Genomic DNA, 50,103 nt, shown 5'->3' with positions numbered 1-50,103 from the left:
GGCGTCCACCAGGGCGTCCGCGCCGCGAGCGCCCGGAGCCGCGTGGTCGCGGGTCGCCGCGTAGAGGACGCCGCGGACCCGGCCCGCGACGACCACAGGGGCCGCCACCACACCTGTGATGCCCTCGGCCAGCACCGGGCCGTCGTAGTCGTGGGTGATCGACGCCGCGGTCCGGTAGTCGGCCACCGCGGCCGGGCGGCGCCGGGCGAGCACCTGGCCGCCCAGCCCGGTCTCGGCGCGGACCGCCAGGCCGCGCAGCCCGGCCGTGCGAACACCGACGAACTGGGACAGCCGCAGCACCCCGTCCGCCACGTCCCCGCCGAAGGCGACCGGGAGGCCGCTGCGCTCGCGGGCCGCGCGGAGCGCCTTGCGGTACGCGTCGGCGTCGTCGGGTCTGAGCGGATCGTCCTGGAGGGCGGCCATCGCCTGCCCCTTTCCGGGGGTAGTGGGCCGTCAGGGTGACACCGAGGATAAGGCGCCGAAACACCCCCGCAAAGAGCCCAGCCGCCGCCCCAACGGGCCCCGCACAGAGGGAGGAGCAGCCATGACCGACACCCGCGTCGGCGCCCTGCTCGACATCTACGGCTCCCCGGACGCCTGCGCCGCGCACCTGCTGTGCGACCGGCACCCCGCGGACCAGGTGGCCTTCACCGTCGTCGAGGACGACCTGAGCACCCGCCGGCTCACCTACGGCCAGCTGCGCCGCGATTCCGCACGCTTCGCCGCCGCCCTCGCCGGGCTCGGTGTCGGCCCGGGCGACGCGGTCGCGGTGCTCATGGGGAAGTCCGCCGAACTCGTCGTCGCCCTGCTGGGCATCTGGCGTCGCGGCGCGGTGCACGTACCGCTGTTCACCGCCTTCGCCCCGCCCGCCATCGCGCTGCGGCTGGCCGCGAGCCGGGCGAAGCTGGTCGTCGCCGACGCCGCCCAGCGCGGCAAGCTCGCCCCGGGCCCCGACCTCCCGGCGGACCGCCCCTGGCGGACCGTGGTCGTCGGCGCCGAGCCGGCGGGCGAGGAACTCTCCTTCGCGGAACTGACGGCCCGTCACACGGGTGACGAACCGGAGGGCCGCCCGGTCGCCGTCGGACCGGACGGGCTGCTGGTCAAGCTGTTCACCTCGGGGACCACCGGCACGCCCAAGGCCGTGCCGGTGCCGCTGCGGGCGCTCGCCGCCTTCCACGCCTACCTGGAGTTCGGGCTCGACGTCCGGCCGGACGACGTCTTCTGGAACGCCGCCGACCCCGGCTGGGCCTACGGCCTCTACTACGCGATCCTCGGCCCGCTCGCCGCGGGCGTACCCGGCCTGCTGCTGCACGCGGGCTTCTCCCCCGGGCTGACCTGGCAGGTCATGGAACGCCTCGGCGTCACCAACTTCACCGCCGCGCCCACGGTCTACCGCAGTCTGCAGGGCGAGCCGGTGCCGCCCGGCGTCCGGCTGCGCCGCGCCTCCTCCGCCGGGGAGCCGCTGACGCCCGACGTCGTCGCCTGGTCCGAGCGCGAACTCGGCGTCGCCGTACGGGACCACTACGGCCAGACCGAGCACGGCATGGTCATCGCCAACGGATGGGCCGACGAGGTGCGCACCCCCGTCGTCCCCGGATCCATGGGCCGGCCGCTGCCCGGCTGGAGCGCCGCCGTCCTCGACGACGAGCGCGACGAGCCGGCGCCCGCCGGGGTGCTGGGCCAGGTCGCGATCCGGGTGGATGCCAGCCCGCTGCTCTGGTTCACCGGCTACGCCGACGCGCCGGAGAGGACCGCGGAACGCTTCACCGCCGACGGCCGCTGGTACCTGACCGGCGACGCCGCCACCCAGGACGGCGAGGGCCGGTTCCGCTTCTCGGCCCGCGACGACGATGTGATCATCATGGCGGGTTACCGCATCGGCCCCTTCGAGGTGGAGAGCGTGCTGGCCGAGCACGACGCGGTCGCGGAGTCCGCCGTCGTCGGCGTCCCGGACCGGCTGCGCGGCGAGATCCTGGAGGCCTTCGTGGTGCTGCGTCCCGGTGCGGCACCCGGCCCCGACCTGGTCCGGGACCTGCAACTGCTGGTCAAGGCGCGGTACTCGGCGCACGCCTACCCGCGGACGGTGCACTTCGTGACCGAGCTGCCGAAGACCCCGAGCGGCAAGATCCAGCGCTACCTGCTGCGCGAACGCCGCAGCCGCGAGGCGGTCGCCGCCGTGGGCGGCCCGGGTGCTTGACCGGGATCGGCACAACTGCGAACGTGCCGGACGGAGATCCACAGGGCGGTGCAGAGGGAGTCGGAGATGACGCTGGAACAGAACCCTGGCGCCTACGCGGAGTTCCGCGCGGCCCGCGACCACCTGCTCGCCCACCGCGGCGACCTCGCCGGGGCCCGGGCCTTCCCCCGGCCCGAGGGCGAGTTCTTCAACTGGGCGCTGGACTGGTTCGACCCCATGGCCCGGACCACGCCGGGGACCGCGCTGCGGGTCGTCGACCTGGACGCGGACGGCACCGTCCTGGCCGAGACCGCGCTGAGCTTCGCCGAGATGAGCGAGCGCTCCACACGGGTGGCCGGTTGGCTGCGCTCGCTCGGCGTGGTCCGCGGCGACCGGATCCTGCTGCTGCTCGGGAACCGGGTCGCGCTCTGGGAGTTGATGCTCGCCGCCATCAAGATCGGCGCGGTCGTCATCCCGGCCAGCACCCTGCTCTCCCCCGACGACCTGGCGGACCGGGTGCACCGGGGCCGGGTCCGCCACGTCATCGCCGAAGCCGGCCTGACCGGCGGCTTCGCGGACATCGAGGGCGACTGGACCCGCATCTCGGTCGGCGACCAGGAGGTCCCCGGCTGGCTGCCCTACGCCCACGCCGCCTCCTTCCCGGTCGGCTTCCGCCCCGAGGGCGTCACCCGGGCCGAGGACCCGCTGCTGCTCTACTTCACCTCCGGCACGACCAGCCGCCCCAAGCTGGTCCAGCACACCCACCGGTCCTACCCGGTGGGCCACCTGTCGACCATGTACTGGATCGGCCTCCAGCCCGGCGACGTGCACCTCAACGTCTCCTCCCCTGGCTGGGCCAAGCACGCCTGGAGCAACTTCTTCGCCCCCTGGAACGCCCAGGCGGAGATCCTGGTGGTCAACCAACCCCGGTTCGCGGCACGACCGTTGCTGGATGCGATGGTCCGGTACGCGGTGACCTCCTTCTGCGCCCCGCCGACGGTGTGGCGGATGCTGGTCCTGGAGGAGCTGTCCCAGTGGCGTCCCCCGGTGCGCGAACTGGTGGGCGCCGGCGAGCCGTTGAACCCGGAGGTGATCGACCAGGTGCGGCGGGCGTGGGGGCTCACCCTGCGCGACGGCTTCGGCCAGACGGAGACCACGGCGCAGGTGGGCAACCCGCCGGGTCTCGCGCTCAAGCCCGGCTCGATGGGCCTGCCGCTGCCCGGCTACGAGGTGGCCCTGGTGGACCCGCTCAGCGGCGAGGAGGTCACCGAGCCCGGCGCGGAGGGCGAACTGTGCCTGCCCCTGGACAGCCGGCCGCTCGGTCTGATGGCCGGCTACCAGCAGGACCCGGACCGCCAGGCGGAGGCGACGGCGGGCGGCTACTACCACACGGGCGACGTGGCGTTCCGGGACGCGGACGGCTACCTGACGTACGTCGGGCGCACGGACGACGTGTTCAAGTCCTCGGACTACCGGATCTCACCGTTCGAGCTGGAGAGCGTCCTGATCGAACACCCCGCCGTCGCGGAGGCGGCGGTGGTCCCCTCCCCCGACCCGGTGCGGCTGTCGGTGCCCAAGGCGTACGTGGTCCTGGCGCCCGGCGCCACGCCGGACGCGGAGACGGCGCGGTCCATCCTGGCGTGGGCGCGGCAGCAGTTGGCGCCCTACAAGCGGGTGCGGCGCCTGGAGTTCGCGGACCTGCCCAAGACCGTCTCCGGCAAGATCCGCCGGGTCGAACTCCGCACCCGCGAAACCGACTTGCACGGGGGCCCGGAGGCCCCGGCCCGCGGCAAGCTGGAGTTCTGGGAGGAGGACTTCCCGGCCCAGCCGTAGGGGCGCGAGGCGGTCGACCCGCGCGGCTCCGCCGCAGGGGCGCGACCGGCCACCCCCCAGGGGGCGCGGGGAACTGCGCCCCTACGGGCGACGGGCTGATGTCGCGGCAGCGGTGTTCGCGGCGGCCACGACGCCGAACACCCAGGCGAGCGTGGGCTGGTGGAGTCCCGCCAGCGCCGCGACCGCACCCCCGAACACCACCGCCTTCACCGCGAGCACCGCCGGAAGCGCAACCCGGAACGTCGCCTTGGGCGCGGCGAACAAGCCCCACAGCACCGCTGCCGCCAGCGGCAGCAGCAGGGCGAGCCACCAGCCCGCCGCGTGGGCGCCCCACCAGCCCAGCGCGAGCAGCGCAAGTACCTCGATCACAAAGGCCAGCAGCTCGTTGGCCGCGCGCAGCAGCTTCATGCCGCCAGCATAGGAGAGCACCGCTCTCGAAGGGAAGCCCCGATCTCGGAGTAGAATGTGACGGCACGTCAGATGTCCTGCCGCGTTAACTGGTGATGACGCCCGCCGACAGGTGTGTGCCAGCACTCGCGCAAGTCCCCCTGCTCGTGATCTGATACGCCCACGACTCTCCCGGTAAGCCTCCACATCCCGGAGGCGGGGCTCGTCGTACCCACCTTCCTGGCACACCCTGCCCACCCGTCGGCCTTCGTACCGGAGACCCGCGTGAACGACCCGCTGCGCATCTGGCTGAACCGCACCTACGCCGAGAACGCCTTCTTCATCGGCCTGTTGAGAGAGAACGCCGACGGCGTCCCCGTCGAGATCCATGCGACGCATGTCGATCCCGACTCGCCCGTCCTGCGCGCGGCCGACCACGCCTCCTTGGAGCCGGACCACCTGTCCCCCGCCGCGTACGTCGAGTTCGCGCTCGACTACTGCGCGCGGCACGCCATCCGCCTCTTCCTCCCCCGGCTGCACCAGCACGCCGTGGCCGAGCGGGAGGAGGACTTCCGCGCTCTGGGCACCGGCGTGCTCAGCCCGCCCGCGCCGGCCATCGAGCTGTTCGCGGACAAGGCCGCGGCCTACGAGGCCCTCGGCGCGGCCGGGTTGCCGGTCCCGCCCTGGTGGCGGGTGCGCGGCAGCGAGCAGTTGCTGGAGGCCGTCGCCGGGATCGAGGCCCTGGGCGGGACTCCCTGCCTCAAGCCGGTGACCGGGGCCGGCGGCGAAGGCTTCCGGATGCTCACCCGCAAGCCCTTCTCCCTGGCCCGCCTTGCCGGTTCACCCAGTTGGCAGGTGTCGCTGGACCAGGTCGCGCAGGCGCTGCGCGAGGCCGAGGCGGAGACGCCGGAGCCGGTCGACTGGCTGGTCATGCCGCACCTGGCCGGCCCCGAGGTGTCCGTGGACTGCCTGGTCTCGCCCGAGGGGCTGGTGCAGGGCGCGGTCGGGCGCACCAAGGAGGGCCGCCGCCGCGGCTTCACCCTGGACCCCGCCTACCTGGTCCCGGCCCGGGCCCTGGCCGAGCAGTTCCAGCTGGCCTACCTGACCAACATCCAGTTCCGGCACTGGCACGGGCAGCCGATGCTGCTGGACGTCAACACGCGTCCCTCCGGCGGCCTGCACCAGCTGTCCCGCTGCGGAGTGAACTTCCCGTGGGCGGCCATGCAGTTGGCGCTGGGTATGACCGCGACCGGGGTGACCCCGCGGGCACTGGGCGACGACTACACCCTCATCTCCACGCCCTACCCGACGCTGCCGCGCCAACTGCCCATCCCCGGACCGCGGGTGACGGCGGACCAGGCCGCGCCCGCCGCCAGCGGGCAGGCCGTCACGCTCTGACGCTCACACCCTGACCGTGCCGCGGACCGCTCGGGCGATCACCCGGGCGGTCGCCGCCCCGGCCGTCAGCGCGTGCTCCGCCGTGGCCGGCCGGCAGCGGCCCAACGTGCGGTCGTACTCGGCCATGACCACCCCCGCGTGGTCGGTCTCCAGCTCGGTGTACTCCACCGGCCAGCGGTGCTGCTCCAGGTGCCGGGCGAAGGCCCGCGAACACGCGACGTCCACGACGGCGTCCGCCGTGCCGTGCACCAGGTGCACCGGCAGCGAAGGCTGCTGAGTGACCGTCAGGTCCTCCACGGCGGGCGGGCCCATGCGCGGGTCGGAGGAGGTCAGGTAGTTCCCCGCGATGCCGACCACCGCCGTCGGCCGCCACCCGTCCCACAGCGGCGGGCGCAGCACCGTGGCCATGGCCGCGCGGGCGCCCAGCGACCAGCCCGCCAGCACCGCCTCGTCACCGACGTGCGCCCGCAGCCACGCCACCGACTCCCGCAGGTGCGTCCAGCCGCCGTCCGCGGCGTCCGAACGCCAGTCCGGGGCGACCACGCGCACGCCGTGCCCCGCCGCCTCCCTGGCCAGCGTCGCCAGCACATCCCGCTCCTGCGGACCCCGGCCGTGCCACAGCAGCACCGTCCCCCACACCGGCCCCTCGGCCGGGCGGTAGACGTCCAACTGCTTGCCGAACGAGCCGTAGTCGATCCCGGTCCGCGCCACCACCTGCGTCGTCACTCGAACACCTGCCTTTCCCACGCCCATCCTGCCCGGTCCGGAGGCGGGACAGACCTGTTCCGGCCGTGTCGCGCCGCGAACCGGCCAACGGACCGGCTCCGCACCGGCCCCGACGCACCGTCAGACATGCACGCGGCGCAGCGCCTCCGGCGTCAGGTCGGCAAGGCTCGGGTAGCCGTCCACGGCCATCACCAGGTCCAGTTCGGCCAGCAGCGTCCGCAGCACGTGCACCATGCCCTCCTCCCCGCCGAGCGCCAGGCCGTAGGCGTAGGGGCGGCCGATGCCCACCGCCGTCGCGCCCAGCGCGAGCGCCTTGGCGGCGTCGGCCCCCGAGCGCACCCCCGAGTCGAAGAGCACCGGCAGGCCGTCCGCCGCCGCGACCACCTCGGGCAGCGTGTCCAGCGCGGGCAGACCGCCGTTGGCCTGGCGGCCGCCGTGGTTGGAGCAGTAGACGCCGTCCACGCCCGCGTCCCGGGCGCGGCGCACGTCCTCCGGATGGGACAGGCCCTTGAGGATCAGCGGCAGCGACGTCAGCGAGCGCAGCCAGTCCAGGTCCGCCCAGGTGAGCGGGTTGCCGAAGATCTGCGTCCAGGTCAGCACCGCCGAGGACGGGTCCTGCTCCGGCGGCGTGGCGAGCCGGGAGCGGAACACCGGGTCGGTGAAGTAGTTGGCCAGGCAGTGCCCGCGCAACTGCGGGAAGTTGCCCGTGGACAGGTCCCGCGGCCGCCACCCGGTGACCCAGGTGTCCAGCGTCACCACGATCCCCCGGAAGCCGGCCGCCTCCGCGCGGGACACCAGGCTCTGCGCCAACTCCCGGTCGGTGGGCGTGTAGAGCTGGAAGAAGCCGGGCGTGTCCCCGAACTGCTTCGCCACGTCCTCCAGCGGATCCACCGACAGCGTGGACGCCACCATCGGCACGCCCGTGCGCGCCGCGGCCCGCGCCGTCGCCAGGTCGCCGTGCCCGTCCTGGGCGCACAGGCCGATCACGCCGACCGGGGCCAGGAACAGCGGAGACGGCAGCTCGAGCCCGAACAGATCCACCGTCAGGTTCCGGGCCTTCGCCCCCACCAGCATCCGCGGGACGAGCCCCCACTGGTCGAAGGCGCGCACGTTCGCGCGCTGCGTGCGCTCGTCACCGGCGCCGCCGGCGACGTACGACCAGAGGGAGGCGGACATCGCGGCCTCCGCCCGGCGCTCCAAACCGGCGAAGTCCATCGGCAGTTCGGGCAGCCGTCCGAAGAGCCCGTTGAAGTAGATCTCGTTCTGGTAGTCGCCGAACTGCGCCATCTGCCCGACCTCTCACCTGCGCGGACGTCCTTGTCGGGGCTCACGCTGCCCCAGCCGCGGGCCGCCGGTCAACGCCCGGCCGCCGGTCGCGGCCCGTCTCCGGGGACAGGACGTCAGCGAGCCCGCTGGGTCACCGCCACGCACAGCAGCACCGCGAGCGCCGCGAGCGCGGTTCCGGCGCCCAGCCGCTCACCGAGCAGCAGCGCGGCCCACACCAGCGTCAACAGTGGCTGCGCCAACTGCAGTTGGGAGGCCCGGGGCACCCCGATCTCGGCCATGCCCCGGTACCAGACCAGCAGCCCGAAGAACTGCGACACCGCCGCGAGGTACAGCAGTCCGAACAGCGACTCACCCGTCAGCCGCGCCGGTTCGGCGGCCAGCGCGAACGCCGCCCCGGGAACCGTGAGCGGCAGCGAACCCACCAGCGCCCAGCCGATCACCTGCCAACCGGGCAGCACCGCCGTCAGCCGGCCGCCCGCGACGTAGCCCGCCGCGCAGGCCAGGAGCGCGGCGAAGAGCAGCAGGTCCGCAGGGGTCGGCGCGCCGCCGCTCTGGGCGAGCGCGAAGGCGACGACCGTCGCCGTGCCCAGCCCCGCGGCCGCCCAGAACAGCCGCGAGTGCCGGGTCCTCGTCACCGCGGCGGCCATGACGGAGGTCGTCAGCGGCAGCGCGCCGATCACGACGGAGGCATGCGACGTCCTCGCGGTCTGCAGCGCCAGCGTGGTCAGCACCGGGAAGCCGACGACCACCCCGAACGCGACCACGGCGAGCGCCGGCCAGTGCCGCCGCTCGGGGACCCGGGCGCGGGTGGCCAGGAGGAAGCCCGCGGCGATCAGCGCGGCCAGCACCTCGCGCACGGACACCGTCGTCCACGGTCCGAAGCCGGACAGGGACCAGTGGGTGGCCGGGAAGGTGAAGGAGAAGCAGAGGACGCCCAGCCCCGCCAGCAGGACTCCGCCGCCCCGAACCGCTATCGGCATTCGAGGTATAGCGCTATCTTTGATACTCATGAACAACGGTATCAGTTCGGCCCTTCTCGCCGACACCCTCCGAGCCGAGCTGAACCGCTTCGCGCCCGGTGAGCGGCTTCCGTCCACCCGCGCTCTCGTCCAGCGCTTCGCAACCAGCCCGGTCACCGTCTCCCGCGCCCTCGCCGCGCTCACCGCCGAGGGCCTCGTGGTCACCCGGCCCGGCTCCGGCACCTACCGCGCCCCGACCCCGCCACGGGACCGCCCCGCCGACACGTCCTGGCAGCAACTCGCCCTCAGCGCCGAGGAATCGGGCGACGCCACACCGCGCTCGGTGGATGCCACCGGCGTGCTCGCCACGCTGACCGCCCCGCCGCCCGGCGTCATCCCGCTCAACGAGGGCTACCTGCACGCCTCCCTCCGCCCGGACCAGGCATTGGGCGCCGCCCTCGCCCGCGCGGCCCGCCGCCCCGACGCCTGGGACCGGCCACCGGTGGCGGGCCTGAGCGCGCTCCGTACCTGGTTCGCGCGGGAGACCCATGGCTCGGTCACCGCCGAGGACGTCCTGATCACGGCGGGCGGCCAGTCCGCCCTCACCACCGCGCTGCGCGCCCTGGCCACCCCGGGCGCGCCGCTGCTGGTCGAATCCCCCACCTACTACGGCGCGTTGGCCGTCGCGCGCGCAGCCGGCCTGCGGCCGGTCCCGGTCCCCGTCGACGCCGAAGGCATCCGCCCGGACCTGCTGGCGGAGGCCTTCACCGCGACGGGCGCGCGGGTGCTGCTCTGCCAGCCTCTCTTCCAGAACCCCACCAGTGCCGTCCTGTCCACCGAGCGCCGCCGCGCGGTCCTCGAACTGGCGCGCGCCGCAGGGGCGTTCGTCATCGAGGACGACTACGCGCGCCGGCTCGCCCACGGCAGCAGCCCGGTCCCCCCGCCGCTGGTCTCCGACGACCCGGACGGCACCGTCGTCCACATCGCGTCCCTGACCAAGCCCACCTCACCGAGCCTGCGGGTCGGCGCGATCGTGGCCCGCGGACCGGTGGTGCAGCGGCTGCGCGCGATCCAGGTCGTCGACAGCTTCTTCGTGCCGCGGCCGCTCCAGGAAGCCGCCCTGGAGCTGGTCGGCTCCCCCGCCTGGCCCCGCCACCTCCGCACCGTCGGCGCGGGCCTCCGCGACCGCGCCGCCGCCTTCGCGGCGGCCGTGCACGGACAGCTGCCGGACCTGCCGGAGTTCCACCATCCCAGTGGCGGCTACCAGTTCTGGCTCCCGCTGCCGCCCGCCACCGACGAGACCGCCCTCACCTCCACCGCCCTCCGCCACGGCCTCGCCCTGACCCCCGGCCGCCCGTACTTCCCCGCCGAAAGCCCCGGCCCCCACCTCCGCATCAGCATCGCGGCGACCTCGGGCCCGGACGAACTGACGGAGGCGGCCAGGAGGTTGGCGCAGGCGATGACCGATCTTCCGTGACGGATGTGCGTGCGGCAACGTCAAACGAAAGACCGCACGACCATCCGAACAGATGAAGAACGGTGGGAATAGGCGGCCTCCCGGTGTCCCGTATCGCAAGCCTGAGCGCATGACGTTCATGAATCTGGAGAACCCCGATCACGCCTACCTCTTCGGCTTCCTGCAGGCCGACGGCCACCTCTTCCGGGGACGCGGCCAGAAGGGCCGCCTGACCGTGGAGTTGAACGCCCGGGACATCGAGCTGCTCGAGCGATTCAAGGCGCTCTGCCCCTACCCGAGCAGCGTCACCACCAGGACCCGCGCGACCAACTTCTCCCCCGAGTCCCGGACGGCTGTCTGGTCGGTCTGCGCCCTCGCCTTCCGGCGCGAACTCGTCTGTCTTGGGCTCCCCGAAGGGCGGAAGTCGGCCCGCATCGCCCCGCCTGGCATACCGTTCTCAGCTCGGGACTACCTGCGCGGTCTCATCGACGCCGACGGTTCGCTGGGCATGACCGCCAAAGGCAACCCCTTCGTCAGCCTCGTGACGCAGAGTGATGCGCTGGCGGAGTACTTCTGCGAATCCGTCCGGCAGTTGACGGGAGTCGTCCACAGACCCCGACGCAATCGTCGTGACTCGGTTTTCAACCTGTACTACGAGAGGGAGCCGGCCGTCGAGTTGTCGCACCGCCTCTACCAAGCCGCCGGCCTGTCACTCCGCCGCAAGCAGGAGATCGCGCTCCGTCTGCAGACCTGGACCCGACCGCCGGGAATGAAGCGGATCCCGAACCGGAGGATCTGGATTCCGGCCGAGGATGAGATCCTTCGCGCAGCGCCCACCCTCGAAGAGGCCAGCCGCAGGCTGAACCGCTCCTTGGCAAGCTGCACGATGCGCTTGTGGCGCCTGGAGAAGCTCCAGGCGCCACAACTCAACCCTTGACGCAGACGACCTGCTTCAGCTCGGCGACCACCTCGACGAGGTCGGTCTGCTGGGCCATGACCTTCTCGATCGACTTGTAGGCCGACGGGATCTCGTCCACGACGCCGGAGTCCTTGCGGCACTCGACTCCGCGCGTCTGCTGTTCCAGATCCCGGACGCCGTACTTGCGCTTAGCGGCCGAGCGGCTCATCTTCCGACCCGCGCCGTGCGACGCGGAGTTGAAGGCATCCGCGTTGCCCAGACCACGGACGATGTACGAGCCGGTACCCATGGATCCCGGGATGATCCCGTAGTCCCCGGAGCCAGCCCGGATCGCGCCCTTGCGGGTGACGAGGAGGTCCATGCCCTCGTAGGTCTCCTCCGCCACGTAGTTGTGGTGGCAGGAGATGACCTCGCCGAACTCGACCTTGGTGCGCCGGACCTCCTTCCGGAACGCCTCCTGGAAGAAGGTCATCATGACGGCCCTGTTGTACTTGGCGTATTCCTGCGCCCAGAAGAGGTCACGCCGATAGGCGGCCATCTGCGGGGTGTCCGCGATGAACACCGCGAGGTCGCGGTCGACCAGCCCCTGGTTGTAGGGCAGCGAGCGGGCGACGCCGATGTGGTGCTCGGCAAGCTCCTTGCCGATGTTCCGGGATCCGGAGTGCAGCATCAGCCACACAGAATCGGACTTATCGACACAAACTTCCACGAAGTGGTTGCCGCTGCCCAAGGTCCCCATCTGCTGCATCGCCCGCTCCTCCTTCGCCTTCACTTCCGGAGCGAGCTCGGCGAACCGGGACCAGAACGACGTCCACCCCGTCGCCGAGAACCCGTGCAGGCGGGCGGGGTCCACCGGGTCGCGGTGGAGGCCGCGCCCGACGGGGATGGCGGCCTCGATGCGGGAGCGCAGCCGGGACAGGTTGTCGGGCAGGTCGCGGGCGGTGAGCGAAGTCTTCACCGCGCTCATCCCGCAGCCGATGTCGACCCCCACCGCCGCCGGGCAGACGGCGTCCTTCATGGCGATGACGGAGCCGACGGTCGCGCCCTTGCCCAGGTGGACGTCGGGCATGACGGCCAGACCCTTGATCCACGGCAACGTGGTGATGTTGCGGAGCTGCTGCATCGCCGCGCCCTCGACCGTCGCGGGGTCGGTCCACATCCGGATGGGCACGTTGACGCCGGGTACTTCGGTGTACGACATGGGTTGAATCACTCCATATACAAGGGAGTTGACAGGAAGTCAGAGAGTGGCGACGCGTTCAGCGCGCGGCAGGAGCAGCGGTGGGGCGGCGTCGCCTCGGGGAGGTGCGCCGGGCTTGGCCACGGTCGCGCATCGTCTCGACCCGCATGGGACTGCCTCCTCTCACCGCTGCTCGGCCGGGCCGGCGGACGTCGCCGGCCTCGGGAGTATTCACCCATGAACTGCCTGGCCGGGCAACGGAAATAAGGCGAGGGCCGCCCTGCCGGAGCAGGGCGGCCCTCGGGGCTCGCGGTGTGCGAGGGATCAGTGGGCGATCACCGGGATGGCGACGTCCTCGGCTCCTTCGCCCTCGGCCGCGGCTGCCGCGGCTGCGTCGTGGCTGCCCGCGTTGACGAACACGGCCACGATGAGCGAGGCGGCGACCATGATGCCGACGGCCCACCAGATGGCGACGGAGTAGCCGTGCACCGCCGCCTCCTTGGCGAAGAGGACCTTGTCGGCGGCGGCCGGGCTCGCCACATGGGCGGCGATCCAGGTGGTCGTCGCGCTGGCGGCGATGGTGTTGAGCAGGGCGGTGCCGATGGAGCCGCCGACCTGCTGCGAGGTGTTGATCATGGCGGAGGCGACGCCGGCGTCCTGCGGCTGGACCTTGTAGGTGGCCAGGCTCATGGCGGGCATGAACGAGGTGCCCATGCCGAGGCCGAGCAGCAGCTCGGCGGGCAGGATCAGGGTCCAGTAGGAGGAGTCGACCTTCATCTGGGTCAGCAGCAGCATGCCGATCGCGGCGACGAACAGACCGGGGCCCATGAGCAGGCGGGCCGGGAGGCGGTTCATCAGCCGGGCGCCGATCTGCGTGGAGCCGGTGATCATGCCGACGACCATGGGCAGGAAGGCGACGCCGGTCATGACCGGCGAGTACCCCTTGACCCACTGCAGGTAGTAGGTGAGGAAGAGGAAGAGGCCGAACATGCCGATCACGGCGAGGCCGAGGCCGAGGTAGACGCCGCCGCGGTTGCGGTTGGCGACGACACGCAGCGGCAGCAGCGGGGCCTTGACCTTGGACTCGACGAACACGAAGGCCGCGAGCAGCACCGCGGAGGCCACGAAGAGGCCGATGGTGACGCCGGAGCCCCAGCCGTCCTCCTCGGCCTTGGTGAAGCCGTAGACGAGGGCGACGAGTCCGCTGGTGGCGAGCAGGACACCGGGGATGTCGAGCTTGTTGCGGTTGCGCTGGTCCTCGCGCTCGTGGATGAAGGCGACGGCGCCGAGCACGGCCACGATGGCGAAGACGATGTTGACGTACAGCGACCAGCGCCAGTTGACGTACTGGGTGAGCACGCCGCCGAGGAGCAGGCCGACGGCGCCGCCGGCGCCGGCGATGGCGCCGAAGATGCCGAAGGCGGTGGCGCGTTCCTTGGCCTCGGTGAAGGTCACCGCGAGCAGGGAGAGGGCGGCGGGTGCGAGCAGCGCGCCGAAGACGCCCTGGAGGGCGCGGGCGCCGAGCAGCATGCCGGTGTTGACCGCGGCGCCGCCGAGGGCGGAGGCGAGGGCGAAGCCGACGAGGCCGATGATGAAGGCGCGCTTGCGTCCCCAGAGGTCGGCGACGCGGCCGCCGAAGAGCAGCAGACCGCCGAAGGCGAGGCTGTAGGCGGTGATCACCCACTGCCGGTTGGAGTCGGAGATGTGCAGGTCGGCCTGGGCGTGCGGGAGCGCGATGTTCACGACCGTGGCGTCGAGGACGACCATGAGCTGAGCGATGGCGATGAACGCGAGCGCTTTCCAGCGCTGCGGGTCGAGCGCCGGTGACGCGGCGGTACGGTCCGCCTTGTCGAGGGTCGGCGCCTTGTCGGCGGGTGTTTCAGGCATGGAAGTACCCCGTTGCAGGTGATATTTCGAGAATTGCAGTGGATCAGACCGAGGTTGCCGGCTGGTTACGGTCGGCGTGCGGTCACGGCAACCGGGCCGCCGGGACCTTGCAGCAGCCGCGCAGTTCCTCGAAGTCTGCGGGCTCGCCGGGCAGTTCGGTGTGCTGGTGGCGCAGGCCGTCCAGCAGCAGTTGGAGTTGGCGGTGCGCGTAGGGGTTGGCCTCGGCACCGGCCGGGGGGCGGACGAGTTGGGAGACGCCGAACAGGATGTCGTCCTGGGTGACGTCGGGGCGCAGGATTCCGGCGGCCTGGGCGCTGGTGACGATCTCGCCGATGGCGTCGGTGAGTTGTCGGCGGGTGCGGTCGAGCTCAGGGTCGTGCAGGTCGGTCCACTTGGTGATCATCGGGCACAGGGCGCCGATGCTCCAGTCGACCGAGGCGTGCACGAATCGGCTGAGGGCGGCGAAGGCGTCGGGCTCCTCGGCGAGGGCCGCGCGGGCGCAGGCCTCGGCCTTGGCCATCACGGCGACGACGACTCCGTGGACGAGAGCGCGCCGGTCCGCGAAGTGCCGGTAGAGCGTGGCGTTGCCGACTCCGGCGCGGCGGGCGATCTCGTCCAGGGGGACGTCGGCGCCGAATTCGACGAAGGCGTCTTCCGCTGCGGCGAGGATGCGTTCGCGGTTGCGGCTGGCGTCAGCGCGCAGCCGTGCGGTGCGCGGCCTGTCGCTCAGCTGAACCATGGCGTCCTCTGTCCCTTCGGTTTCGTCCTGGACGGTAGTCGGATCAAGCGGGGACTGTCTCCCCGTTTTTTCTGTCGCTGGGGTAAACGGGGAGGACATCCCCACTTGTTCCCTCGAAGATGTGACGTACGTCACATGCGATTGGTTGGGTTATCGTCCGCCGGTGACGACGGCTGACGTGGAGACCGCCCGACGGCGGGGCGGGGTGGGTGCTGCGCTGCGGCAACGGGACTTCCGCTGGTGGTTCGGGGCCCAGGTGTTCTCCGCCTCGGGGACGGTGACCCAGGGCGTGGCGCTCTCGTGGGTGGTGCTGCAGCAGACGCAGGACGCCCTCTGGCTGAGCGTGCTGACGGTGTGTCAGTGGGGGCCGATGCTGCTGCTCGGCCCGTGGGCGGGCGCGCTGGTGGACCGGCACGACCGCCGCCGGCTGCTGCGCTGGACGCAGGCCGCGCTCGCCCTGGCCGGGCTGCTGCTGGCGGCGCTGACCCGGGCGGACGCGCTGCCGCTGTGGGCGATCCTGCTGGTCGCGCTGGTCAGCGGAACCGTGGGGGCGGTGGACGGCCCGGCTCGGCAGGTGCTGGTGGTGGACCTGGTCGGCCGCGAGGGCGTGGCCGGCGCGGTGGGCCTGTGGGAGGTGGCGCTGAACGTCTCCCGGGTGGTCGGCCCCGGCGTGGGCGGCGCGCTGCTGGCCACGACGGGCGCGGCGGCCTGCTTCCTGGTGAACGGGCTGGCCTACCTGCCCGCCCTGCTGGTGCTGCGCCGCCTGCCCCCGCATCGGTCGGAGACGGAGACGGAGACGGACAGCCGCGTGACGGCGGCCGCGGCGGGCGGGGGCCCGGCCCGCGCGGGCGTCCGGGAGGGCCTGCGCTATGCCTGGCGGACGCCGGTGGTGCGGGCCTGCCTGCCCATGGCGGCGGCCTCGGGAATGCTGTTCACCATGGGCATCGCCCTGCCGCTGCTCGCCACTCGCGCGCTGCACCTGGGCGGGGGCGGCTACGGCACGCTGATGGCCGCGTTCGGCGTGGGCGGCCTGCCCGGAGCGCTGCTGGCGGCGCGGACCACGGACCCGACGGGCCGTCAGGTGCGCCGGCTGGCGCTGGCGACCGGGGCCTCGGTGCTGCTGACGGCGTGGTCGCCGACGGCCCCGGCGGCCTTCGCGTGCATGGTCCTCACGGGAGTGACCTCGATCTGGTTCGTCGCGTGTGCCAACACACTGGTGCAGTTGCGCTCCGCGCCGGAGATGCGGGGCCGGGTGATGGGCCTGTGGGGCATGGCCCTGCCGGGCACGGTCCCGCTGACCGGCTTCCTCGTCGCCGCGGTCGGCGACCACCTCGGCCCCCGCGCGGCCTTCTCCGTCTCGGGCACCTGCCTCGCCCTGGCCGCGCTGGCCGGCTGGCGCGCCCTCAACGAGCCCCCTGCACCGGCCCGTTGACGGCCACGCTGGCGCGGCACCCCTACGCCCCGGCAACGGCGGAAGACGGCAACAGCGGAAGACGGCGGCGGCTTTGCGGCAGCACATGCCCCCCGGACAGCGAGGCCCACGTGCGCGGGGCGCGACGGAAGCGTGGCGCGCGACGCGCCATGCCCGCCGGGACGGTGAGGCCCGCGTGGACGGGGCACACCGTGGCCATGGGCGAAGCGTCGGCCCCCGCCTGGACGCGAGGCGGCCCGCCTGCGCCGGACGCGCCGCAACAGCCATGCGCGAAGCACCGCACCTGCTGGGACGGCCAGGCCCGCGTGGACGGGGCACACCGTGGCCATGCGCGAACCGTACCTGCTGAGAGGGCGAGGCCCGCGCGCGAAGCGCGCCGGACCCCCGGAACGCGAGGCCCACGTACGCGGGGCGCGCCGGAAGCGTGGCGCGCGACGCGCCATGCCCGCCTGGACGGTGAGGCCCGCATGCGCGAAGCGCACCGTGGCCATGCGCGAAGCGCCGGTCCCCCGGGACGCGAGGTGGCCCGCCTGCGCGGTGCACGCCGTAACCGCCTCGCGCGCCGCGCCGCGCCCGCCGGGACGGCCAGGCCCGCGTGCGCGAAGCGCCGTACGCGTCGGAACGGCAGTGCGGGAAGCGCCGGACCCGCCGGGACGTCAGGTGGGCATGTCCGCAGGCCGCCGGAACGGCCGTGCGCGAAAGGCCATGGCCACGGGGTGGCCGCGCGCGTAGGGCGTCGCCGTCGGGTGGCCGGGCGGGAAGCGCCGGGGCTACCGGGAGCTGGGCTGTCAGTGGGCGGGGCTAGCGTGTCGCATGTCGTGATTGTCATGGTGCTGAAGATCCGACAGGGAGGGACCGTGCCCGCCAACTCCGCCGAGAAGACCGTGCTCCCGATGTTCGCCCCGTCCACGCCGTCCCACTCGCCCCTCGTTCCCGCCGGGCCATCGCCGCTGTCCCTCGCGGAGCGCCGCGCGCGTCGACGGCGGAGCCGGGGCACCCCGGCCGCGCCGGTCGTCTCGGCCGACGTGCTCGTGGGCCTGATCCGGCGTGTGAGTGTGAGCGGGTAGCGCGAGGACCCCGGTCCTCGCCGCTCGGAAGGCCGGGGTCCTCGTGTGCCGGGGCTGCGCCCCGCCCACGACGGGTGCTACTGAATGACCGTCACTTCGCCGATGCCGAGCGCCTTGACGGGCTCCTCGATCACCGAGGCGTCGCCGACCAGGACCGTCACCAGCCGGTCCGGCGGGAACGCGGCGATGACCGCCGCCGAGGCCTCGGCGGTCGGGGTTTCCGCCAAGCGGCGGTAGACCTCGGCCTGGTAGCCGTCAGGCAGCCGCTGCTCCACCTGGTCCGCCAGCGTGGCGCAGACGGCCGAGGCCGTCTCGTAGCGCAGTGGGGCGACGCCGACGAGGTTCTGGACGGCGATGTCCCGCTCCTCGTCGGTCAGACCCTCGGCGGCGAGCGTGCGCAGGATGGTCCAGGTGTCCGCCAGCGCCGGGGCGGTCGACTCGGTGTCGACGGAGCCGGAGATGGCGAGCATCGCCCGCCCGCTGCCGTTCGCGGACGAGCGCAGCGGCTGGGCGAAGGCGCGCACGCCGTAGGTGTAGCCCTTCTCCTCGCGCAGCACCCTGTCCAGCCGGGACGTCAGCGTGCCGCCCAGGCAGTAGGTGCCGAGGAGTTGGGCCGCCCAGGTGTCGTCGTGGCGGTCCGGTCCGATGCGGCCGATGAGCAGTTGCGTCTGCACCGAGCCGGGGCGGTCCACGATGACGACGCGCCCGTGGTCGTCCGCGACCACGGGGGCGATCGGTGCCCGCTCGGCCGCCGTGCCGGTCCACTCGCCCAGGGTGGAGGCGAGCACGGTGTCGAAGTCCGCGCCGTTGAAGTCGCCGACGAGGACGACGGTCGCGGTCGCGGGCCGCACGTGGGCGGCGTAGAACGCGGCCACCGCATCGCGGTCGATGCCCTTGACGGTCTCCGCCGTGCCGGCCCGCGGGCGGGAGAGGCGGTCGTCCGCGTCGAAGAGCGCGGCGTAGAGGGCGAAGGCCGCCCGGCGCGCCGGGCTGGCCAGCTCGTGCTGGATCTCGTCGAGGCGGTTGGCCACCAGCCGCTCGATCTCGTGCTCCGGCAGCGCCGGCGCGCGGACGGCGTCCGCGAGCAGGCTCAGACCGCGTTCGAGCCGGGAGGCCGGGACCTCCAGGGAGACGCGCAGCGTCGTGTGGTCGGCGTGCGCGTCCAAGGTCGCGCCCGCGCGCTCGAGTTCGGCGGCGAACTCCTCGGCCGTCAGCTTGTCGGTGCCCTCGGAGAAGGCGCGGGCCAGGATGGTGGCCACGCCCTCCTGGTCGCGCGGCTCGGCCGCGAGGGGCGCGTCCAGCAGCAGTTCGACGGCGACGAGCTTCTGGCCGGGGCGGTCGCAACGCAGCACGGTCAGCCCGTTGGGCAGGGTGCTGCGGCTCGGCGCCGGGAACGCCCAGGGGGTCGGCTCGCCCGGCTGCGGCTGCGGGTGGAACTGCATCGACGTCACAGCGCTTGCCTCACTCATGCGTTCACGTCCTCGGTCGCGGCGGCGTCGGCGCCCTGCGCGGCGGGCTCGTAGGTGAGCACGGCGCGGTTGTCCGGCGTCAGGTACTTCTGCGCGACGGCCTGGACCTCCTCCGCGGTCACCTCGAGCACCTTGGGCAGGGCTTCGTTGAGCAGCTTGGGGTCCCCGAACAGGACGGCGTAGCGGCACAGTTCGTCCGCGCGGCCGCCCACGGTGTCCAGGCGGTCCAGCCACTCGCGCTCGATCTGCGCCTGGGCGCGCTCGAGTTCCGCCGGGGTGGGCCCCTCGGCGGCGAAGCGGGCCAACTCCTCGTCGATGGCGGCCTCGACGGCCTCGACCGTGGCCTCGCCCGAGGTCTTGGAGTCCAGCCAGCCGAGCGAGGGGGCACCCGCCAGCCGCAGCAGGCCGAAGCCGGCGGTGACGGAGAGTCGGTCGCGGCGGACCAGCCGGTTGTAGAGGCGGGAGGACTCGCCCGACCCCAGCACCGTCAGCGCCAGGTCGGCGGCGTCGGCCTCCCGGGTGCCGTCCAGCGGGAGGAGGTACGCCTGCATCACGGCACGGGAGGGCACCTCCTCGACCAGGTGCTCGCGCAGCGGGGCGACGCCGTCGCGGACGACGGCGGAGCCGTCGCGCGGGGGACGCTTACCGTCGTGGGCGGGGATGGAGCCGAAGTACTTCTCGATCCAGGCGAGCGTCTGCTCCGGGTCGATGTCGCCGACGACCGCCAGCACGGCATTGTTGGGCGCGTAGTAGGTGCGGAAGAAGTCCCGCGCGTCCTCAAGGGTGGCCGCGTCCAGGTCGGCCATCGAGCCGATCGGGGTGTGGTGGTAGGGATGGCCGTCGGGGTAGGCCATCGCGGTCAGCTTCTCGAAGGCGGTGCCGTAGGGCACGTTGTCGTAGCGCTGGCGGCGCTCGTTCTTCACCACCGCGCGCTGGTTGTCCAGGCTCTCCTGGTCCAGCGCGGCGAGCAGGCTGCCCATCCGGTCCGCCTCCAGCCAGAGCGCGAGCTCCACCTGGTGGGCCGGCATGGTCTCGAAGTAGTTGGTGCGCTCGAAGCTGGTGGTGCCGTTGAGCGAGCCGCCCGCGGCCTGCACGAGTTCGAAGTGGCCGTTCCCCTTGACCTGCGCGGAGCCCTGGAACATCAGGTGCTCGAAGAGGTGCGCCAGGCCGGTGCGGCCCGCCACCTCGTGGCGGGAGCCCACGTCGTACCACAGGCACACGGCCGCGACCGGGGTCAGGTGGTCCTCCGAGAGCACCACCCGCAGACCGTTGCCGAGCGTGTGCTCCTTGATGTCGAAGCCTTGGGCCATCCGCTGTCTTCCCTCCGGTCGATCATTCGGGGCGTCCCCTCAGGACCTCCCATTCTGCTGTAACGAAGGAGCGTCCCGGACGTCCCGGTCGGGAGCTGTCGGCGGCAGGGGCCACAATGGGGTCCGTTCCGATCTGTCCGACCGTCAGTCCGTGCCTGTAAGGGAGCTCCACCGCGATGGCCCGCCGCAGTTCACCGACCCCTCCGCCCGAGGACTTCGAGGAGCGCATCCTCGACATCGACGTGGTGGACGAGATGCAGGGCTCCTTCCTGGAGTACGCCTACTCGGTCATCTACTCCCGGGCCCTGCCCGACGCGCGCGACGGCCTCAAGCCGGTACACCGCCGGGTCGTGTACCAGGCCGCGCAGATGGGTCTGCGCCCGGACCGCGGCTACGTCAAGAGCGCCCGCATCGTCGGTGACGTGATGGGCAGGCTGCACCCGCACGGCGACCAGTCCATCTACGACGCGCTGGTGCGCCTGGCCCAGCCGTTCTCGATGCGGCTGCCGCTGATCGACGGCCACGGCAACTTCGGCTCGCTCGGCAACGACGATCCGCCGGCCGCCATGCGGTACACCGAGTCCCGGCTCACCGCGGCGGCGATGTCGATGGTGGAGTCCATCGACGAGGAGACGGTGGACTTCGCCCCCAACTACGACGGCAGCGAGGAGGAGCCGCAGGTCCTCCCGTCGGCCTTCCCGAACCTGCTGGTCAACGGAACCTCGGGCATCGCGGTGGGCATGGCCACGAACATGCCTCCGCACAATCTGACCGAAGTCGTGGCCGCCGCACGGCATCTGATCCGCTATCCGAACGCGGACCTGGACGCGCTGATGCGCCACATCCCCGGTCCCGACCTGCCCACCGGCGGCCAGATCATCGGCCTCGGCGGCATCCGCGACGCCTACGAGACCGGCCGCGGCACCTTCAAGATCCGCGCCAAGGCGGTGATCGAGGACGTCACACCGCGCCGCAAGGGCATCGTCGTCACCGAACTGCCCTTCACCGTCGGCCCCGAGAAGGTCATCGCGAAGATCAGGGACCTGGTCAACGCGAAGAAGCTCCAGGGAATCGCCGGGGTCAACGACCTGACGGACCGCAACCACGGCCTGCGCCTGGTCATCGAGGTCAAGAACGGCTTCGTGCCCGAGGCGCTGCTGGAGCAGCTCTACAAGCTGACGCCGATGGAGGAGTCCTTCGGCATCAACAACGTGGCGCTGGTGGACGGCCAGCCGCTGACGCTGGGTCTGAAGGAGCTGCTGGAGGTCTACGTCGACCACCGCTTCGAGGTGGTCCGCCGCCGCAGCGACTTCCGCCGCCGCAAGCGCCAGGACCGGCTGCACCTGGTCGAGGGCCTGCTGGTCGCCCTGCTGGACATCGACGAGGTCATCGCGATCATCCGGGCGAGCGACGACGCCGCCCAGGCCAAGGAGCGCCTGATGGAGCGCTTCTCGCTGTCGGAGACGCAGACCGCGTACATCCTGGACACCCCGCTGCGTCGGCTCACCCGCTACGACCGGGTCGAACTCGAGTCGGAGCAGCAGAAGTTGACGGCCGAGATCGCGGAGCTGACCGAGATCCTGGAGTCGGACACCGTGCTGCGCAAGGTCGTCTCGGACGAACTGGCCGCCGTGTCGAAGAAGTTCGGCACCGAGCGGCGCACCGTGCTGCTCGACTCGGACGCGGTGCCGGTCGCCGCGGTCCCGCTGGAGGTCGCGGACGACCCGTGCCGGGTGCTGCTGTCCTCCACCGGCCTGCTGGCCCGCACCCCGGACCTGTCGACGCCCGAGGCGGACGGGGAGCACAGGCGCGCCCGGCACGACGTCGTGGTGTCGGCGGTGCCGGCGACGGCGCGCGGCCATGTGGGCGTGGTGACCAGCGCGGGCCGGGTGCTGCGCCTGCCGGTGATCGACCTGCCCCAGCTCCCGTCGAGCGCGCAGCCCCCGGTGCTGGCCGGCGGCGCCTCGGTGAGCGAGTTCGTGAAACTCGACGCGGGCGAGTCGGCGCTGGCGCTGACCACGCTGGACGAGTCCTCACCGGGGCTCGCGCTCGGCACGGAACTCGGCGTGGTGAAGCGCGTGGTGCCGGACTGGCCGGACAACAAGGACGAGTTCGAGGTCATCGCCCTCAAGGAGGGTGACCGGGTGGTCGGCGCGGTCGAACTGCGCACGGGCGAGGAGGACCTGGTCTTCATCACCTCCGACGCGCAGCTGCTGCGCTACCCGGCCGGCCAGGTCCGCCCCCAGGGGCGGCCGGCGGCCGGCATGGCGGGCATCAAGCTGGCGGACGACGCGACGGTGCTGTCGTTCACGGCGGTCGACCCGGCCGCGGACGCGCTGGTCGTGACAGTCGCGGGCACGGCGGACGCATTGGACGGCCTGGGTCAGGGCACGGCGAAGGCGACACCGTTCGACCAGTACCCGCGCAAGGGCCGCGCCACGGGCGGCGTGCGCTGCCAGCGGTTCCTCAAGGGCGAGGACCGCCTGGTCTTCGCCTGGGCCGGCCCCGCGCCGGCGGTGGCGGCGACTGCGAACGGCTCTCCGGCGGAGCTGCCGGGCCGCGACCCTCGCCGCGACGGCAGCGGCGTCCCCGTCCCGAAGCCCATCGCTGCGGTGGCCGCCCAGTAGCGCCCTCCTGGCGGCGTAGCCGCCGGTGGCGCGAGGATCGCCCGGCCTTCGTCCGGGAGGTGCCCCAGCGCGAGAAGCCACCCGCCGGCGGAGGTCCGGCCCCTTCACCGGGGTCGGCCCTCCCCGGGGGTGGCGCTGGTCGCGCCCACGCAGCGGCGCCGCGCATGCCCACAGCCCCGCGCCCCCGCGGCTGCGCCACACCGGCGTGGTCCAACCACCTCATCCGTGCAGGGGATTCGGGATCGGCAGGTACGCGGAGTCACCCCCGTCGGCGTTCGTCCAGCGGAGCGTCAGGTTGGTCTTGGCAGGGAGATACCTCGCCTCCGTCAACTCCGGCCAGTCGGCAAGTACCTGACGTGCCGTCGGCCACAGCTCCTCGGCCGCCTCGGGCGCCCGCTCCCGCACCGCCGCGGCCATCTCCATCAGGTTGTTGACGACCAGGCAGTAGAAGAGCCGGTCCCGCCCCTTCTCCCGGCTCACGCCGGGGTTCCCGGGGCCGGGGTGCGCGTCGAGCAGCGCGGCATGGTGGTCGTGCACCAGCTTCACGCCCTCGTGGTCCCGGAACAGCACCTCACCCGGCATGCCGTCCGCGTCCACCGCCACCAGCACGTTCTGCAGATGGGCCTCCAGCACCACCCCGTGCTCGAAGCAGGCTTCCAGCGCCGCCGGAGCCGCCAGCTGCACGTAGCTGCGCCACCACGCCAGCGCCCGGTCCGCGTCCAGGCCGTCCAGCGGGTTCCCGGCGAAGCCCTCGCTGACGCCGGCGGCCAGCAGGGGCGTCAGTCCGGGGCGCAGCACGCGCCCGTGGCCCTCGCGTTGGAGTACGGCCAGCGCCTCCCAGTCGCCGTCCGCCGCGAAGCCCGGAGCCCGGTAGCCGGTGTCGGCCAGCATCCGCCTGCCGATGGGGAGTTCAGCGACAATCCGGTCCACGGGGACGAGCCAGCACAGGTCACGGGCCCAGAGCCGGCGGATGTCGTTGGTGATCCGCACGTCCAGGCTGAACTTCAGCGACAGGTCCGCAGTCGGCAGGTACACCGTGCGGAGGGACGAGGTCGCGAACGCCGTCTCCTCGGTCCGGCCCAGCCGGATCAGCGGCTCGGGCGGCACGCCGCCCAGCAGCCGCAGCTGCCAGGGGTGGACGGGCAGCACCCGGTACCCGGCCGGGGCCGCCGCGCCCCAGAGCTTGTCGATCTCCTCGGAGACGCCCTCCTCCCGCAGCAAGCCCTCGGGGACGCCCAGCAGTTCGAGCGCGAAGGACGCCCCCGCCTCCGGGGCGAACGGCAGCCACGCGCTCGCCGGTCCCCCGCCGCGCGTCTTCGCCGCGGGGTGGTAGCGGTGGCCCGCGAGAAGGGCCTGCTCGCTGCGCAGGTAGAGGTCGCTCGCCGCCCAGTCGGGCCGTGAGCGCCGGGCCTGCACCAGCGCGGCGACGACGTCCCGGCTGTCGCGGATCTCGTCCGCGAGCGTCGCGTTCTCCGTCCCGGTGCGCGCCCGGGCCTCGGTCTCGACGAGCGTGATCAGCTCCTCCAGGTCCGCGACCGGCCGCCCGTCCACGGCGGGGTCGCGCAGCCAGCGGCCGGAGCGGTCGCAGCTGAGCAGCCGTCCGCTCCCGGCGAGTCGCCAGCCCTCTCCCTCCGGGGCCGCCAACTCCCGTACCAGGCAGTTGAGCAGCGCCTGTGCCGCGATCGTGTCAGGCTCGTTCCACGGGTCACCCATGCCCGCATACTGACATTTCCCGCGCATGCACCCTGTCGATCCGAGGTAAGCACTTGTCCATGAATTCCCTGCGCCGGGCTGAGGCCGCCTTCGCCGCCGAACTGCAGCGGGCCCGGCCGGAGCTGACGGACAGGTGGCTGCACGAGCTGCCCGGTGCGCGTGCCGCGGTGCTGGGCCGGTTGTGGCGGTCGCTGATCGTCGAGCAGCTGCCGGTGGACCGGGCCCGGATCGCCGGTCCGGCCCGGCGCGCCTACGACACCGGCCGGGACGAGCCCGGGCTGGCGCTGCGGGTGGACGGCCGGCCGCAGACGCATCCCGCCGCGGTGCTGGAGGCGCTCGGCATGCCCGGCAGCGCGACGCTGCGCGCGGAGGTCGAGCACAGCGTCGTCTCGCTGGCCCTGTCCCGGGCGGCCGCCGTCCCGGCCGGGACCGGGGACCTCCTCTCGGCCGAGCGCAGCGTCGTCGACGGTCATCCCTACCACCCGGGCTGCCGCAGCCGTCCCGGCTTCTCCGTCGCGGAACAGCTAGCCTACGCGCCGGAGTTCGGGCAGCAGGTGTCCCTCGCGCTGCTCGAGGTGCCGGCCCGGGAGAGCGTCCTGGTCGGTGACTGGCCGTCAGCTCTGCGCGGCCGCGACTCGATCCTGCTGCCGGTCCATCCGTGGCAGCTCGTCCACGTGCCCGGCCTGCCGGGCCTGCCCGCCGAGGCGGCGCGGCTGGAGGCGGCGCCGCTGATGTCGGTGCGCACCCTGGCCCCGGCGGACGGCGGCCCGCATCTGAAGACCTCGCTGTCGCTGCGGATGACCTCGGCGGTCCGCGACATCTCGGGAGCGTCGGTGCGCAACAGCGCTGCCCTCTCCGACCTGCTGTCCGCGCTCGTCGCCAAGCTGGACGGCAGTCTGCAGATCACCCGCAACCTCGCCGCCGCGGCCGCGCTGCGGGACGGCGTGCCGAGCCCGGACCTGGCCGTGCTGGTGCGGGAGAGTCCCCGGCGGTACGCCCCGCCCGGCACCCGGATCGTCCCGCTCGCCGCGCTGGCCGCGCATCCGCCGCGCCTGGCCGATCCGGCCGCCTGGCTGGCGGCGCTGTCCCGGCTGCTGTTCCCGCCGCTGCTGCAACTGCTGGACTGGGGCGCGGCCTTGGAGGCGCACGGGCAGAACGTGCTGGTCGCCCTGGATCCGGCGGACCACCCGGTGCTGCTGGTCTACCGGGACCTGGCGGACATCCGGGTCAGCCCCTCGCGGCTCGCCCGCGCCGGGCTGGCGCAGCACGCGGTCTCCGGGCACGTCGTGGACGACCGCCCTGAGGTGCTGCGCCGCAAACTGCTGGGCTCCCTGCTCGGCGGCGCGCTCGCCGCACTGGTGGCCGGACTCGGCGGCGGGGACCGCCACCGCGAGGACGGGCTCTGGTCGGCGGTGGCGGAGGCCGCACGGGAGGCGGCGGTCGTCCTGGGCGATCCGGACGACCGGCGGGCGCTGCTGGCGGACCCCGTTCCGGTCAAGGCGCTCGCCGCGATGCGGCTGGAGGGCCGCCCGCCCGGCGACCAGTGGACCGACGTTCCGAACCCGCTTGCCGACCCGGACGCGAGCCGGACAGGGCGGTAAGGCTACCCTTGCCAGCGTGAGCACCTGCACCACCCTTTCGAGGGAGCTGACCGAGCCCCTCGCCGGCACCGCGCCGACCGCACGCAGCTGGCTGCTGGTCGAGCAGGCGGGCCCCTGGGGCGCGCGGGCGCTGACGGAGAGTCACTTCGATCCGGACCTCGGCCGCGAACTGCAGCGGCGGACAGCGGGCACAGGCGTGGAGATCGCCCTGATCCGCCGGCCCGGACGCCACGCCGACCGCCCCCCGTCCGGTCGCCGCGAGGTCTATCTCGCGCACACCGCCCCCGGTCGCTCCTGGGTCCGCCGGGCCACGCTGCACCCCGAGGACCTGCTGGACCTCGACTTCGCCGCGCTCGGCGCGGGCGCCCACGGCAGCGCCGGCGCCGCCTACGACGGCGACCCGCTGGCCCTCGTGTGCACCAACGGCCGCCGCGACCGCTGCTGCGCGCTGCTCGGCCGCCCGCTCGCCGCCGAGCTCGCCGCGGCCGGGCACGCGCAGGTCTGGGAGGTCACCCACCTGGGCGGCCACCGGTTCTCCCCCACCATGCTCGTGCTCCCCTACGGGTACGCGTACGGCCGCCTCTCCGCGCACACCGCCAAGGAGGTGCTGGAGGCGACCCACCAAGGGCGCACGGTCCCCGAGTGGTGCCGGGGCCGCTCCTACTGGTCGCGTCCGCTGCAGACGGCGGAGCTGGCGGTCCGTCAGCAGTTCGGCGTGGACCAGGCCGACGCGCTGGTCGTCGAGGCGGGCGGCCCGGAGGCGGAGGAGACGGCGGTGACGGTCCGTCACACCGACGGCCGCCTCTGGCGGGCGAGCGTGCGGCGCACGCTGCTCCAGCCGGCCCGTCAGGAGAGCTGTCTCAAGCCGGCCGGCAACCCGACCGGCTACGAGGTCGTCGCACTCACCGCTCAGGCCGCGCGGTAGCGGTGCTCGGGGCGGCCCGTCGCCCCGTAGCGGAGCTCCAGGCGGGCCAGTCCCTCGCGGACCAGGTAGGACAGGTACCGCTGGGCCGTGGCCCGGGAGATCCCGGTGCGCTCGGCCACCTCCGCCGCCGACAGGTCCCCGCCGCGGGCCCCCTGGACGGCTGCCCGGACCAGGGCCAGGGTGGGCGCCGAGTGCCCCTTCGGCGGCTGCTGCGCCACCCGCGCCGGGCGGACCACGCTGAACAGCGCGTCCACCTCGGCCTGGTCGGTCTCGGCGGCCGCCAACGCGTCCATGCGCTCCCGCAGTTCGCCGTAGGCGGCCAGACGCTCGGCGAGCATGGCGAAGCCGAAGGGCTTGACCAGGTAGCCGACCGCTCCGAGCTGCATGGCCTCGCGCACGGACCCCAGGTCCCGGGCCGCCGTGATCATGAGCGCGTCGGGGCGCGACGCACCCGACTCGGTGGTGAGCCGGCGCAGCACGTCCATGCCGCTGCCGTCCGGCAGGAAGACGTCCAGCAGCAGCAGGTCGGGGCGGAGTTCGGCCACCGCGGTCAGCGCGGCCGCGACGGTCGCGGCCTGGCCGACGACCTCGAAACCGGGCACCTTGGCGACGTAGGCGGCGTGGATTCCGCTGACGCGGAAGTCGTCGTCGACCACGAGTGTGCGGATCACCAGCGGGCACCTCCTTGTGTCAGGGCCAGTTCCGGCTCCTGCCCCGGCTTGTGTCCCGGTACCGGTCCCGAGGCCAGGACAGGCGGGGCGGCGGTGAAGACCGCGCCGAGCGGCGCGGGGTCGCTGTCGGGCAGCGGGAGGCGGACCCTGAAGACCGCCCCGGGGCCCTCACTGACCTCGATGGTCCCGCCGTGCCGGGTGACCAGCCGGTGCACCAGCGCCAGACCGAGGCCGCGCCGGGCCGTGCCGCGGTCGGGGCTGGTGGACCACCCGTCCTCGAAGATGGCCTCGGCACAGCCCGCCGGGACGCCGGGCCCGCTGTCGGCGACCCTGACCTCGATCTCGTCCGGGCTCTCCCGAAGGAGCAACCGGACCTCGGCGGGGCTGCTGCCGGAAGCCGCCTCCACTGCGTTGTCCAGCAGGTTGCCCACGACGGTGAGCAGGCGGCGCAGGTGGCCGGGGTCCGCGCCCAGGCACGACTCAGGCTCCAGCACCAGGCGGACGCCGCGCTCGGCCGCGACCGTGGTCTTGGCCACGATCAGGCCTACCATCAGCGAGTTGTCGATTCGCTCGCGGATCCCGGCGACCAGGCCCCGTTCCGCTCCCGCGAGTTCGACCGCGTACTCCAGCGCCTGCTCCTGCTCGCCGAGTTCCAGCAGGCCGGCGAGGGTGTGCATACGGTTGGCGAACTCGTGCTGCTGGGCGCGGAGCGCGTCGGTGAGTCCGCGCACGGAGTCGAGCTCGCGCAGCAGGCCGACGATCTCGGTCCGGTCCCGCACGGTCACCACGGCGCCCAGTTCGCGCCCCTGCAGCACCACGGGCATCCGGTTGACGGCCAGGCAGTGACTGTCCGTCAGCACGTGCAGTTCGTCGCTGCCGGACGAGGACAGCAGTTCGCCGGACAGGGCGCGGCGCAGGCGGCCCTCCGGGAGCAGGTCCTCCAGCGTCTCGCCCAGGGCGGGACCGAGGCCGAGCAGCCGCCGGGCCTCGTCGTTGATCACGCTGACCCGGCCTGCGGGATCAAAGGCGATCACGCCCTCGCGGATGCCGTGCAGCATGGCCTCGCGGTCCTGCAGCAACCCGGCGATCTCGTGCAGTTCCAGGCCGAAGGTGCTGCGCTTGAGGCTGCGCGCGAGCAGGTAGGACGCGCCGACGCCGACCGCCAGGGCCACCCCGATGTAGAGCGCGAACGCAGTGAGCTCGCTGGTGAAGCCCTGGACGATGTCCCGCTCGGGGATGCCTACGGACACCTCGCCGACCAGGGCGCCGTCGAGGCCGTAGAGGGGGGCCTTGGCGTTGGCCGACCGACCGGTGGACCCGTGGTCGATGCCGACCCAGGGGTTGCCGTTCCGCACCTCGATCGGTTCCGAGACCTGCTTGCCGACGAGTTCGGGATGCGGGTGCGAGTGCCGGATCCCGTGCAGGTCGATCACCACGACATAACTGGCGTGCGACAGCGTCTCGATCCGGCTGGCGATCTGCTGCACCGTGTCGCCGCTGCCGCCGTCCTGCATGGACTGGCGGATCTGCGGGTCGGCGGCCGTGGTCTCGGCGATGGCCAGGGCCCGCTGCTCGGCCTGCCGGTCGAGTTCCGCCCGCTGGGCGTACGCGAGCAGCCCGAAGCCGACGGCGCTGGTGATCGTGAGGATCACCAGCAGGCTGATGAGGATCCGGCTCGACAGCCGGCGTCGTCCCGACACGGCCGACCTCCGGATACGGGGCGCAGCCCCGTTGCCGTGCCCTCTGTTCCGGCGATTGTGCCTGGTGCCCGCCTGCTTGAACACCCTCGCTCCACTGAGCAGAACGAGCAGAACCCCGAGTTATGCGCAGTATCACGGCTTGCGTGCGAAACATGGAGGTCATCCGGCCGCAGTCCTAGCTTCATAAACCTCGAAGGCGAGGACGAAAGGAGACGGACGCGATGGCTGGACACAGCGAAGCGCTGAGCCCGACGACGGGTCCGGGAAGGCGGGCTGCGGGTCGGGACCAGGCCAGGATTGAACTTTCCGGCGTGACAAGGCGGTTCACCTCTCCCACCGGCAAGGTGTTCACCGCGCTCCGCGACGTGAACTTCACGGTCGAACCGGGTCAGTTCTGCGCGGTCGTGGGACCGACCGGCTGCGGCAAGTCGACGACTCTGGGCATGGTGGCGGGCCTCGACAAGCCGAGCGGCGGCACGGTCCGCGTCGGCGGCAAGGAGGTCGACGGGATCACCGACGGGGTGAGCTTCATGTTCCAGCAGGACGCCCTGCTGCCGTGGAAGACGGTGCTCGCCAATGTGGCGCTGGGCCCGATGTTCCGCGGCGCGTCCAAGAGCCAGGCCCAGGCCAGCGCCCGCGACTGGCTCGGCCGGGTCGGCCTGCGGGGCTTCGAGGACCACCACCCGCACCAGCTCTCCGGCGGTATGCGCAAGCGGGTTGCCATGGCTGCCGCGCTCATCAACGAGCCGTCGATCCTGCTGATGGACGAGCCCTTCGGCGCCCTGGACGTGCAGACCAAGGCGATCATGTCGAACGAGCTGCTCGGCCTCTGGGAGGAGCTCAAGCCCTCTGTCCTTTTCATCACCCACGACCTGGAGGAGGCGGTCGCCCTCTCCGACCGCGTGGTCGTGATGACCTCGGGGCCCGGCACGATCAAGGGCGTCTACGACATCGACCTGCCGCGCCCGCGCGGCGCGGTACAGGAGATCCGCTTCGAGCCGCGCTTCCTCGAACTCCACCACCAGATCTGGGAGTCGCTCAAGGACGAGGTGCAACGCGCCTACGCACTCACCGGCGGCACCTCGGGAACCTCGACGCCGGAGGAGGACCACTGATGAACAGCACATCCGAGTCCAAGGAGCGGGAGATGCAGACACCCGACGAGGTGCGCTCCGTACTGCGGTCCGAGATCGCCGCCGACGAGGCGACGGTCCGGGCGCGGGCACTGCGGCAGGCCCGCAACCGGCGGATCAAGGTCAACCTGAGCCGTGTGCTCCTCGGCGTCGTGGTGATCGGCGGCTGGCAGCTGTTCACCCAGTGGGGGCTCGTCGATCCCTTCTTCTTCGGCCAACCCTCGGGAATCGTCAAGCAGTTGGGCGATTGGTTCCAGCACGGCACGACCTTCGGCTCCATCTGGACGCAGATCGGCGTGACGATGGAGGAGGCCCTGCTCGGCTTCTTCTACGGCGTCGCGGCCGGCATCGTGCTGGGCATCCTGCTCGGGCAGGTGAAGTTCCTCGCCGACGTCATCGGCCCGTACATCAAGATCGTGAACGCGATCCCGCGCATCGTCCTCGGCTCGATCTTCTTCGTCTGGCTCGGCCTGGGCACCCCGGCGAAGGTCCTGCTCGCCTCGGTGCTCGTCTTCTTCGTCGTCTTCTTCAACGCCTTCCAGGGCGTCCGCGAGGTCGACCGGGTCTTCGTCAACAACGCCCGCGTCCTCGGCGCCTCGCGCCTGCAGATCGTCCGCCACGTGGTGCTGCCCTCGGCGCTCACCTGGATCACCGCCAGCCTCCACGTCGCCTTCGGCTTCGCGGTCATCGGCGCGATCGTCGGGGAGTTCCTCGGCGCCCAGCAGGGTCTGGGCCTGGTCATCTCCGACGCACAGAACCACTTCAACCCCAACGGCGTCTTCGCGGCGATGCTGATCATCGCGGTGATCGCCCTGACCGCGGAGAGCGGGATCAGCTTCCTGGAGAAGAAGCTGCTCGCCTGGCGGCCGCCGTCCTCCACCGAGTCCGCCGGCCTCTGAGCCCGACTGAACCCGACTGAACCCCTCCGTCGCCACCCCCACCCCACCGTACAAGGGAGTACATGTCATGTTCGCTTCGAAGATCAGCAGCAGATCCCGCCGGACCCTGGCGGTGGCTGCCGCCGGCGGCCTGCTCGCCACCCTCGGCCTGACCGCCTGTGGTTCCTCCAAGACCACCGCCAGCAGCAGCGGCGGCGGCTCGCTGCCGACCGTGACCATGATGGTCGGCGGCATCGACAAGCAGATCTACCTGCCGTACGAGCTGGCCCAGCAGCTCGGCTTCTACAAGAAGTACGGCGTCAACATGCAGCTGAGCACCGAGACTTCGGGCGGTGTCGGCGCCGAGGACGCGATGGCCTCGGGCCAGGTGGACATGGCCGGCGCCTGGTACATCCACACCTTCGACTTCCAGGCCAAGGGCAAGGACGTCGTCAACCTCATCCAGCTGAGCGGCGCGCCCGGCGAGCGGGTGCTCTGCTCCAAGAAGTCGGGCGTCAAGACGCCCGCGGACTTCGCCGGGAAGAACATCGGCGTCACCGACCTCGGCTCCGGCACCGACGACCTGATCCTCCAGCTCGCCGCCCACTACAACGTGCCCACCAGCAAGTTCCACCGGGTCGGCGTGGGTGCGGGCTCGACGCTGCTGGCCGCGCTGCAGCAGGGCCGGGTGGACTGCGCCATCACCACCCAGCCCACCGTCCACGCGGTCGAGGCGGCCGGGGCCGGCGACTCGGTCATCGACCTCAGCAGCACCGCCGGAGCCACCCAGTACCTGGGCGGCGCCTGGCCGGCCGCCGGCGTGCTCGCCCTCAACAGCTGGGTGCAGTCGCACCAGGACACGGTGCAGAAGGTGGTCGACGCCCTGGTCGCCACGATGCACTGGATCAACACCCACACCGCCGCCGACATCGCCAACGCGATGCCCGCGAACTACACCTCCAACGGTCTGATCACCAAGGACGTGTACACCTCGACCCTGGCGCAGGACAAGGGCCAGTTCCTGGCGGACGGCCTGATGCCCGCCAACGGCCCGGCCACCGTCTCGCAGACCGCGAAGATCTCCGGGGTCGACGTCAGCAAGGTCGACGTCAGCAAGACCTACACCAACAAGTACGTCATCGCCGCCGACAAGCTGGAGGGCCTGCCGGTCAACGGCTGAGCGAAGTGACGCACGTGACTCTCCGTTCGCGGACGCGGGAGTTACGCTGAATGCAGCCCCCGGGCGCGCCTCCCCCGTCGCGCCCGGGGGCACTCTTCTGCCCGCGAGCGGCGCCCACCCCCTCGCAACCGGCCCTCAGACGGCCCCGGCCCCGGTCAGCGCCCGGACCTCCAACTCGGCCCAGGTGTCCGGATCGGCCGTTTCCTTCGAGGTGACGGTGCCGAGCCAGCCGGCCAGGAAGCCCAGGGGGATCGAGACCAGTCCGGGGTTCTGCAGGGGAAACCAGTGGAAGTCCACCCCGGTCACCATCGAGCCCGGCGTGCCGGACACCACGGGCGAGAAGACGACCAGCACCACGGCGGGCACGAGGCCACCCCAGATCGCCCAGGTCGCACCGCGGGAGGTGAACCTGCGCCAGAACAGGTTGAACAGCAGCGCCGGCACGTTCGCCGAAGCCGCCACCGCGAAGGCGATGCCCACGAGTTGAGCCACATTCAGGTTCTGCGCGAACAGGCCCAGGACGATGGCCACCAGCCCGATCGCCCCGGCCGAGATCCGGGCGACGCGCACCTCCGCCTGCTCGCTGGGCGGCTCGCGGTCCGCCCGCCGCAGGGCCCGCGCCCACAGGTCGTGAGCGACGGCGGCGGAGGAGGCCAACGTGAGTCCGGCCACCACCGCGAGGATGGTCGCGAAGGCCACCGCGGAGACGACGGCGAAGAGAACCGTTCCGCCGAGCAGGTCGGCCAGCAGCGGCACCGAGGTGTTCCCGGTCCGGTCCTCCGCCCGGATCGCGGGAGCGCCGACGACGGCCGCCGCGCCCAGGCCGAGCACGAGGGTCAGCAGGTAGAAGGTGCCGGTCAGGCCGATGGCCCAGAGCACCGAGCGCCGTGCGGCCCGCGCCGTCGGGACCGTGTAGAAGCGCGACAGGATGTGCGGCAGGCCCGCCGTGCCGAGCACCAGAGCGAGGCCGAGGCTGACGAAGTCGACCTTGCTGTTCAGGCTCCCGCCGTACTTCAGGCCGGGCTCCAGGTAGGCATGGCCGTGGCCGCTGCCGTCCGCCGCCGCGCGCATCAACCGGCCGACGTCGCCGTGGAAGTGGACCAGCACCAGCACGCTCAGCAGCAACGTTCCGCCCAGCAGCAGCACGCACTTGACGATCTGGATCCAGGTGGTGGCCCGCATCCCGCCGACCGTCACGTAGACCACCATCAGCGCGCCGACCGCGGCGATGGACCAGCCCTTGGCCGCGGGCGAGTGCAGGTCGAGCAGCAGGGAGATCAGCGCCCCCGCGCCGACCATCTGGGCGACCAGGTAGCACAGGGTCACCAGCACCGAGGCGATGCCCGACGCGGCCCGGACCGGACGGCGGGACATGCGCAGCGACAGCACGTCCGCCAGCGTGTACCGGCCGCAGTTGCGGACCAGCTCGGCCACCAGCATCAGCACCACCAGCCAGGCGACGAGAAAGCCGACGGAGTAGAGCATGCCGTCGTAGCCGTATAGGGCGATCAGTCCGGTGGTGCCGAGGAACGAGGCGGCGGAGAGGTAGTCGCCCGAGATGGCGAAACCGTTCTGCAACGGGCTGAACGTCCGGCCGCCCACATAGAAGTCCTCCGCCGCGCTCCCGCGCCGTCCGGCCCAGAAGGTGATGCCCAGCGTGACCAGCACCACCAGCACGAACAGCCCGGTGGCCAGGGGTTGGTGCGCGTCGCTCGCGGCGGCGGTCATCGCAGCCGGTCCTGGGTGTCCCAGCGCAAGCCGAGTGCGGCGCGGTCGCGATGGTCGCGCGCGTTGCGGGCGTAGAGCCAGGCGGTGAGGAAGGTGGTGGCGAACTGGGCCAGGCCCAGGACCCAGGCGACGTTGAGCGGGCCGACGACCGGACGGTCCATCAGGTCCGGTGCGGCGACGGAGGCGACCACGTAGGCCAGGTACCAGGAGACGAAGGCGAGCGTGGCCGGCAGCACGAAGCGGCGGTAGCCGCTGCGCACCTGCCGGAACTGCGGGCCCGCCTGCACCTCGCGGTAGATCCCGGCGCTGTCCGGCGCCACGGGCCGCGGATCGGTGAGGGGTTCCATGCGCACCGGCGGCGCGCTATCCAGGCCCGCGTGCTCGGGCTCCGCGGTATCCGGACCCGCGTGCTCCGGCTCCGCGTGGCCGGGCTCTGCGTGCTCCGATTCCGCAAGCTCCGGCGCCGGCTCTGGATCCAGTCCCAGCTCCGCCGCGCCGGGCTGATGGCGTTTCAGTTCCTGCTGCTCACGGGCCCGTTCGGGGGCCGCCCACCAGTCGAAGTCCTCCGGCTGGGCCCTCGGGGAGAGTTCTTGTCGAGTCACGGGTCAAGCATGGTGACGCCTGGGACGGCCGGTGGCCGCTCGTGCGGACGTTCACTCCATCAGGTGATGCAGCCCGTGCTGGTACGCATACCGCACCGCCTGGGCCCGGTCGCGGACCCCGGTCTTGGCGAAGAGGTTGTTGATGTGGGTCTTCACCGTGGCCATGCTGACGAACAGTTCGGCGGCGATCTCCGCGTTCGACCGGCCACCGGCGATCAGCGCGAGCACCTCCGCCTCACGGGCCGTCAACCCGTCCGGCAGCGCTACGGGTTGAGCCCTCGGCAGGGGCGCCGCCGGAACGGGCGCATCCGGAACAGCCGACGTGGCGCCACCGGTCCCGGCGCCGCCGGCGAGCCGCTCCAGCAACCGTGCCTGCACCTGCGGCGAGAGCCCCGCGGCGCCCGCCCGCACGTCCGCGATGGCGCGCGCGATCTCCTCGGCGCCCGCGTCCTTGGTGAGATAGCCGCGAGCCCCCGCCTGCAGCGCCGGGAAGAGCGAGTCGTCGTCGGCGTAGGTGGTCAGCACGACCACGTCGGTGCCAGGGTGGTCACGGCGGATCCGGCGGGTGGCCTCGACGCCGTCCACGCGCGGCATCCGCAGGTCCATCAGCACCACGTCCGGCCGGTGTTCGCCGACCAGGCGGACCGCCTCCTCGCCGTCCGCGGCCGCGCCGACCACCTCGATCCCGGGCAGCAGCCCGAGCAGCATGACAATGCCCTCGCGGACCACGGTCTGGTCGTCCGCCACCAGCACCCGTACCGGACTCGCCTCGTTCACGGGCCCAAACTACCCTGCGGCGGACGGCCCCTGCCGCTCGCCCGGAAGCGTCAGCAGCACCCGGAAGCCGCCCTCGCGGGGGCCCGCCTCCAGTTCGCCGCCGAGCAGTTCGGCCCGCTCACGCATGCCGAGCAGCCCGTAGCCGCTGCCCGAGTCGCCCAGCTCGGCGGGACGCCTGCCCGGTCCGTTGACCACCTCCAGTTGGACGCCACCGTCCTCGGCGTAGGCGAGGCGTACCCGCGCCGACGCACCGGGCGCGTGCTTGCGGACGTTGGTGAGCGCCTCCTGCGCGGTGCGCCGTACGGCGAGGCCGGCCTCGGCGGCGAGCGGCCGGGGCACGCCCTCCACCTCCAGCACCGCGTCCTCCTCCTTGGCCAGTTCCTGCAGGAACTCCCCCACCGGCGTGAACTCGCCGCGCAGCGCGGAGAGCGCCTGCCGGGTCTCGGCCAGCCCGTCCTGGGCCATCTTCCGTGCCGCGACGATGCGTTCGCGCAGTTGTTCCCGGGGAGCGCCGCCGTCCAGCAGCAGCCGCGCCGCCTCCAGGTGCACCAGCTGCGCGGACAGGCTGTGGGCCAGTACGTCGTGCATCTCGCGGGCGATGCGGGCACGTTCGGCCAGTGCGGCGGTCTCCGCGCGGGCCGCGTGCGCGGCGCGCTCCTGTTCCAGCAGCGCGCGGGTGTTGGCCCGGGCCGCCGCGTCCAGGCGCAGCACATAGCCCAGCACGCCGAGGCCCAGCACGGTGACGGCGTTGGACCAGTGCGCGACGCCCGGCGGTGCGATGGCCATGAACGCGCTCAGGGAGAGGACCAGGACCGGAACCGCGGCCGCGAGCGGCAGCCGCTGCAAGGCGCCGAGGGCGATCCCGCACATGAACAGCACGCCGATCAGCCCGCCGCCGTCGAGCGCGGCGAAGCACGCCTGGACCGCGACGACGACGAGGCAGGCGAGACTCGCGGTCAGCCGGCGGGCCCGGGCGAAGCGGACGAAGGCGAGGAAGGCGACCACTCCGACGGCCGTGACCGCCGAGAGCACGGCCATCTGCGTCGTGGTCAGCCGCCCGTTGGCGAATACCGACCACACGGCCGCACCGAGGCCGATCGTGCGGGCGGCGTTGCCGAGTCGGCGCCGCAGCGCGATCTGGTCCACCCGCTCGGATCCGCCGCGCGGGGGCCAGTCGGTCGCCTGCTCCACCCTGTGCCGTCCTTCCGCCTGCCTGGTGGCGTCCCCGTCCGTCCGGTGCGCCGTCCGGCGCTCCGGACGGCGTGTCAGATCACGTTCGCGGAGCCACCGTACGCCGGGGCGACGGCCTGGGCACGCAGTCGCAGGACGACGCCGCGGACGGCTACCAGGACGGCCAGCGCCAGCAGCAGGTCGCCCTGCCCCTGGGCGAGACCGAGCGCGTGACCCGCGCCGTAGAGGCCGGCGCGGACCACGACCATCCCGATCCAGGCGAGCAGGCTCAGCAGGGTGCCCTTGGCCCACAGGGCGCCGGACTCGTCGCGCCAGAGCCTGGTGGTGAGTCCCCAGACGGCGCCGAGAGCGGCTTCCAGGATCAGGCCGACCACCAGGAAGCCGACGGCGAGCGGGCGGTGGGCCGGGTCGATCAGATGGCCGTCCTCCAGCGCGACGGCGGCGAGGACGACCGGCAGGACGAAGGCCTTGCGCCAGTCGTCCCCGACCCGGCGGGCGGTCAGCTGACGTGCCAGCACCAGGACGACGGCGGCGATGACGAGCAGGGTGCTTGCTGCGGAGTTCATACGGATCACGCTAGGCAGCGCGGCCGCCGCGCACCTCGGAGCGGGGGTGGAAGCGCGGGTGGGTCCGGCTCTCCACCCGGGGGTGGAGTCAGCCCGGCGGCTCCTGTTCGTCGAGGACCTTCTCGAACAGGACGTGGTCGCGCCAGCGTCCGTTGACGAAGAGGTAGCTGCGAGCCACGCCGATCCGGCTGAACCCGGCCCGCTCCAGCACCCGTTGGGAGGCGGTGTTCTCGGTCAGCGTCCCGGCCTCGAGCCGGTGCAGCCGCAGCTCGTCCCTGGCGAACGCGCAGGCCTGGAGTGCGGCGCCGGTGGCCAGACCGCGTCCGGTCCACTCCGGGTCCAGCCAGTAGCCGAGGTTCCCGCAGCGCAGCGGGCCGAGCACGATGTGGGAGACGGCCACGTCCCCGACGATCCGGTCGCCGACCAGCAGCAGCCAGGGAGCCAGCGCGCCTCTGGACGCCTGGTCCAACTGCGCTCGCAGTCGGGCGAGTTGGCCATCGGTGGTATAGAAGTCGGGGTCCCGGTGGATGCTCGACGCGGCCAGGTGGTCACGGAGCCGGCGCTGGGTCTCGGCCAGGCGTTCCGCGTCCGCGAGCAGCGGTGGCCGCATGAGCACCCGGCGGTCCCCCGCGTCCAGCCAGAAGGACGATCGACTGATCATCGCGCGACCGTATCACTGCCCCTGTCGCCCTGGGCGTGCAGCCGTGCCGCCAGCCGCGGCCCGGCCCACCGACGGGCCGCGCGCAGGGCCGGCAGCGACTCGATGCCGTGGTGCAGGTGGTAGCCGAGGGCCGGTGGCAGCAGCGGGAGCAGCGGTGAGTGCCGCTGGCCGAGCAGGGCGAAAAGGCGCTGTGGCGGCAGCCGCATGTAGCGCGGCAGTTCCTCGAACCAGCGCGCGCTGTACCGGGCCGCGCTCTGCGAGCGCAGCAGCGCCTGCCGGCGGCCGGCGCCGTAGCGCTGCAGCGCGGTGGGGAGGTCGGCGTGCTCGCGCAGCGCGGCCGCCAGGCCGATGGCGTCCTCCAGGGCGAGCTTGGTGCCGGCGCCGATGGAGTAGTGGGTGGTATGCGCCGCGTCGCCCAGCAGGACCGTCGGCACCGGTGAAACCCGGTGCCAGGAGCGGTTGCTGACCGTGCGGAAGGTGCGCCAGCCGGCGTCGTCCGTGTCCTCGGCGCGGGACAGCAGGGCGTGCCCGTCGAGCGGCTCGGCGAAGAGCCGGGCGAGCAGGTCGAGGGTCTCCCGGCGGCCGAGGCTGTCGAAGGAGAGGTCGGTCCAGGCCTGCGGGGTGCACTCCACGACCACGGTGCTCCGGTCGGAGCCGTAGGGATAGCCGTAGCACCAGAGCCAGCCGCCGCCCTCGGTGGGATGGAAGGCGAAGGTGAAGCTGTCGAGGACCTTGTCGGTGCCGAGCCAGAGGAAGGGGTTGCGGCCCTCGTCGATCCGGGTTCCGTAGTCCGCGGCATGCGCACCGCGGATCTGGCTGCCCGCGCCGTCCGCGGCCACCACCAGGTCCGCGTCGGGGAGTCGGGACGGGTCGGTGATCTCGCGGTCGTGGTGGACACGCACCCCCAGGGCTTCGGCCCGAGCGGTGAGCAGGTCGAGCAGGTGGCGTCGGCCGATGCCGAACTCGCGGTCGCCCTGGTGGGCGGTCCGCTCGCCGCGGATGTGGGCGACCCCCTGGCTCCATGAGGCCGAGCCGCGTGCGATGGCCTCGGCCGTGTCGATGTCGCAGCCGCGCAGCACGTCGAGGAAGTCGGCCCAGTAGGTGACGCCCCAACCGTCGTCGGCTTCGGCTGGCAGCCGCTCGTGGACGTGCACCTCGTCCTGCGGCCGCTGCAGCTTCGCCAGGATCGAGAAGTACAGGCCGGCCGGGCCTCCGCCCACGCATGCGATCCTCATGCTGGCGCAGTGTAGCCAACTGACTACGCTGCGCACCAAAGGCGGAGGCCCGGCGGCCGCTTGACGTTTCGTCAGGCGTCCATCCGGTCGTCAGGCGTCGATCCGGGACCGGTCCAGCACGGCCGCCGAGTCGACGATGAACTCCTTGCGCGGGGCCACGTCGTTGCCCATCAGCAGGTCGAAGGTGCGCTCGGCCTGCTCCAGGTCGCCCAGGTTGATCCTGCGCAGCACCCGGTGGCGCGGGTCCATCGTGGTCTCCGCCAGTTGGTCGGCGTCCATCTCGCCCAGGCCCTTGTAGCGCTGGATCGCGTCCTTGTAGCGGACCCCTCGGCGCTGGAACTCCAGCAGGGTGTTGCGCAGTTCGCTGTCGGAGTAGGTGTAGACGTACTTGTCCTGGCCCTTCTTGGGCTGGACCAGCTCGATCCGGTGCAGCGGCGGCACGGCGGCGAAGACCCGGCCCGCCTCGATCATCGGCCGCATGTACCGCTGGAACAGCGTCAGCAGCAGCGTGCGGATGTGGGAGCCGTCGACGTCGGCGTCGGTCATCATGATGACCTTGCCGTACCGGGCCTGGTCGATGTCGAAGGTGCGACCCGAACCCGCCCCTATCACCTGGATGATCGCCGCGCACTCGGCGTTCTTGAGCATGTCGGTGACGGACGCCTTCTGCACGTTCAGAATCTTGCCGCGGATCGGCAGCAGCGCCTGGAACTCGGAGTTGCGCGCCACCTTGGCGGTGCCGAGCGCCGAGTCGCCCTCGACGATGAACAGTTCGCTGCGGTCGACGTCGTCGCTGCGGCAGTCGGCCAGCTTGGCCGGCAGCGACGAGGTCTCCAGCGCGGTCTTCCGCCGCTGCGCGTCCTTGTGCTGACGTGCCGCCACCCGGGTGCGGGCCGCGGCGACCACCTTCTCCATCACGGCGCGGGCCTGGGCCTTGGCGTCGCGCTTGGTCGACGTCAGGAAGTCCTTGAGCTCCTTGGCCACGACGTTGGACACGATGCGGGCCGCGGCCGAGGTGCCGAGCACCTCCTTGGTCTGGCCTTCGAACTGCGGCTCGGCCAGACGGACCGTCACCACCGCGGTGAGGCCTTCGAGTACGTCGTCCTTGACCACGTCGTCCTCGGCCACGCGCAGCAGCTTGGCCGCCCGCAACTGCTCGTTGAAGGTCTTGACGAGCGCCTTCTCGAAGCCGCTGACGTGGGTACCGCCCTTGGGCGTGGAGATGATGTTGACGAAGGAGCGGAGCGTGGTGTCGTAACCGGTGCCCCAGCGCAGGGCGATGTCCACGCCCAGCTCGCGGACCACCTCGGTCGGGGTCATGTGCCCGAGCTCGTCGAGGACCGGGACGGTCTCCTTGAAGGTGCCGTGCCCGGCCAGGCGCAGGGTGTCGCAGACCGGCTTGTCGGGGGCGAGGAACTCGCAGAACTCGCCGATGCCGCCGTCGAAGCGGAAGACCTGCTCGTCGACCGGGGCCCCGTCGATCGCGCGCTCGTCGCGGACCACGATGGTCAGACCGGGGACCAGGAACGCGGTCTGCCGGGCGCGGTTGTGCAGATTGTCGAGCGAGAGCTTGGCGTCCTTGAGGAAGATCTGCTTGTCCGCCCAGTAGCGGATGCGGGTGCCGGTCCTGCCGCGCGGCGCCTTCTTCGTCCTCTCCAACGACCCTTCGGGGGCGCCGCGGTGGAAGGAGATGGCATGCGTCCAGCCGCTGCGGTCCACCTCGACCTCGAGGCGCTCGGAGAGCGCATTGACCACGGAGGCGCCGACGCCGTGCAGACCTCCGGAGGCGGCGTAGGACCCGCCGCCGAACTTGCCGCCCGCGTGCAGCTTGGTCATCACGACCTCGACGCCGGACAGCCCGGTCTTGGGCTCCACGTCGACCGGGATGCCGCGGCCGTTGTCGCGGACCTCGACCGAGCCGTCGCCGTGCAGCAGCACGTCGATGTGGTCGCAGTAGCCGGCCAGGGCCTCGTCCACGGCGTTGTCGATGATCTCCCACAGGCAGTGCATCAGGCCGCGGCTGTCCGTGGAGCCGATGTACATGCCCGGGCGCTTGCGGACCGCCTCCAGGCCCTCGAGGACGAGGAGGTGCCGCGCGGTGTAGTTGGAGCCGTCCTTGGGGCCAGTGCCCGTCACGGTCGATTCGGCGGTCACGCGCGTCCTGCTCCTCGTCTACTGCCGGCTGTTACCGGGGGTTACCGCTGTATTCCGCTGTTGAGCTGTCAGTTGGGCCGTTCCGCTGGCTGCGAACATGGCCCTTCGTCCTGGCTCCTGATCACCGGACCGGGGCACCATGGGCGCAGTGCCCTCCGGGATGCAGGCTACCGGCTGTGCAGCTCGGGGCTTCTGCTTCACCGTTCGTCGGCATATGCTACGCGGACCTCGCACGAGTGTTCGGTAGCACGGACGTGTGCAGCAATATGAGTGAAGCAAAGGTCACTGACGGCGGTAGGCATGAACCGGATCCGCTCCGGGCACGTCCTCACCAATAACAACGCACCACTGTAGGCAAGGACACCGACACCGCCGTCGCCATCCGGTCCGACCGAGCTCGTCCCAAAAGGAAAGCCCGCGCGGGAACGAAATCGGCCTGGTTGGATGTTGACCCTGGTAAGACAGCTCGTCGAGCTAGAGAAGAGGCGACGTGACCACAGTTCTGACCCCCGCGACCCCGCTGACCGCGGCCGACCGTTGCGACCGCTGCGGTGCCCAGGCGTACCTGCGCGTCGTGCTGGCCTCCGGTGGCGAGCTGCTCTTCTGCGCGCACCACGGCCGCAAGTTCGAGCCCGAGCTGAAGAAGATCGCCGCCGAGATACAGGATGAGAGCGACCGGCTCACCGTGAGCCCCACGGCCGCGGCGGAGGAGCGCTGACGCTACCCCTGACGACGAGCTGAGCCCGAGGCGGCGGACCGATTTCCTGGTCCGCCGCCTCGGCCGTACCCAGGCGTCCGGCCGTACCCGGCTGCCGTGGCGGGGTTGTCGCCGCGTCAGAGCTGGGAGCGGATCGCGTCGGCCATGGCTTCGAGGCGGGTGTAGACGCCGGGCCGGCCGGCCTGCGCACAGCCCGTCCCCCAGCTGACGACGCCGACCAGCTGCCCGTCCGCGACCAGCGGCCCGCCGCTGTCCCCCTGGCAGGCGTCCTTGCCGCCGTAGGTCTGGTTGCCCGCGCAGACCATGGTGTCCGCCGTGAACTTCCCGTCCCCGCCGCCCGGGTAGTCCTTCGCGCAGGTCGCGTCCGGCACCACCGGGACGGTCACCTGCCGGAGCACCGTGGGGTAGTCGCCTCGTCCCGTCGTGTCGCCCCAGCCGAAGACGGTGGCGTTCTTGCCCGCCGTGTAGGGGCGCTGGTCTCCCTGCCAGACGAGGGGCAGCAGTTGACGATCCGTCTGCGGCCGGGCCAGCGTGAGAACCGCCACATCCCAGCGGTTGCTGTCGAAGTCGTAGTCCGGATCCACCCAGACGTCGCTGACGGGGACCTCCTCGCCGGCCGAGGAGCTGAGGTCGGTCCGGCCCACCAGCACCTTGAGATCGGGCCGGACGGTCAGGCGGCCCGTGGACTCGTCGTAGAGGCAGTGCGCCGCGGTGACCACCTTGGTCGGCTCGACCAGGGTGCCGCCGCAGAACTGGCCGGAACGGGCGCCCCCGTACACCGAGCGGCTGGCGACGCCCACCATCCACGGATGGCTGCCGACGTCCGTCGGGCCGCCGCCGACGATCGCCTCGGCGTTCGGCTGACCCACCGTCAGGGACGCGGGCAGTGCCGCCAGCAGCACCAGCAGCGCCCGTCGTCCCCGGCGCACGCGCGCGCCGTCCCTGCTGTCCGCCACTCCCGCTCCTCACCCTGGATGCGCGCGACACGCACAGTCGCCGCTCAGCGTAAGGGAGGCGTCACCCGCAGTACCGTTCCGCCGCCCCGGGGTGCCCTCGAACGAGTGAGGCCCGGAACCGCCGTGCGGTTCCGGGCCTCTGACTGCCGGTCAGCGGAGGGCCGTCAGTCCAGGTAGTCGCGCAGCACCTGGGAGCGGGACGGGTGGCGCAGCTTGGACATGGTCTTGGACTCGATCTGGCGGATGCGCTCACGGGTGACCCCGTAGACCTTGCCGATCTCGTCCAGCGTCTTCGGCTGACCGTCCGTCAGGCCGAAGCGCATGGAGACCACGCCGGCCTCGCGCTCGCTCAGGGTGTCCAGCACCGAGTGCAGCTGCTCCTGCAGCAGGGTGAAGGAGACCGCGTCGGCCGGGACGACCGCCTCGGAGTCCTCGATCAGGTCACCGAACTCGCTGTCGCCGTCCTCGCCCAGGGGGGTGTGCAGGGAGATCGGCTCACGGCCGTACTTCTGGACCTCGACGACCTTCTCGGGCGTCATGTCCAGTTCCTTGGCCAGCTCCTCCGGGGTGGGTTCGCGGCCGAGGTCCTGCAGCATCTGGCGCTGGACGCGGGCGAGCTTGTTGATGACCTCGACCATGTGCACCGGGATGCGGATGGTGCGGGCCTGGTCGGCCATGGCGCGCGTGATCGCCTGGCGGATCCACCACGTCGCGTAGGTCGAGAACTTGTAGCCCTTGGTGTAGTCGAACTTCTCGACCGCGCGGATCAGACCGAGGTTGCCCTCCTGGATCAGGTCCAGGAAGAGCATGCCGCGGCCGGTGTAGCGCTTGGCCAGGGAGACGACCAGACGCAGGTTGGCCTCGAGCAGGTGGTTCTTGGCGCGGCGGCCGTCCTCGGCGATGATCTCCAGCTCGCGCTTGAGCTTGGGCGCGAGCTTGTCGGCCTGGGACAGCTTGTCCTCGGCGAACAGTCCGGCCTCGATGCGCTTGGCGAGCTCGACCTCCTGCTCGGCGTTGAGCAGCGGGACCTTGCCGATCTGCTTGAGGTAGTCCTTGACCGGGTCGGCCGTGGCGCCGGCGACGGCGACCTGCTGGGCCGGCGCGTCGTCCTCGTCCTCGTCGGACAGGACGAAGCCCTCGGACTCCTCCTCGCCCTCGACCGGCTCGGCCTCGGCGGGGGCGGCGTCCACGAGCAGCTCCTCGTCGGCGAGCAGCTCCTCGTCCTCCCCGGCCTCCTTGGTGGCGGCCGTCTTCTTCGCGGGAGCGGCGGTCTTCTTGGCGGCGGCCTTCTTGGCCGGGGCGGCCTTCTTCGCGGCCGCCTTCTTGGCCGGGGCCTTCTTGGCGGGGGCGATCGCCTCGTCCTCACCGGGCAGGTCGATGTCCTCGACCGGGGCCGCGACAGTGGGGGGCAGCGGCGCAGCGGCAGCGGCGACGGGGCGCGCGACCGGGGCGGCGGCAGGCCGCGGGGCGGCCGCACGCGGAGCGACAGTCCTGGTCGCCGCAGTCTTCGTCGCCGTGCTCTTCGCCGCGACGCTCTTGCGGGGACGCTTGGAGCCGGCCGGCTCCGCAGCGCTCACCATCAGCGTCACACCCTCCTCTTCGAGGACCTGGTTGAGGCTGCGCATGACGTTCTTCCACTTGGTGACCGGGATCTGGTCGATCTCGAATGCGTGGCGCACGTCATCGCCGGCGATCTGCCCCTGTGCCTTACCCCGCTCGATGAGCGCCATCAGAGCAGCGGACTCGGCGATCTCGGGCGGGAGCGAACGGGAAGTGCTGGCCGACACGAACAACCTCTCGGACGTGAGTGGACACAGGCCCGAACGGGCCCGGAACTGCTATCTGTGGAGCTGGAGCCGACGGTGCGGGGCACCGCCTCCGTAGACATCGCTGCTCACGGAGAAGTGTTACGCACTCTTCGGGTGGTGCAGGTCACAGTGTGCCCCCTGGAGCTCTACCCAACCCAACCGCCCTTGACAGCTGCTTCATTCCGTTGCCGCCGATTGTCCCCCGATCGCCCATGGAGCCGACGGCGACCGCTGCCCGGTACGGGGGCAGCGGTCGCGGGGGCGGCCACGGGACGGACCGCTCAGATCGTCCGGTTCAGTGCTCGCGGGGGCCGGGGACCAGGGTGTCCACCTCCGGATGGACGGTCAGCAGCGCACGCATGGCGGCCTCGGCGGCGGTGCCGTCACCGGTGCCGAGGGCGTCGGCGAGCCGGGCGTGGAGGCCCACCGAGGGCTCGGTCGGGCGCTCGCAGGCGGTGACCGGGCCGCCGGAGACCTGCAGGGCGGAGCCGACGATGCCTGCCAGGTGCTCCAGCATCCGGTTGCCGGCCAGTTCCAGGACCAGGGCGTGGAACTCGGCGTCGGCCCGGGCGAAGGTGAGGGCGTCGCCCTGGCCGGCGGCGTGGCTCATGATCTCGGTCATGTCGAGCAGCCGCTGCTGCACCTCGTCGCGGCCGTGCCCGGCGGCGAGGCGGGCCGCCAGCGGCTCGATCGCCCAGCGCAGTTCGAACAGTTCCCGGCGCTGGTCCTCACGCTGGGGGCCGAACGCGCGCCACTCGATGATGTCCGGGTCGAGCAGGTTCCAGTCGGCGACCGGGCGGACGCGGGTGCCGACGTTGGGGCGGGCACTGACCAGACCCTTGGCCTCCAGGACGCGCAGCGACTCGCGGACCACCGTGCGGGAGACCTCGAACCGCTGACCGATCTCCTCGGGGACGAGGGGGCGGTCGGCGCCGAGGTCGCCGGAGACGATCATCTGGCCGAGCTGCTGGACGAGCTGCCCGTGGAGGCCGCGGCCGCGGCCGGCGGCGCGGCGGCCCGCGCGGCTCAGCTCCGGGTCGGCGGACTCCCAGTGCACGGCGGCGGCCGGACGGTCCACCTGAGGGCGCTCGACCATCGGGTAACGGTCCAGCTCACCCGGCAGGGAGCGGACGCCCGGCACCGAGGGGGTCGAGGCCATCTGGCTCATGTGGGCGGGGGACATTTGGGGGTGCGCAACGGTACTCACGTCTCCTTTGTCGGCCATGGGCCGAGCGGCCTTGAGGAATTTCGTGAAAAGCACACGAAAGGGTGATCGCCCCTCAGGCGACAAGTGACGCAATATCGGATGCTATCGGTCTTTTCGGTTATTTCTGCAAATGGCACGAAGTTGACGCCGAGTTGACGCCCCGTCGGACCTGCCGGGTCGTCAGACCGTACTGCGGCGCGGCAGCAGCAGCGCGTAGACGAGGAACAGCGCGAGCACCGGGCCCCCGACCAGCGCGCCGAGTTCGAGCCGCGACAGCCCGGCCGCGCCCGGCAGTCCGCTGAGCGGGCCGTAGAGCCAGGCGTGCTGCATGTCGACCGGGAACAGCCGCGACCAGCGCAGTGCCCCCAGTCCGTCGGCCGCCAGCTGCCGGTGGTCGAGCAGGGCACGGACCACAGGCTCGGCGAGCACGGGCAGGCTCACCACGAGCAGCAGGCCGGCGGCGGCGCTGCGCAGCAGCGCGGCCCCGAGCAGTCCGGTCCAGCCTCCGGCGACGGCGGCGGCCAGGTATCCGAGGAGCGCGGCCGGGACCTGGCCCGAAACGAGAGCGTGCTCGAACTGTCGCACGGATGTGTGCGGCGCAAGAAAGTGCAGCGCGAGTCCGTCGACGGCGAGGGTGAGCGCGGCGGCGGCGGCCGAGAAGACCCCGACGACCGTCAGCTTGGCGGCCAGCAGTTGGAACCGGCGGACGGCCGGGCGCAGGTGCGCGCGGAGGACCGGGTAGCGGATCTCGTGACCGTAGGACAGCGCCCCGACGGCCCCCGCGGCGATGGCGGCGAGCGGCAGTGGGAGCAGGGGCACCCCGGCGGTGAGCACTCGGACCGGCTCGGCCAAGGCGGGCTGACGGGCCGTCAGCGCGGCGACCGCGGCGTCCGCGAGCAGGAGCCCGACCAGGACCAGCCAGGTGGAGCGGACCGAGGTCAGACGGCGGCGCTCGTAGGCGATGGCGTGCACGGGCTCACTCGCTCTCTGCGGTGGTGCGGGGCTGGGTCAGTACCAGCTCGGCATCGGCGGTCTCCCCCGGGCGGACGACCACGACCTGCTCCCCCGGCATCCCGGACCCTCCCCGGCCGGGCAGGGGCTGCGCGCCCGGCGCTGCTCCCGCCGGCGCGGCCGCTCCGATGACGACCTCGGCCACAGCGGCGGCCCGGGACGTCGGGGACTCGGAGACTGCGGACCGGCAGACCGGGGACTCGGGGACCGGGGACTCGGGGACCGCGGACTCGGGGAGCGCAGACTGATAGGCCACGGACTGGGAGAGCGCGGAGACGTGGGCCGCGTGGGCGGCCTGACCGGCGGCGGTCAGCAGGTGAGGCGGGGCTGCGGCCAGGTCCCCCGGGGCGTGCTCCACCGTCACATCGGCCAGTTCATGGAGCAGGATGCCGTTGCGGTAGGCGAGTTCACCGATCTCGGTGCGGGTCAGCCCCTCCACGGAGATGCGGGTGCCGCCTTCGCGGCGAACCGCCGCGCCTGCCTCGACCAGCAGGTCCGCCAGGCGCGCGACCTGGGGGCCGCGCACCGACACCTCGTCGCGCAGGCGGGTGCGGCGGAACTCGGCCACGGACTGGTCGGCGAGCATCCGGCCCAGGTCGAGGGTGACCACCCGGTGGCCCAACTGGGCCGCCTCCTGCGGGCTGCGCAACGTGACCAGGACCGCACCGCCGCCCTGGGCGAAGGCGCGCAGGAAGGCGTGGAACCACTCGACGTTGCGCGGCGACAGGCCCTCGGTGGGCTCGTCCAGGATCAGCAGCCGAGGGTCGCCCAGCAGTGCCTCGGCGAGCTGGAGCCGGCGCAGCATGCCGGGCGAGAATCCGCGCAGCCGCTGCTCGCCGACGGGGTCCAGCCGCGTCTGTTCGAGGAGTTGGTCGGCCCGGCGGGCCGGAACCCCGGCGGCGGCGGCCATCATCCGCAGGTGGGCGCGGGCGCGGCGGCCGGGATGAGCGCCGCGGCCGGGCTCGTTGAGGACCACGCCCACGGACTTCTCGGGCCGGGCGAGGCGGCGGTACAGGCGGCCGTGGAAGAGTGCGGTGCCCTGCCCCTGCTCCAGGCCGAGGGCCAGCCGCAGGGCGGTTGTCCGACCGCTGCCCTCGGGGCCGAGCAGGACGGTCACCTCTCCGGGACGCGCGTCGAAGGAGAGGTCGAGCAGAGCCGGCGGACGGCCCTTGCGGTAACTCTTCGTCAGTCCGATGGCCTGGAACGGCTTGTACGTCTTCCCCGTGGTCACGCCGGGCTCCTCCTGCTGGTGGCCCCCGGTCCAGCACGATAGACCGACTTATTCACTCTGCGTGGTATTGACCTGACGGCGCGTCAGGGTGTCAGGTCAGGACGCGTTTCCGGAGCCGGATGCGGCCGACCCGTTGCCCGAGCCGGAGTTGTCCGGCCGCAGCATCGGCGGGTTCAGCACGGTGGCTCCGCCTGCCCGGAACAGCTGGGCCGGGCGGCCCCCCTGACGGGTCGTCGTCCCGCCGGTCGGCAGGAGGAAGCCAGGGGTGCCGGTGACCTTGCGGTGGAAGTTCCGCGGGTCCAGCGGGGTGCCCCAGACCGCCTCGTAGATCCGGCGCAACTCGCCGACGGTGAACTCCTCCGGGCAGAAGGCGGTCGCCAGGGCGGAGTACTCGATCTTGGAGCGGGCCCGCTCGACACCGTCGGCCAGGATCTGCTCGTGGTCGAAGGCGAGGCCCTGGTCGCCCTTCTTCTCCCCGAGCAGTTCCTCCACCGGGGCCCAGCGAACGCTGTTGACGTCCAGCCCGGGCCGCGGGGTCGGCAGGTCGGGGGCGAGCGCGAGGTAGGCGACGCTGACGACCCGCATGCGCGGGTCGCGCAGCGGCTTGCCGTAGGTGCGCAGCTGTTCCAGGTGCGCACCGGTGCCCGGCCGCTGGTCCGGCTCCTGGCCGGGAGCTGCCTGGGCGCGCAGGAAGGTCTCCTCGTAGAGCTTCCGCGCGGCCGCCTCGATCAGCCCTTCGTCGGCCCGGACGAACCCGCCGGGCAGCGCCCAGAACCCCTGGAACGGCTCCTCGGCCCGGCGCACCAGCAGTGCGCAGAGCGAGTTGTCCCGCACGGTCAGCACCACGAGGTCGACGGTGACCGCGAAGGGGGGAAAGGCCGTGGGGTCGTAACGCGACATGGGGCGCATCATAGTCGTCTCCCTGACGATAAACACCCCGCAACCACCTGGGCAGCTGCTGTCGGACGCCTCTGGCCGAGGTTAGCGTGACGGGGCCGGGCAGGGGCGTGGTCGGCGCTTGCGGGCCGCCCGGGCGCGGCGCTCACGGGTGCGGCGCTCCCGGCGCAGCGAGGCACGCAGGGTGTCGGGCACGGCACCGCAGTTGATGGCCTCGTGGAGCAACTGGGCGAAGGTGTAGCGGGGGTCGGCCGCCAGGGCGCGGCCCAGGGCGACCCGGGCCAGCACCACGTCTCCGCGGATCCAGGCCGTCCAGCCGAGCAGGGACAGCGGTGGGGCGGCGCAGGCATCGAAGGGAACGGCGCAGCGCCGGGCGAGATAGCGCCAGAGCCGCTCGGCGGCCGGGAGCTCCTCGGGCTCCAGCCACTCCGCCACCCGGTCCCGGGCCTGGCGGTCCTGCAGGCCGAGCAGCAGCCGGGCGCACTGACCCGGCGTCAACTCCGCCTCGCCCGAACGGAACCGCTCCAGCGCGCGAGCGGCCAGCTCCACCGTGTGCTCGCGGGCCTCGGCGGCGCCGCCGGGGCGTCGCAGCTCGGCGGCGAGCCGCGGCATCATGCCGCGGAAGGCGCGGTGCAGGTCCTCCGCTGCAGGAGGGGGCACCGGATCGAGCTCGCGGTGCAGCTCCCGCAGCGAGCCGCGGACAGTGAT

At 72.5% G+C, this 50,103-nt stretch carries 41 protein-coding genes and 1 pseudogene (1 of these 42 only partly in view); 14 read left to right on the top strand and 28 right to left on the bottom strand.

From position 1 onward, the window contains the following. A partial coding sequence (locus ACFP3V_RS18060; RefSeq protein ID WP_380584614.1) for a GAF domain-containing protein occupies nucleotides 1-423 on the bottom strand: 423 nt, incomplete at its 3' end. Nucleotides 424-544: 121 nt separating this feature from the next. Between ACFP3V_RS18060 and ACFP3V_RS18055 the strand changes: the two genes are divergently transcribed. Beyond that, the gene (locus ACFP3V_RS18055; RefSeq protein ID WP_380584612.1) at nucleotides 545-2,197 is read left to right on the top strand and encodes an AMP-binding protein; all 1,653 of its coding nucleotides are present in this window, start codon (nucleotides 545-547) and stop codon (nucleotides 2,195-2,197) included. Between the two features lie 66 nt (nucleotides 2,198-2,263). Beyond that, entirely contained in the window at nucleotides 2,264-4,009 is a 1,746-nt protein-coding gene (locus ACFP3V_RS18050) for an AMP-binding protein (protein ID WP_380584610.1), read from the top strand. Between the two features lie 81 nt (nucleotides 4,010-4,090). Here the strand turns inward: ACFP3V_RS18050 and ACFP3V_RS18045 are convergent, their stop codons facing one another. Continuing rightward, the gene (locus ACFP3V_RS18045) at nucleotides 4,091-4,417 is read right to left on the bottom strand and encodes a YrdB family protein (protein WP_380584608.1); all 327 of its coding nucleotides are present in this window, start codon (nucleotides 4,415-4,417) and stop codon (nucleotides 4,091-4,093) included. Between the two features lie 264 nt (nucleotides 4,418-4,681). On the opposite strand from ACFP3V_RS18045, the gene ACFP3V_RS18040 reads away from it, so the two are divergent. After that, nucleotides 4,682-5,794 carry an ATP-grasp domain-containing protein gene (locus tag ACFP3V_RS18040; RefSeq protein WP_380584606.1) on the top strand — a complete coding sequence of 371 codons (1,113 nt, stop codon included), beginning with the start codon at nucleotides 4,682-4,684 and terminating at the stop codon, nucleotides 5,792-5,794. 3 nt (nucleotides 5,795-5,797) lie between these two features. Here ACFP3V_RS18040 and ACFP3V_RS18035 read toward each other — a convergent pair whose 3' ends face one another. The 3 genes from ACFP3V_RS18035 to ACFP3V_RS18025 form a co-directional block, all read right to left on the bottom strand. Further along, nucleotides 5,798-6,520 (bottom strand): alpha/beta hydrolase, encoded by a 723-nt coding sequence (locus tag ACFP3V_RS18035; RefSeq protein WP_380584604.1) that lies wholly within the window; start codon nucleotides 6,518-6,520, stop codon nucleotides 5,798-5,800. A 120-nt stretch (nucleotides 6,521-6,640) separates the two neighbouring features. After that, on the bottom strand, nucleotides 6,641-7,807 hold the full coding sequence (locus ACFP3V_RS18030; RefSeq protein ID WP_380584602.1) for a lactate 2-monooxygenase: 1,167 nt from the start codon (nucleotides 7,805-7,807) through the stop codon (nucleotides 6,641-6,643). Nucleotides 7,808-7,920: 113 nt separating this feature from the next. After that, nucleotides 7,921-8,817, bottom strand: coding sequence for a DMT family transporter (locus ACFP3V_RS18025; protein WP_380584600.1), 897 nt, complete (start codon nucleotides 8,815-8,817; stop codon nucleotides 7,921-7,923). Here ACFP3V_RS18025 and ACFP3V_RS18020 point away from each other — a divergent pair. Continuing rightward, nucleotides 8,816-10,243 (top strand): aminotransferase-like domain-containing protein, encoded by a 1,428-nt coding sequence (locus ACFP3V_RS18020; protein WP_380584598.1) that lies wholly within the window; start codon nucleotides 8,816-8,818, stop codon nucleotides 10,241-10,243. The genes ACFP3V_RS18025 and ACFP3V_RS18020 overlap by 2 nt on opposite strands. Before the next feature lie 109 nt (nucleotides 10,244-10,352). Further along, a complete protein-coding gene (locus tag ACFP3V_RS18015; protein ID WP_380584596.1) occupies nucleotides 10,353-11,159 on the top strand; it encodes an LAGLIDADG family homing endonuclease in 807 nt (268 codons plus the stop codon). Here the strand turns inward: ACFP3V_RS18015 and ACFP3V_RS18010 are convergent. The 3 genes from ACFP3V_RS18010 to ACFP3V_RS18000 form a co-directional block, all read right to left on the bottom strand. After that, the gene (locus ACFP3V_RS18010; protein WP_380584594.1) at nucleotides 11,149-12,342 is read right to left on the bottom strand and encodes an RtcB family protein; all 1,194 of its coding nucleotides are present in this window, start codon (nucleotides 12,340-12,342) and stop codon (nucleotides 11,149-11,151) included. The genes ACFP3V_RS18015 and ACFP3V_RS18010 overlap by 11 nt on opposite strands. A 303-nt stretch (nucleotides 12,343-12,645) precedes the next feature. After that, complete coding sequence (locus ACFP3V_RS18005) at nucleotides 12,646-14,208, bottom strand: MFS transporter (protein ID WP_380584592.1); 1,563 nt, start codon at nucleotides 14,206-14,208, stop codon at nucleotides 12,646-12,648. A gap of 82 nt (nucleotides 14,209-14,290) precedes the next feature. Further along, nucleotides 14,291-14,947 (bottom strand): TetR/AcrR family transcriptional regulator, encoded by a 657-nt coding sequence (locus ACFP3V_RS18000; RefSeq protein ID WP_380584590.1) that lies wholly within the window; start codon nucleotides 14,945-14,947, stop codon nucleotides 14,291-14,293. Between the two features lie 163 nt (nucleotides 14,948-15,110). On the opposite strand from ACFP3V_RS18000, the gene ACFP3V_RS17995 reads away from it, so the two are divergent. Then, nucleotides 15,111-16,379 carry an MFS transporter gene (locus ACFP3V_RS17995; protein WP_380584588.1) on the top strand — a complete coding sequence of 423 codons (1,269 nt, stop codon included), beginning with the start codon at nucleotides 15,111-15,113 and terminating at the stop codon, nucleotides 16,377-16,379. An 857-nt stretch (nucleotides 16,380-17,236) separates the two neighbouring features. Beyond that, nucleotides 17,237-17,446, top strand: a complete 210-nt coding sequence (locus tag ACFP3V_RS17990) for a hypothetical protein (RefSeq protein WP_380584586.1) — start codon at nucleotides 17,237-17,239, stop codon at nucleotides 17,444-17,446. Between the two features lie 77 nt (nucleotides 17,447-17,523). On the opposite strand, the gene ACFP3V_RS17985 is transcribed toward ACFP3V_RS17990, so the two are convergent. After that, nucleotides 17,524-18,915, bottom strand: a complete 1,392-nt coding sequence (locus tag ACFP3V_RS17985; RefSeq protein WP_380584584.1) for a M16 family metallopeptidase — start codon at nucleotides 18,913-18,915, stop codon at nucleotides 17,524-17,526. Beyond that, nucleotides 18,912-20,225 (bottom strand): M16 family metallopeptidase, encoded by a 1,314-nt coding sequence (locus ACFP3V_RS17980; protein WP_380584582.1) that lies wholly within the window; start codon nucleotides 20,223-20,225, stop codon nucleotides 18,912-18,914. The genes ACFP3V_RS17985 and ACFP3V_RS17980 overlap by 4 nt, the downstream gene beginning before the upstream one ends. Before the next feature lie 176 nt (nucleotides 20,226-20,401). Here ACFP3V_RS17980 and ACFP3V_RS17975 point away from each other — a divergent pair, with 176 nt between their 5' ends. Beyond that, on the top strand, nucleotides 20,402-22,852 hold the full coding sequence (locus tag ACFP3V_RS17975; protein WP_380584581.1) for a DNA gyrase/topoisomerase IV subunit A: 2,451 nt from the start codon (nucleotides 20,402-20,404) through the stop codon (nucleotides 22,850-22,852). A 219-nt stretch (nucleotides 22,853-23,071) separates the two neighbouring features. Here the strand turns inward: ACFP3V_RS17975 and ACFP3V_RS17970 are convergent, their stop codons facing one another. Beyond that, nucleotides 23,072-24,565: an IucA/IucC family protein gene (locus tag ACFP3V_RS17970; RefSeq protein ID WP_380584579.1), complete on the bottom strand. Its 1,494-nt coding sequence runs from the start codon at nucleotides 24,563-24,565 to the stop codon at nucleotides 23,072-23,074. 59 nt (nucleotides 24,566-24,624) lie between these two features. On the opposite strand from ACFP3V_RS17970, the gene ACFP3V_RS17965 reads away from it, so the two are divergent. Together ACFP3V_RS17965 and ACFP3V_RS17960 are read left to right on the top strand one after the other, a co-directional pair. Further along, nucleotides 24,625-26,166 carry an IucA/IucC family protein gene (locus tag ACFP3V_RS17965; RefSeq protein ID WP_380584577.1) on the top strand — a complete coding sequence of 514 codons (1,542 nt, stop codon included), beginning with the start codon at nucleotides 24,625-24,627 and terminating at the stop codon, nucleotides 26,164-26,166. A 16-nt stretch (nucleotides 26,167-26,182) separates the two neighbouring features. Next, nucleotides 26,183-27,091, top strand: coding sequence for a sucrase ferredoxin (locus tag ACFP3V_RS17960; RefSeq protein ID WP_380584576.1), 909 nt, complete (start codon nucleotides 26,183-26,185; stop codon nucleotides 27,089-27,091). Here ACFP3V_RS17960 and ACFP3V_RS17955 read toward each other — a convergent pair. Both ACFP3V_RS17955 and ACFP3V_RS17950 read right to left on the bottom strand, forming a co-directional pair. Beyond that, the gene (locus ACFP3V_RS17955) at nucleotides 27,076-27,762 is read right to left on the bottom strand and encodes a response regulator (protein WP_380584574.1); all 687 of its coding nucleotides are present in this window, start codon (nucleotides 27,760-27,762) and stop codon (nucleotides 27,076-27,078) included. The two genes, ACFP3V_RS17960 and ACFP3V_RS17955, sit on opposite strands and share 16 nt — an antisense overlap. Further along, nucleotides 27,759-29,462 (bottom strand): ATP-binding protein, encoded by a 1,704-nt coding sequence (locus ACFP3V_RS17950; protein ID WP_380584572.1) that lies wholly within the window; start codon nucleotides 29,460-29,462, stop codon nucleotides 27,759-27,761. The genes ACFP3V_RS17955 and ACFP3V_RS17950 overlap by 4 nt, the downstream gene beginning before the upstream one ends. Before the next feature lie 311 nt (nucleotides 29,463-29,773). On the opposite strand from ACFP3V_RS17950, the gene ACFP3V_RS17945 reads away from it, so the two are divergent. The 3 genes from ACFP3V_RS17945 to ACFP3V_RS17935 all read left to right on the top strand — a co-directional run bounded on the left by ACFP3V_RS17945 (nucleotide 29,774) and on the right by ACFP3V_RS17935 (nucleotide 32,653). After that, nucleotides 29,774-30,577, top strand: a complete 804-nt coding sequence (locus ACFP3V_RS17945) for an ABC transporter ATP-binding protein (RefSeq protein WP_380584570.1) — start codon at nucleotides 29,774-29,776, stop codon at nucleotides 30,575-30,577. Continuing rightward, complete coding sequence (locus tag ACFP3V_RS17940; RefSeq protein ID WP_380584568.1) at nucleotides 30,577-31,494, top strand: ABC transporter permease; 918 nt, start codon at nucleotides 30,577-30,579, stop codon at nucleotides 31,492-31,494. The genes ACFP3V_RS17945 and ACFP3V_RS17940 overlap by 1 nt, the downstream gene beginning before the upstream one ends. A 67-nt stretch (nucleotides 31,495-31,561) precedes the next feature. Continuing rightward, a complete protein-coding gene (locus ACFP3V_RS17935) occupies nucleotides 31,562-32,653 on the top strand; it encodes an ABC transporter substrate-binding protein (protein ID WP_380584566.1) in 1,092 nt (363 codons plus the stop codon). A 135-nt stretch (nucleotides 32,654-32,788) separates the two neighbouring features. Here ACFP3V_RS17935 and ACFP3V_RS17930 read toward each other — a convergent pair whose 3' ends face one another. The 8 genes from ACFP3V_RS17930 to ACFP3V_RS17895 all read right to left on the bottom strand — a co-directional run bounded on the left by ACFP3V_RS17930 (nucleotide 32,789) and on the right by ACFP3V_RS17895 (nucleotide 41,567). Then, nucleotides 32,789-34,381: a solute symporter family protein gene (locus ACFP3V_RS17930; RefSeq protein WP_380584564.1), complete on the bottom strand. Its 1,593-nt coding sequence runs from the start codon at nucleotides 34,379-34,381 to the stop codon at nucleotides 32,789-32,791. Further along, nucleotides 34,378-34,983, bottom strand: a complete 606-nt coding sequence (locus ACFP3V_RS17925; RefSeq protein ID WP_380584562.1) for a DUF485 domain-containing protein — start codon at nucleotides 34,981-34,983, stop codon at nucleotides 34,378-34,380. Before ACFP3V_RS17925 ends, ACFP3V_RS17930 begins: the two co-directional genes overlap by 4 nt. Before the next feature lie 51 nt (nucleotides 34,984-35,034). Beyond that, the gene (locus ACFP3V_RS17920; protein WP_380584560.1) at nucleotides 35,035-35,760 is read right to left on the bottom strand and encodes a response regulator; all 726 of its coding nucleotides are present in this window, start codon (nucleotides 35,758-35,760) and stop codon (nucleotides 35,035-35,037) included. A 9-nt stretch (nucleotides 35,761-35,769) separates the two neighbouring features. Continuing rightward, complete coding sequence (locus ACFP3V_RS17915; protein WP_380584558.1) at nucleotides 35,770-36,951, bottom strand: sensor histidine kinase; 1,182 nt, start codon at nucleotides 36,949-36,951, stop codon at nucleotides 35,770-35,772. Between the two features lie 74 nt (nucleotides 36,952-37,025). After that, nucleotides 37,026-37,517, bottom strand: a complete 492-nt coding sequence (locus ACFP3V_RS17910; RefSeq protein WP_380584556.1) for a DUF1453 domain-containing protein — start codon at nucleotides 37,515-37,517, stop codon at nucleotides 37,026-37,028. Nucleotides 37,518-37,605: 88 nt separating this feature from the next. After that, nucleotides 37,606-38,178, bottom strand: a complete 573-nt coding sequence (locus ACFP3V_RS17905; protein WP_380584554.1) for a GNAT family N-acetyltransferase — start codon at nucleotides 38,176-38,178, stop codon at nucleotides 37,606-37,608. Beyond that, complete coding sequence (locus ACFP3V_RS17900) at nucleotides 38,175-39,413, bottom strand: FAD-dependent monooxygenase (protein WP_380584552.1); 1,239 nt, start codon at nucleotides 39,411-39,413, stop codon at nucleotides 38,175-38,177. The genes ACFP3V_RS17905 and ACFP3V_RS17900 overlap by 4 nt, the downstream gene beginning before the upstream one ends. 90 nt (nucleotides 39,414-39,503) lie before the next feature. Next, nucleotides 39,504-41,567: a DNA gyrase/topoisomerase IV subunit B gene (locus ACFP3V_RS17895; RefSeq protein WP_380584550.1), complete on the bottom strand. Its 2,064-nt coding sequence runs from the start codon at nucleotides 41,565-41,567 to the stop codon at nucleotides 39,504-39,506. A gap of 490 nt (nucleotides 41,568-42,057) precedes the next feature. Between ACFP3V_RS17895 and ACFP3V_RS17890 the strand changes: the two genes are divergently transcribed. After that, nucleotides 42,058-42,285: a DUF7455 domain-containing protein gene (locus tag ACFP3V_RS17890; RefSeq protein ID WP_380584548.1), complete on the top strand. Its 228-nt coding sequence runs from the start codon at nucleotides 42,058-42,060 to the stop codon at nucleotides 42,283-42,285. A gap of 116 nt (nucleotides 42,286-42,401) precedes the next feature. On the opposite strand, the gene ACFP3V_RS17885 is transcribed toward ACFP3V_RS17890, so the two are convergent. The 7 genes and pseudogenes from ACFP3V_RS17885 to ACFP3V_RS17855 all read right to left on the bottom strand — a co-directional run. Then, entirely contained in the window at nucleotides 42,402-43,241 is an 840-nt protein-coding gene (locus ACFP3V_RS17885) for a S1 family peptidase (RefSeq protein ID WP_380584546.1), read from the bottom strand. Between the two features lie 164 nt (nucleotides 43,242-43,405). Next, a complete protein-coding gene (locus ACFP3V_RS17880; RefSeq protein ID WP_380584544.1) occupies nucleotides 43,406-45,034 on the bottom strand; it encodes an RNA polymerase sigma factor in 1,629 nt (542 codons plus the stop codon). A gap of 310 nt (nucleotides 45,035-45,344) precedes the next feature. Continuing rightward, complete coding sequence (locus tag ACFP3V_RS17875) at nucleotides 45,345-46,310, bottom strand: FadR/GntR family transcriptional regulator (protein WP_380584542.1); 966 nt, start codon at nucleotides 46,308-46,310, stop codon at nucleotides 45,345-45,347. Between the two features lie 126 nt (nucleotides 46,311-46,436). After that, a complete protein-coding gene (locus ACFP3V_RS17870) occupies nucleotides 46,437-47,228 on the bottom strand; it encodes a hypothetical protein (protein ID WP_380584540.1) in 792 nt (263 codons plus the stop codon). A 4-nt stretch (nucleotides 47,229-47,232) separates the two neighbouring features. Further along, on the bottom strand, nucleotides 47,233-48,498 hold the full coding sequence (locus ACFP3V_RS17865; RefSeq protein ID WP_380584538.1) for an ATP-binding cassette domain-containing protein: 1,266 nt from the start codon (nucleotides 48,496-48,498) through the stop codon (nucleotides 47,233-47,235). Nucleotides 48,499-48,594: 96 nt separating this feature from the next. Next, nucleotides 48,595-49,398, bottom strand: a complete 804-nt coding sequence (locus ACFP3V_RS17860; RefSeq protein WP_380584536.1) for an NUDIX hydrolase — start codon at nucleotides 49,396-49,398, stop codon at nucleotides 48,595-48,597. 81 nt (nucleotides 49,399-49,479) lie between these two features. After that, nucleotides 49,480-50,103, bottom strand: a pseudogene (locus ACFP3V_RS17855) (DUF4192 domain-containing protein) (it continues 475 nt past the right edge of the window).

Origin of the sequence: Streptacidiphilus monticola (assembly GCF_042658505.1) — a bacterium.
Taxonomy (GTDB): domain Bacteria; phylum Actinomycetota; class Actinomycetes; order Streptomycetales; family Streptomycetaceae; genus Streptacidiphilus; species Streptacidiphilus monticola.
The sequence above is the reverse complement of the archived record's forward strand: the minus strand, read 5'-3'. Positions and strand labels throughout refer to the sequence as shown.

Coding starts and splice junctions, on each gene's coding strand:
- ACFP3V_RS18055 (WP_380584612.1), top strand. CDS start 545: ATGACCGACACCCGCGTCGGCGCCCTGCTCGACATCTACGGCTCCCCG.
- ACFP3V_RS18050 (WP_380584610.1), top strand. CDS start 2,264: ATGACGCTGGAACAGAACCCTGGCGCCTACGCGGAGTTCCGCGCGGCC.
- ACFP3V_RS18045 (WP_380584608.1), bottom strand. CDS start 4,417: ATGAAGCTGCTGCGCGCGGCCAACGAGCTGCTGGCCTTTGTGATCGAG.
- ACFP3V_RS18030 (WP_380584602.1), bottom strand. CDS start 7,807: ATGGCGCAGTTCGGCGACTACCAGAACGAGATCTACTTCAACGGGCTC.
- ACFP3V_RS18020 (WP_380584598.1), top strand. CDS start 8,816: ATGAACAACGGTATCAGTTCGGCCCTTCTCGCCGACACCCTCCGAGCC.
- ACFP3V_RS18025 (WP_380584600.1), bottom strand. CDS start 8,817: ATGAGTATCAAAGATAGCGCTATACCTCGAATGCCGATAGCGGTTCGG.
- ACFP3V_RS18015 (WP_380584596.1), top strand. CDS start 10,353: ATGACGTTCATGAATCTGGAGAACCCCGATCACGCCTACCTCTTCGGC.
- ACFP3V_RS18010 (WP_380584594.1), bottom strand. CDS start 12,342: ATGTCGTACACCGAAGTACCCGGCGTCAACGTGCCCATCCGGATGTGG.
- ACFP3V_RS18005 (WP_380584592.1), bottom strand. CDS start 14,208: ATGCCTGAAACACCCGCCGACAAGGCGCCGACCCTCGACAAGGCGGAC.
- ACFP3V_RS18000 (WP_380584590.1), bottom strand. CDS start 14,947: ATGGTTCAGCTGAGCGACAGGCCGCGCACCGCACGGCTGCGCGCTGAC.
- ACFP3V_RS17985 (WP_380584584.1), bottom strand. CDS start 18,915: ATGAGTGAGGCAAGCGCTGTGACGTCGATGCAGTTCCACCCGCAGCCG.
- ACFP3V_RS17980 (WP_380584582.1), bottom strand. CDS start 20,225: ATGGCCCAAGGCTTCGACATCAAGGAGCACACGCTCGGCAACGGTCTG.
- ACFP3V_RS17975 (WP_380584581.1), top strand. CDS start 20,402: ATGGCCCGCCGCAGTTCACCGACCCCTCCGCCCGAGGACTTCGAGGAG.
- ACFP3V_RS17970 (WP_380584579.1), bottom strand. CDS start 24,565: ATGGGTGACCCGTGGAACGAGCCTGACACGATCGCGGCACAGGCGCTG.
- ACFP3V_RS17965 (WP_380584577.1), top strand. CDS start 24,625: ATGAATTCCCTGCGCCGGGCTGAGGCCGCCTTCGCCGCCGAACTGCAG.
- ACFP3V_RS17940 (WP_380584568.1), top strand. CDS start 30,577: ATGAACAGCACATCCGAGTCCAAGGAGCGGGAGATGCAGACACCCGAC.
- ACFP3V_RS17935 (WP_380584566.1), top strand. CDS start 31,562: ATGTTCGCTTCGAAGATCAGCAGCAGATCCCGCCGGACCCTGGCGGTG.
- ACFP3V_RS17930 (WP_380584564.1), bottom strand. CDS start 34,381: ATGACCGCCGCCGCGAGCGACGCGCACCAACCCCTGGCCACCGGGCTG.
- ACFP3V_RS17910 (WP_380584556.1), bottom strand. CDS start 37,517: ATGAACTCCGCAGCAAGCACCCTGCTCGTCATCGCCGCCGTCGTCCTG.
- ACFP3V_RS17905 (WP_380584554.1), bottom strand. CDS start 38,178: ATGATCAGTCGATCGTCCTTCTGGCTGGACGCGGGGGACCGCCGGGTG.
- ACFP3V_RS17900 (WP_380584552.1), bottom strand. CDS start 39,413: ATGAGGATCGCATGCGTGGGCGGAGGCCCGGCCGGCCTGTACTTCTCG.
- ACFP3V_RS17860 (WP_380584536.1), bottom strand. CDS start 49,398: ATGTCGCGTTACGACCCCACGGCCTTTCCCCCCTTCGCGGTCACCGTC.